7 protein-coding genes (1 of these 7 running past the window's edge) are annotated in these 48919 nt (G+C 74.0%); 1 reads left to right on the forward strand and 6 read right to left on the reverse strand.

The window, feature by feature from the left end; all coding sequences use genetic code 11:
* The 5 genes in view from IG90_RS0123180 to IG90_RS0123200 are tightly spaced (at most 24 nt apart) and all read right to left on the reverse strand, a layout consistent with a single transcriptional unit that may run on beyond the window.
* On the reverse strand, positions 1-4236 hold the 5' portion of the coding sequence (locus IG90_RS0123180) for an SDR family NAD(P)-dependent oxidoreductase (protein WP_030587742.1). 2565 nt of this gene lie to the left of the window's left edge; 4236 of the gene's 6801 nt are visible here — the first part of the coding sequence; its start codon is at positions 4234-4236; its stop codon lies off the left edge, out of view.
* A gap of 20 nt (positions 4237-4256) precedes the next feature.
* Complete coding sequence (locus IG90_RS0123185; RefSeq protein WP_030587746.1) at positions 4257-23246, reverse strand: L-histidine N(alpha)-methyltransferase; 18990 nt, start codon at positions 23244-23246, stop codon at positions 4257-4259.
* Positions 23246-27850 (reverse strand): non-ribosomal peptide synthetase, encoded by a 4605-nt coding sequence (locus IG90_RS0123190; protein ID WP_030587749.1) that lies wholly within the window; start codon positions 27848-27850, stop codon positions 23246-23248. The genes IG90_RS0123185 and IG90_RS0123190 overlap by 1 nt, the downstream gene beginning before the upstream one ends.
* Positions 27847-41010, reverse strand: coding sequence for an SDR family NAD(P)-dependent oxidoreductase (locus IG90_RS0123195; RefSeq protein ID WP_030587752.1), 13164 nt, complete (start codon positions 41008-41010; stop codon positions 27847-27849). The genes IG90_RS0123190 and IG90_RS0123195 overlap by 4 nt, the downstream gene beginning before the upstream one ends.
* A gap of 24 nt (positions 41011-41034) precedes the next feature.
* Positions 41035-46932, reverse strand: a complete 5898-nt coding sequence (locus IG90_RS0123200) for a beta-ketoacyl synthase N-terminal-like domain-containing protein (RefSeq protein ID WP_051860218.1) — start codon at positions 46930-46932, stop codon at positions 41035-41037.
* 393 nt (positions 46933-47325) lie between these two features.
* Here IG90_RS0123200 and IG90_RS0123205 point away from each other — a divergent pair, with 393 nt between their 5' ends.
* A complete protein-coding gene (locus tag IG90_RS0123205; protein WP_030587758.1) occupies positions 47326-47994 on the forward strand; it encodes a 4'-phosphopantetheinyl transferase family protein in 669 nt (222 codons plus the stop codon).
* Between the two features lie 133 nt (positions 47995-48127).
* On the opposite strand, the gene IG90_RS40780 is transcribed toward IG90_RS0123205, so the two are convergent.
* Positions 48128-48814 carry a transposase gene (locus IG90_RS40780; RefSeq protein WP_078585383.1) on the reverse strand — a complete coding sequence of 229 codons (687 nt, stop codon included), beginning with the start codon at positions 48812-48814 and terminating at the stop codon, positions 48128-48130.
* Between the last annotated feature and the right edge of the window lie 105 nt (positions 48815-48919).

The raw sequence follows: 48919 nt of genomic DNA on the forward strand, positions 1-48919 counted from the left end.
GTCCCGAGCGAACGGGTAGCCGGGCAGCGACAGCCGGCGCGCTCGCGCCGGCATCGGCGGGGTGATCTCGGCCCCGGTGACCCAGGCGGCGGCGAGCGCGTCGAGGTCGTCACCGGTCACCGCGGCGGCCGGTTTCCGCCGGCGGCCCCGATGGCAGCCGACCCCGGTACGCAGCGCCGTCACCAGTTCGGCGGTGGTCGTGGCCACGACGGCGAGCCGCTCGTCCAGGTGCTCACGCCCGGACCACAACGTGTACGCCAGCGCCGCCGGATCCATCGCGACGGCCGCCGTGGTCAGGGCGGCGGCCAGGCCCTCGGCGGTGGTCTCTCCGTCGATCGCCGGGCGGGTTCCGAACACCGCCTGGATACGGTGGGCGAGGTCGGCCAGTTGCGGGAAGTCCAAGCCCAGCTCGGCGAACGGCAGGTCGGGCCGTGCCGCGGTCGCACCGACCTCGGTCAGCAGCGCGGTCACGACCGCGGCCACGTCCCCGCCGGCGCCCTCCAAGTGGGTCACCAGCCGGGCCACGCTCTCGTCGAGGCGGGCGGTGTCCCGGGCGGACACCACGAACAGCCGCGGCTCGGCCGGTTCCGGCACGGCCGGCGGCGCCGGCCACTCGGCGAGGACGACGTGCGCGTTGGCCCCGCCGGCACCGAAAGAGCTGATCGCCGCGGTCCGCGGCACGTCCGCGCGTCCCGGCCACGGCGCCCGTTCGCGCTGCACCCGGAACCGTGCGGTCTCCCACCGCACCGCGCTGGACAGCGGGTCGGCGTGCAACGACGGTACGAGTTCCCGATGGCGCAGTTGAAGTACAACCTTGGTGAGCGCCGCGACGCCGGCCGCGGACTCCAGATGCCCGATGTTCGACTTGACCGACCCGATCGGCCAGGGACCCGGGCCGGCGCCGATCCGGTCGAAGGCCTCTTCCAGCGCGGCGACCTCGATCGGGTCGCCGAGGCTGGTGCCGGTGCCGTGCGCCTCCAGGTAGCCGAGGTGGGCGGGGTCGACCGCGGCGCGCCGCAGCGACCCGGCGATCAGGGCGGCCTGCGATGCCGGGTTCGGCACGGAGAACCCGGCGGTACGGCCGCCGTGGTTGACCGCGGTACCGCGGATGACGGCGTGCACATGGTCGCCGTCGCGCAGCGCGTCGCGCAGCGGGCGCAGCAGCACCACGCCGACGCCCTCGCCGGGCACGTAGCCGTCCCCGCCCTCGCCGAAGGCGCGGCAACGCCCGTCGGTGGACAGGAAGGAGGACTGGCTCAGCAGCAGGTACTTGTTCGGGTGCACGGCCAGGTTGACGCCACCGGCCAGGGCCGCCTCGCACTCCCCCCGGCGGATGGCCTCGACGGCCAGGTGCAGCGCGGTCAGCGAGGACGAGCACATGCTGTCCAGGGCGATGCTCGGTCCGCGCAGGTCCAGGAAGTACGACACCCGGTTGGCGATCGACGCGCTGAACGACGAGGGCACCGGGCCTGGCTCCGCGCCGACGCCGTACAGCTGGTACTGGTTGTACATCACCCCGGCGAACACGCCGACGGACCGGCCGCGCCAGGCCGACGGCGCATGGCCGGCCTCCTCGAACGCGTGCCACGCCTCCTGCAGGAACAGCCGCTCCTGCGGGTCCAGCACGGCCGCCTCGTTCGGCGAGATGTGGAAGAACCCCGCGTCGAATTCGTCCACCCCCGAAATGAACCCGCCCCATTTGCCGTACGAGCGTCCCGGCGTCCGGCGGTCTTCGGAGTAGATCGCCGCGTGGTCCCAGCGGTCGGCCGGCACCGTGCTGACGCAGTCACGGCCGTCGCGCAGGTTCGCCCAGAACTCGTCGAGGTCGCGGGCCATCGGGTAGCGGCCGCTGATGCCCACTACGGCGATCGCGTCGTCGTCGGTGCCGACCGGCTCGGGGTCCGCCTCCGGCGTGGTGAACTCGGCCGTGATCCGGGCCGCGTCCCCGTTCAGGACCACGACGTGGGAGCGGCCGCTGCCCACAGCGGCCAGCAGCACGTCGACGGCGGCCGGGGTCTCCATCCCCCGCAGGCCCATCCGGCGCAGCGCGGCGTCATCGACCGGCATGCCGCCTTCCGCCCAGGCCGGCCAGCCCACCGACACGATGTCGCGGCGGGTGCCGGCGAACAGGTCCAGGAACGCGTTCGCGCACGCGTAGTCGGCCTGACCCGGATTGCCCCAGGTGCCGGCGGTGGACGAGCAGAGCACCAGGAAGTCCAGGCTCAGGCGCCGGGTGGCCGCCTCGAGGTGATGGGCGCCGTCGACCTTGGGGGCGAGCACCGCCCGTACGTCATCGGCTTTCTTCCCCGCCAGCAACCCGTCACGCAGCACGCCGGCGGCGTGCACCACCCCGTGCAGCACTCCGAAGCGGTCCACCGCGGTGCGCACCGCGCGGTCCACGTCGTCCGCGCGGGTCACGTCCATCACCACCGTGACCACCTCGGCGCCGAGGGCCGTCAGCTCGGCGGTCACGGACGGATCGGCCGGGGTGCGGCCGCCCAGGACGAGCCGGGCGTGTACCGACCGGGCCAGATGCCGGGCCAGGGCCAGCCCGACCCCGCCGAGCCCTCCGGTGATCAGGTAGACGCCGCGCTCTCGCAGCGACGCCCTGTCCGCCGGTGCCGGCATGGGCCGGGCGAGCCGGATCCGGCGGGTGCCGTGCGCGTAGCGCACCTCCACGTCCGGTGCCCCGGCGGCCAGCTCGGCCAGCGCGTCGGCCCGGCGTGGCGAACGGACCACCGCGGCCCGTATGCCCGGGTTCTCCCGCACCGCGGTGCGGAACAGGCCCGCGACAGCGGTGACCGGCGCGTCGTCGTCCTCGACGTGGCAGACCAGCCGCAGGTTGCTCCGCCCCGCGCGGATCGCGGCTGCCAGGAACTCGCTCAGCGCGACCGCCTCACCGGTGAGGTCGGCCGGATCGGCGGGCTGCCACAGCACACCGGCCGCGGCGGTGTCCGCGAGCGCGGACGGCCAGTCCGCCCGGTTGTGCGCGCCGGTCGTGACCCAGTGCGCCGCAGGCGCTCCGGGCGGCGGCAGGGCGGCCGTGTGCCAGGACGCCTCGAACCACACCACCTCGGCGGGCACCTCGGTATCGGCGGTCGTCGTGGTCTCGGCGGTCGTCTCGGTCACCGGTCCCGCGGGCGGGGCCGCCACGACCTCGTACTGCCGTAGGTGGTCGGCCAGCAGGGTGAACGTGTTGTGCTCGAACAGCAGGGTCGGGGAGAAGTCGACGCCGAAGACCCGTTCCAGGTCGGCGGCGATCCCCAGCAGCGCCGTCGAGTCCAGGCCGAGCTCGTAGAACCCGGCCGTCTCGTCGAAGTCGGCGCGGCCGGTCCTCGCCTCGATCAGCTCACGGACGATCCGGTCGGTGTCCTGCGCCGCCGGGGGGCGTGCCTCGAGGCGGGTGATCGCCGCGGCGTCCCGGATCCGTTTGGAGGTCAGGCCGTGCAGCCAGGCGACGACGGTCCCGTCCGGGGCGTGGAACTCCAGGTCACACGTGGTCAGGTCGCCGTCGGGCCCGGCCGGGCGCGGCGGGGTGGCGTGCACCAGGGTCCGCGAGCCCAGCGGTCCCGCGGCCCGGACCGATTCGATCAGCATCGGGATGTACGGGCGTGCCTCGTCGCCCGGCACGGCCTCGGCGAACTGGGTGGGCAGCAGCGTCGAGGAGTCCAGCGCCGCGGGATGAAGGTGGAAGTACTCGGCGTACTCGGCGGCCTGGGCGCTCAGCGAGAGGTCCGCGAGCAGGTCGTCCGGCCCGGCGTGCAGGGTACCGACGGCCCGCATGAACTCGCCGTGCTCGATACCGGTCGCGCGGACCGTCGTGTACAGGTCGGCCATGTCGACGCTCTGCCGTGCGGCGGCGCGCAGGGCCTCCAGGTCCCGCCGGCGCTGCGGAAACGGCAGGCCCAGGTACAGCTGGCAGTCCAGGACCGGTTCGCTCTGCCCGGAGGGGCGGCGGGTGCCGGTGACCGACACCCGGAAGTGCCCGTCGTCGCGGGCGAAGCGCAGCGTCAGCTCGGTGTCGAAGTCCGGCCCGGCGGCGACCGGGTTGCGGAACAGCACACGGCGCAGCTCGACACCGCCGGGATCGGCGCCCCGGGCTCGCACCACCCGCAGGATGATGTCGAGAAACGACACCCCGGGCAGGATCCGGGTGCCGTGCACACGGTGGTCGCGCAGCACGGGGTCGCTGCCCCGGATCACGACGGTACAGGTCAGCCCGTCCAAGGAGTCCATCAGGTTCTCTCCCCCGCGCATCAGAACTGGATCTGGAAGAACGGCGCCGGCGGCGTCGGGCCGTCGTGGCGCCCGTTGCCGTTGGCGGAGGCCGGCACCGGCACGTCGAACCAGAACCGGCGCCGCCGATACCGCGGCGGGTCCAGCGGTTCACGCCGCGGGACGTGGCCGTCCGGGGCCTGGCGCACCACCATGTGGGCGTTCGTGCCGCCGAAGCCGAACGAGCTGACCCCGGCCCGGCGTACGCCGTCCCGCCCGGTCCAGTCCCGCAGCTCGCGGACCGGGAACAGCGGCGACCGGTCGAATGCGAAGCGCCGGTTGAGCGTCGCGCAGTGCAAGGTCGGCGGCAGTTGCCCGTGGTGCACCGACAGCACCACCTTGATCAGGCCGGCGATCCCGGCCGCGCTGAGCGTGTGCCCGATGTTGGTCTTCACGCTGCCCACACCGCAGAACCCGACCTCGTCGGTGGCTTGGCGCAGGACCTCGGTGAGCGCCTTCAGCTCCATCGGGTCGCCGATCATGGTGCCGGTGCCGTGCGCCTCGACGTAACCGAGCTGCGCCGGTGACACCTCGGCCGCGGCGAGTGCGGACTCGATGACCTCGCGCTGCGCCCTCGGGTTCGGCGTGGTGATGCCCATGGTGCGGCCGTCGTTGTTGACGGCGCTGCCCTCGATCACCGCGTACACCCGGTCGCCGTCGCGGATCGCGTCCTCAGCCCGCTTGAGCAGCAGGGCGCCGACGCCCTCGCCGAGGACGATGCCGTCGGCGCGCTCGTCGAAGGTGTGGCACCGGCCGCTGGGTGACAGCGCCCCCGCGCCGCTCATGCCGACGAACGGCACCTCGTCGAGCAGGATCTCGACGCCGCCGACGATCACCAGGTCGGACTCGCCGGTGCGCAGGCTCTGCGCGGCCAGGTGCACCGCGACCAGCGCCGAGGAGCAGGCGCTGTCGACCACCACGGCGGGGCCGCGCACGTCGAGGTAGTGCGAGAGGTGGGCGGCGATGAAGTTCTGCGCCATGCCGCTGATCGAGTGGGTCGTCGCGGCGGCATGGTGCGCGCCGAAGTTCGCCGCCCGGGCGCCGGCGAAGACCCCGACCCGGCGACCGGCCACTTCGGCGGGCGTCAGGCCCGCGTCGGCCAGGCACTCCGCTCCGGCCTCCAGGAACTGCCGCACCAGCGGGTCGACGTGGGCGGCCCCGGCCGGGTCGAGCCGGAAGAAGTCCGGGTCGAAGTCCTCGATGCCGTCCAGGAATCCGCCCCACTTGCTGACGGTTCTGCCGGGCTGCGGGGCCGGGTGCCAGAAGCGATCGGCATCCCAGCGCGACGGCGGCACCTCGGTCACCGAGTCCACGCCGCCGACCAGGTTGCGCCAGAACGTGGCGTGGTCGGGCGCTCCGGGGAAGTGGGCGGCGATGCCCACCACCGCGATGCCCCGCTCCGGCTGCTCCACCCGCGGGAGGTGCGGCTCCGGCGTACGCACCGGGTCCGGCGTACGCACTGGCTCCGGCTCCTCGGGCACCGGCTGGTCCGGCATCTGATCGTCGAGGGCGGCGGACAGCTGGGCGATGGTCGGGTTCTCCAGCAGCGCCGACGGTTCGGCGACCACCCCGAGGTCACGTTCCAGCGCGGCGAGCAGCTGGGCGATCATGATGGAGTCCACACCGAGGTCGGCGAAGTCGGCGTCGGGCCGGATCTGCGTGGCGTCCAGGCGCAGCGTCGCCGCGAAGACCTCGGTGAGCCTTCGCACGCCGTTACCGGTCCGGGTCCCGTGCGCCATGGGCGCGTCCGCGGCGGCGACCGGCGCGGGGGCCTCGGGGGCGGCGACCGGCGCGGGGGGCTCGGGCGTGGCGACCGTCAGGAGGGCGTCGGCGTCGAACCGGGTGGTGTCCACCAGGCACGGCAGCACGACCGGGTCGGGCCCGGCCAGCGCCGCGTCCAGCAGCGCCACGCCGTCCCGCGGGCTGAGCGTCCGCAGCCCCAGCTCTCGGTACGCCGGGGTGTCCACCTCCGGCATGCCGGCCGCCTGCCAACTCGGCCACTGCACCGACCGGAAGACCGTCGTACCGGTGCTGGTGGCGCTCCGGTACTCGGCCACCCGGTCCAGCACCGAGTTGGCCAGCGCGTAGTCGCTCATCCCGGCCGCCAGCGCGGGCACCTGACCGGCGACCGACGAGTACAGCACCACGAAGCGCAGCGGGTCGTCCGCACACGCGTCCAGCAGCGCCTGCAAGCCGGTGGTCTTCGGTTCCAGCACCCGCCGCATGTCGGCGGTGCGTTTGCCGACGAAGGCCGGGTCGGTCATCACACCGAGACCGGCGCAGTGCACGATCCCGGCGATCGGTCCCCACTCCTGCCGGATCCGGTCCAGCGCCTCCCGGGCGCGCTCCAGCGGGACGCTCTCGATCAGCAGGCGCACCCCGGGGCGTTCGAGCGCGGTGAGGTCGCGCAGCCGGGCCGCCAGCGCCGGATCGGTGTCGGGCGCGGTCAGCAGCTCCGCCCAGTCCTCGCGGGCGGGCAGCGGGGACTGCCCGAGCAGGACCAGCCGGTCCGCTCCCCGCTCGACGAGCTCGGCGGCCAGCAGGCGGCCGAGCGCGCCGGTTCCGCCGGTGATCACCACCGGCTGCCCGGCGAGATCGTCCGACCACCGGGCGGGCGCCGGGGCGTTGCCGGTGGGACGCAGCGCCGGCGTGTACCGGGCGCCGTCACGCACGCACACCTCGGTGACCGGGTCGGTCGCCGCCAGCTCCGCGGCGGCCACGTCCCGCAGCGCGTCCGGGTCCATGACGTCGACGTCGACGGTACGGGCGAACACCCCGCGGTACTCGGCGGAGAGCATCCGGACCAGTCCCGCGAACGCCGCTCCTCGCAGCGTCGGGCTGTGCGCGCGGAAGGACACCAGTCCCCGGGTCATGTGCAGATACGCGAAGCCGGCGGTCCGGTTCGCCGCGATCAGCTCGCGGGCCAGCACGATGCGGGCCCAGTCGACGCGTACGTCGGACACCGGCACCGCGGACAGGTCGACGAGGTCGATCACGACCGGCGCCCGGCCGATCGACGCGGCGGCCCGCAGACCGGTCTCCTCGTCCGTGTCGTCCAGGCGGACCACCCGGGCCGCGTCACCGAACGCCGCCGTCGCCAGCGCCTCGGTCTCGGCCCGGACCAGGACCACCGGTGCGTGCGGCGCCGGCCCGGACGACGCTGGCGCCGGTTCCCACGCCTTGGCCAGCAGGCGTCGCGCATCGTCCTGCGGCGGCGGGGCGGATGGGCTCGTCAGCCAGTGCCGTTCCCGTGCGAACGGGTATGTCGGCATGGATGCCAGGGCGGGCCGATCGGTGCGCAGCGCGGCCCAGTCCACGGCCGCGCCGTCCTGCCAGAGCCGGGCGATCCGGTCGAGCCGCCCCTCCCAGGCCAGCCGGCGCAGGTAGCTGACGCCCTCCGGCTCGGTGAGCCAGTCGTGGGCGCCGGTCACGGTGGTCGCCTCGATGTCACCGGCCAGGAAGGCGGCCAGCTGGTCCCGCAGTTCGGCCACGGACGTGACGACCAGGGCCAGGCGCACCGGCATCGGAACCCGGCCCACCTGCGAGGTGTGGGCGAGTGAGGAGAGCGCGGGCTGCTGGTCGCCGAGGAAGGTCCAGTGTGCCCGGGCATACCGATGCAGGGCGGCCTCGTCCCGCGCCGACAGCAGGAAGATCTCCGGCTCGGCCGACTCCACCGGCGCGGACGTTGCGGGCGGCTCCTCCAGGACGACATGGGCGTTGACCCCGCCGAAGCCGAACGAGCTGACCCCGGCGCGCAGCGGCACGGGCGTGCCGTCGGCGTCGTTCGGCGCCCACGGCCGGGTCTCGCGGACCGGCTCGAACGGGGTGCCGTCCAGCTCGATCAGCGGGTTGAGCCGGGACAGGTGCAGGGTCGGCGGCAGCTGCCGGTGCCGCATCGCCAGCACCACCTTGATCACGCCGGCTATGCCCGCGGCGGGCTCCAGGTGCCCGATGTTGCTCTTGACCGTGCCGATGCCGCAGGTGACCGCGGGCCCGGCGGCCAGCGTGCGCTGGGCACGGATCAGGCCGTCGATCTCGACCGGGTCACCCAGGGCGGTGCCGGTGCCGTGCAGCTCCACGTAGGACACCGTCTCGATCGGCACATCCGCGTCCCGATATGCCTCGACCAGCAGGTCCGCCTGGGCGAGCGGGTTCGGTGAGGTGAGCGACGACGCGCGGCCACCGTGGTTGACCGCGCTGCCGCGGATGACCGCGTGCACCCGGTCGCCATCGGCGAGGGCCCGCGACAGCGTCTTGAGCACGACGACGCCGACCCCCTCGCCCTTGACGTATCCGTCGGCCCGCTCGTCGAGCGCCTTGCACCGGCCATCGGGCGCGAGCACGCCGAGCTGGTTGCCGGCGACCACGGTCTGCGGGGACAGCACGAGGCTCACCCCGCCGGCGATGGCCAGTTCGCTCTCCCCCGCGCGCAGCGACCGCACGGCGCGGTGCAGGGCGACCAGCGAGCTGGAGCAGGCGGTGTCGACGCTCTCGCTCGGGCCTCGCAAATCGAGCAGGTACGAGATGCGGTTGGCCAGCATGGTGCGGGCCAGACCGGTGCCGGCGTGAGCGTTGACGTGCTCGCCGCGCAGCACCATCGACTCGTAGTCGGTGAACTGCACCCCGGCGAAGACGCACACCCGGCCGCCCGCGAGCCGGTCCGGGCGGCACCCGGCGTCCTCCAGCGCGGCCCAGGTGTGCTCCAGGAAGAGGCGGTGCTGCGGGTCCATGGCCTGCGCCTCGGCCGGTGAGATACGGAAGAACAGCGGATCGAAGTGGTCCACGCCCGTCAGGAAACCGCCCCAGCGAGCGGTACCGCCGAAGCGGCGGGCGACCTCCCGCCAGTCCCATCGGTCGGCGGGCGTCTCGGTGATCAGGTCCTGACCGTCGGCGAGGTGCCGCCAGAACGATTCGAGGTCGTCGGCGCCGGGCAGCCGCCCGGCCAGGCCGATGATCGCGATCGGCTCGTGACCGACCTGATCCGCGGCCCGCGAGCCGCTCGCGGGCAGGGACACGCCGTCCGGCACGGACACGCCGTGCGGCACGGATACCGGTGCGGGCGTGGGCTCGGCCGGTGCGGGTGCGGGTGCGGGTGCCGACTCGGACCACGCGGGAGCGGGCTCGGCTTGCGGAGCGACCGGGGCCGCCGGGGGCAGCTCGTCCGCCAGGTGCGCGGCGAGCTTGGTGATCGTGTTGGCACCGAACAGCGTCGTCGTCGGCACGGTCACGTCGTAGCGGGTGGCCAGTGCCGCGGCCAGGTTCTGCAGGCCGAAGGAGTCCAGGCCGTACTCGCCGAAGCCAGCGTCCAGGTCGAGAGCGGACGGGGTGATCCCGAGGATCTCGCCGATCAGCTCCCGGAGCTGCGTGGCCAGTTCCGGGGAGACGGCGATGGTCGGCGCAGGAGTCGGCGGCGGCGCCGGGAGGACCGGCACGCCGTCGTCGCGCAGGCGCATCCCGGCGACCAGATCGCGCATCCGGGCCGGGTCACCGGGCAGGACGGCCACCTGCGGGCGGTCCAGGCGCAGCGCCAGGTCGAGCACCTGCTCGCCCTCGGCCGTCTCCAGGTAGCGGAAGCCGGTGCCGGCCAGGTAGCGGCGCTCGTCATCGGTGTCCACGTGCATGCCGCCGGCGCGCCACATCGGCCAGTCCACCGACACGGTACGGCCGTGCCGGCGGCCGGCGAGACGGTCCCGCTCCCGGAAGTCCGCGAACCCGTCGAGGTAGCGAGCGCCGACCGCGTAGTCCACCAGGCCGTAGTCACCGAGCTGCCCGGCCAGCGAGGAGTAGAGCACGAACAGGTCCAGCGGCAGGTCGCGGGTGACCTCGTCGAGAACCCTGGTTCCGGTGATCCGGGCGCGCAGGTGCGCCCGCAGCTCGTCGACGTCCTTGCCGGGCAGTGGGTTGCGCGACGCGGTGCCGGCCAGGTGGAACACCCCGTCGAGGCCGCCCAGGTCGGCGATCACCTCGGCCACGACGCGGGTCATCGCGTCGCGGTCCTCCACGGCCGCCTGGTAGTACTCGAGGGTGCCGTGCGCGCGCAGCTCCGCCAGCTGCTCGGCCCGCTCGGCAGCCGGCGAGCGGCCGGTCAGCGCCACCCGGGCGCCACGTGACAGCAGCATTCGGGCCAGCAGCACACCCAGCCCGCCGAGGCCACCGGTGATCAGGTAGACGCCGCCGTCACGCAGCGGCGAGGGCAGCACCGGACGGGCGGGGATCTCGCTGAGCACCCGCACCGTCCGGCCCGACGGCGACAGCCGCACGGCCGGGCCCGACAGCCGGTGCGCGGCGATCTCGGCGAGCAGCTCGGAGGTGTCGCCCGCACCGTCGACCCGGACGACGCTGAACGTCGTTCCCGGCAGCGCGGCCCGCAACGACGCATCGAACCCGCCCCACGCCTCTGCGAGCGCGTCCTCCGGCACCAGCGCCTGGATCCGGATCGGAGTGCGGGCGCCGCCGACCGTCAGCTCCTTCGCGATCCGGAACATCGCCTCGATCCCCAGATCGTCGCGGCCGGGTGCAAGCAGCGGCCACTGGTGGACGATCCGGGCCGGCGTCTCGGCGAGCAGCCGCGCGTAGTCGTCCTGCTCGCCGGACCGGATGGTGATCACCGAGCCCTCGTCGCGGTACTCCGTGCCGGCGCGGACGTGCACCGCGCCGGGCACCGGCAGATCGCCCAGGACCAGTACACGGCCCGGGTGCTCGCCGGCCGCCGGGACCGGCTCGTCCTGCCAGGTCGCCGTGAAGCAGCTGACCGGCCGGGCAGGCGTGCCGTCGGTGAACCAGTGCCGTTCCTGCGCGAACGGGTAGGTCGGCAGCGACCGCCGGCGCGGCGGGGCAGCCCACCGGCGATGCCAGTCCACCTGTGCGCCCCGGACCCAGGCGGCTGCGGTCTCGTCGTCGCCGTGGCCGTCGTACGGGGTGCGGTCCGCGTCCCGCTCGACCCGCCCGGTGTGCATGCCCGCGGTGTCACCGGCGAGGAAACGCCGCAGTGTGGCGACGGCGTGCTCGGCGGAGTCGGTGACGAACGCCAGCCGCTCGGGGTACGCCCCACGCCCGACCTGCAACGTGTACGCGGTGCCCGCCAGGTCGTGCGCCCAGCGGTCCGGCCGGTCGGCGAAGGACCGCGCGTACGCCCGCAGCCGTTCGGGGTCTCGGGCGGACAGGACGAACACGACCGGTCCCGGCGCCGGAACCGGCTCCTCGGCCGGGTACTCCTCGAGTACGACGTGCGCGTTGGCTCCGCCGTACCCGAAGGCGCTCACCCCGGCCCGGCGTGGCACCCCGGGCGCGGGCGGCGCCCACTCCCGCGGCCCGGTCGCGAGTTCGAACGGGGTGCCCTCCAGGCCCAGATGCAGGTTCGGCCGCGGCCCGTGCGGGTCGCCGCTGATCCGGCCGTGCCGCATCGACAGCAGAACGCGCAGCACCGCTGCGATGCCGGCGGCCGGCTCGAGATGGCCGATGGTGTTCTTCAGCGCGCCGAGCGCGCAGTGCGGCCGGGCCGGCGCGTCGTGACCCCAGTCCTGGTAGAGGTCGGCGAACGCCTCGCGCAGCCCGTTGGTCTCGGCGGGGTCGCCGATGACCGTGCCGGTGCCGTGCGTCTCCAGGTAGCCGATCGTCGCCGGGTCGACCGCCGCCTCCCGGTGCGCCTGCCGGATCACGTCGGCCTGTGCCCGCGGGTTCGGCGCGGTCAGCGAGTTGGCGCGGCCGCCGTGGTTGACCGCGGTGCCACGCAGTACGGCCAGGATCGGGTTGCCGTCGGCGCGCGCCCGGCTGAGCCGCTTGAGGACGACGGCGCCGACCCCCTCGCCGCGTACGTAGCCGGCCGCGTCGGCGTCGAAGGCCCGGCCCACGCCGTCCGGGCTGAGCATCCCCGCGCGTTCCAGTGAGGCGAAGGTGACCGGGGACAGCATCAGGCTGACGCCGCCGACGATGACCGTGCCGCACCGTCCGAGGCGCAGCGCCTCCGCCGCCCGGTGCAGCGCGACGAGCGAGCTGGAGCAGGCGGTGTCCACGGGTTCGCTGGGACCGTGCAGGTCGAGCTGGTACGAGATGCGGTTGGCCAGCATCGACGGGGCCAGGCCGGTCGACGAGTAGGCGTCGGTGGCGGCGCCGGAGCGCTGGATCAGTTCGGCGTACTCGGAGGAGCCGACGCCGACGAAGAGCCCGGTGTCGCTGCCTGCCAGATCACCCGGGTCCATGCCCGCGTCCTCCAGCGCGGCCCACACCGTACGCATCAGCAGCCGCTGCCGCGGGTCCATCCAGCGGGCTTCGCGCGGGGAGATGCCGAAGAACAGCGGGTCGAACCGGTCGATGCCGCCGATGAAGCCGGCCCGGGTCACCCGGGTGCGTTCCGGGTGCGCGGCCGGGTCGCCGTGATGCTCCCGTGCGTCCCACCGGTCGGCCGGTACCTCGGTGAACAGGTCGCCGCCGCGTTCCAGGGCGGCCCAGAACTCGTCCAGGTCGGTGGAGCCGGGCAGCGTCCCGGCCATGCCGACGATCACCACCGGGTCGTCCGGTTCCGGCGTCGCGGGTCGCGCGGGGACGTCCCGCGGGTGTTCGCGGGCGAGCCAGTCGGCCAGGGACGCGGCCGTCGGGGTGGCCAGCAACTGGTCCGGGCCGACCGGTACCTCGAACGCCGCGGAGACGTCACCGGCCAGCCTCAGCAACGCCAGCGAGTCCAGGCCGTGGTCGTGGAACGAGGCGGCCGGGTCCAGGTCTGCCACCGGGTAGCCACTGACCCCGCTGACCAGCCGCAGCACGGTGGTCAGCGCGGGGCCGGAGGAGCCGGCTGGCCGGGTGGGCGGCGGCGTGGCGGCCGGTGGGGCCGCGGCACGGATCCAGCAGCGGACCGGCTCGAACGGGTACCCGGGCAGTGACAGCGGTTCCGGCGCGCTGCCGGGCGTGCCCGCCCAGTCGATCACCTCGCCGTGCACCCAGCGGCGGGCGGTGTCGTGCGGATCCGCACTCGGTGCGACCGGGGCGCCCGGTTCCGTGGTCACCACACCGGTCCAGCCCGCGGGCCGCCCGGCGAGGAAGGCGTCGAGCTGGTCGATCAGCTCGTCCGTGCGGTGGGCGACCACGGCGAGCCGGTGTGCCATCGCCTCACGCCCGATCTGCAGCGTGTAGGACAGGCGGCCGAGGTCGATGTCCGCGTCCGGCAGGGCCGCGGCGAGCTGTCGCAGGGTCGATCCGCTGTGCACGGCACCGGAGTGCAGGGCGGTGTCCCGCCCGGCCAGCCGCATGATCGTGGCGGGGTCCAGGCCGAGCTCGTCGAGCGGCTCGTCGACGGCGCCGACCGGCACCCCGGCGGCCGCGGCGATCTCCGCCAGGCCGGTCGCGCCCGGCTCGCCGCGCAGACGGCTCAGCATCCGCTCGACGACCCGGCGCAGCGCCTGCGCGTCGCGCCCCGAGAACGGGAACACGGCCGGCACCGGCACGACACCGGGCCGCGGCTCGGCCCGGTACTGCTCGACGACCAGGTGGGCGTTGGAGCCACCGGCGCCGAAGGCGCTGACACCGGCGCGCAAGGGTTGCGGGCCGGTCCACGGCGCCGTCTCCCGCTGGACACGGAACGGGACGTTCGCCCAGTCGACGGCCGGGTTCAGCTGCTCGGCGTGCAGTGACGGCGTCAGCTCCCCGGCGCGCATCTGCAGCAGCACCTTGGTCAGGGCGGCGATGCCGGCCGCCGACTCCAGGTGCCCGATGGACGACTTCACCGAGCCGATGGCGATCGAGCCGGCCGGACGGTCGCCGAACGCCCGGGCCAGTCCGGCGACCTCGGCCGGGTCACCCAGCGCCGTGCCGGTGCCGTGCGCCTCCACGTACGACACGCCGGCCGGTTCGACGCCGGCGGCCCGCAGCGCGCTCGTGATGACCTCGCTCTGGGCGCCGGGGCTGGGCACCGCGTACCCGCCGGTCTTGCCGCCGTGGTTGACCGCGCTGCCGAGGATCACGCCGAGGATGCGGTCACCGTCGCGCTCGGCCGCGGCCAACGGCTTGAGCAGGACCGCGCCGACGCCCTCGCCGGGGACCATGCCGTCGCCGCCGGCCGCGAAGCTGCGGCACCGGCCGGTCTCGCCGGTGAACCCGCCGGCCGCGAGCTGCCGGTACTTGCGGGGGTGCGGAGTGAGGTTGACGCCACCGGCAAGCGCGTAGTCCGCGCTTCCGGCGGCCAGCGCCTCGCAGGCCAGATGGATGGCGGTCAGCGACGACGAGCACATGGTGTCGACCGCCAGGCTCGGGCCGTGCAGGTCGAGCGCGTACGAGACCCGGTTGGCGATCGACGCGTAGCCCATCCCGCCGGCCAGGCCGCGCTCGTCCTCGAAGAGCTGGTAGTGGCCGTACATGACGCCGACGTAGACCCCGACGCGGCTGCCCCGGAGCCGGATCCGCGGGTAGCCGGCGTCCTCGAGGGTGTGCCAGGCCGTCTGCAGGAACAGCCGCTCCTGCGGGTCGGTCAACTCCGCCTCGTGCATCGACATCTGGAAGAACCGTGGGTCGAACTCGTCGATGCGGTCGAGGAAGCCACCCCACCGGCTGACCGGTGTGCCGTTCACCTCGGGCGCCGTCCGCGGATCCCAGCGCCCGGCCGGCACCTCGCGGATGCAGTCCCGCCCGGTTCGCAGATTGGTCCAGAACGCGTCGACGTCGTCGGCGAGCGGGTACCGGCCGGCCACGCCGATGACGGCGATCCGGGTGTCCGCGGCGGGCGCCGTCTCCGCCGGCCGTCCGGCACGCTCGGTGACCTGGGCCGGCGCGGGCCGGGGCTCGTCGGGCACCAGGGCCCGCACGCTGTCCGGATACCGCTCGACCAGGTAGTCGGCGACCTCGCGGATGGTCGGGCGTTCGAACAGCAGAGTGGCCGGCAGATCGCCCATGCGTTCGGCGAGCAGGTCGGCGATCCGGGGCACGGTGAGCGAATCGACCCCGAAGTTCTCGTACGTCTCGTCCAGCCACAGCCGGTCCCGGGGCACCTGGAGCACCTGGACGAACGCGTCCTTGACATACTCACGGGCGGCCTCGACGAGCCGGCCCTCGCCGCCGGCATGCGGCGCGGGCGCCGGTTCGGCCGCGGGCGCCGGCGCCGGCTCCGCCGTGGGTGCGGCGACGGACGCCGGCCCGGCCGGGCCGGTCTCCGCGACGACGACGTGCTGGGTGAGCCCCTCGTCGGCGGGGAAAGCCCGGCTGCGGGCGAATCCGGCCAGGTCGAGCGCGGTGCGCCAGCCGGGTCCGGACAGCAGCGGCGAACCGGGCAGGCGCAGGCCGGTGTCGCGGTGCAGCCACCAGCCGTCGAGCAGACCGAAGGTGAGCGTGGCGGTGACGACGTTGCTGGTGGCCTCGTTGAGCACCAGGTGCCCGCCGGGTTTGATCAGCATCGCGACCGCGCGCAGAGTGTGCGGCAGGTCCGGGGTGGCGTGCAGGACGTTCGCTGCGACCACGATGTCCGCGCCGCCGGGCGGGAAGCCCTGCGTGAGGGGGTCGCCGGAGATGTCGAGCTGCTGGAAGCGCACCATCGGGTAGCGCTCGGCGAACCTCTGCCGGCCGTGCTGCAGGAAGGCGGGCGAGATGTCGGTGTAGACGTACGTCAGTTCCGCGCCGGTGGCGGCCAGGGCGGGCAGCAGGCTCGCGGTGGTGCCGCCGGTTCCGGCGCCGACCTCGACGACCGTGACCGGTCCGCCGAGCCGGCCCACCCGGTCCAGCAAGGCGGCGACCACGAGTTCGTTGGCGCGGTCGACCACCGGGCTGCCCCGGTACGCGCCCTCCACCAGCTCCGTGGATCCGCCGGGGAACATCACCTCGGTCGCGCGGACGGTGCCGCGGAGCACCCCGAACAGGTGGTGCATGCAGGGCCTGAGCAGCCGGTCGATACGGTTCAGCGCGGGTTGCCCTTCGCAGAGCGCGACCAGCTCGTTCTCCGGGTCGGTGAGGGCCGGGCGGTCCGTGGCGGTCAGCGCGCTGCCGTCGTCGTACAGGAAACCGGCGACGGTGAGCACGCGCAGCAGTTCGGCGAAGAGCCGGGACTGCCCGTCGGCGATCCGCAGACGCCGCCGCAGTTCGTCGGCGCTCCACCGTTCGCCGACCGTCCGGAACACCCCTTCGCCCCGGAACAGTTCCCACAGCCAGCCGAGCACGACCTCGTCCAGACGCGCCTGGTCGGTCTCGGTCAACAGCCGGGCGACCGGCGGCAGCGCTGCCGCCGAGGGGGCCAGCTCATCGTCGGACTGTTCAGCGGCGGGCCGTTCGACTCCGGCGGCAGCGAGCACCTCGGCGGTCGCCTTGATCACCACGACCTGCCGATCGGTACGGCCCAGCACGTCGTGCACGGCTGCCATGCCCTCGGCCGGGGTGATCGAGTGGATCCCGGTCCGGGCCAGGCGCTCGCGGTGCCGGTCGTCGGCGACGATGCCGACGGTGCCCCAGTAACCCCAGTTGATGACGGCCGAGCGGGCGGCCAGCACGTCGTCGAGATGGTGCGCGAACGCGTCCTCGAACGTCGATCCGGCGGCGTAGTTGGCCTGCCCGGCGCTGCCCGACAGGGCCACCGCCGAGGAGAAGAACAGGACGAAGTCGAGCCCGTCGGCGGCGCCCAGGGCGCGGTGCAGTGCCACCGACGTACGGGTCTTGGCGTCGAGCACGGCCCGGAAGGTGTCCTCGGTCATCGTGGCGACGGTCTGGTCGCGCAGCACGATGGTGGCGTGCACGACCCCGTGCAGCGCGCCGTGCTCGGCCCGGACCCCCGTGACCACCTCGCCCAGCGCCGCCGGGTCGGTGGCGTCGGCCCGCCGGTACGAGACGAGCTCACCGGCCGGGTCGAGGCGGCGCAGCCGGTCGCGGCGGTCGGCGTCGAGCTCACTGCGCCCCACCAGCACGACCTTGGCCCGGTAGCCGCGCACCAACCACTCGGTGAGCTCCAGGCCGAGTCCGCCGGCACCGCCGAGGATCAGGTAGACCCCGCCGTGGCGGATCGCCTCGCGCGTCGCCGTGGCGGCGGCGGGGACCAGGCTCCGCCGGTACAGGACACCGGCGCGCAGGGCGTACGGGCCGCCGGCCGGCACGTCGAGGACATCCGCGGAGACCGGGTCGGCCGAGGAGCGGTCGACCACGGCCACCCGCCAGCGCGGATGCTCCTGGGCTAGGGACAGGGCCAGCCCGTGCAGAGCGGCCGCGTACGGGTTGCGGACCGGCTCGGTGCCGGTGCTCAGCGCGGCCTCGGTGACCACGGTCAGCCGTACCGGTGCGCCGGACCGTTGCAGCGCCTTGGCGACGCGGAACAGGGCCAGGACGCCGCGCTCCTGCGCGAGGTCGAGGGCGGCCGGGTCGTCGGTGCGCCCTTGCGCCGGGCCGGAGAGCACGATCACGTGGCCGGGGCGCCCGGCCGGGGCGGTGAAGTGCTCGGGCTCGATCTCGGTGACGGAGCCGCCGAGCCGGGCCGCGAGGGCGGCAGCGAGCGGCGCGGCGGAGGACGGCCGGATCAGCCAGGTGTCCGAGCCGGGCGCGGTCAACGGCTCGGCCGGCGCCGGGGACCAGCGGGGCAGGTACATCAGGTCGTCCACCGGTCGCTCGGTCACGGCGGGGCCGGCGGTCACTACGGGCCCCGTGGTCACAGCAGGCCCGGTGGTCACGCTGGGCCCGGCGCCGGACGTCCGCGGTGCGGGAGCCGGGCGCAAGGACAGGTCGCGCAGCCGGACGCGAACGGTGCCGGCCGGGTCGGTCAGGGTCAGGTCGTACCGGTCCGGGCCGACGGCGCGCACATGGGCGTACGCCTGCTCGGGGAGCGGCCCGAACACCTCGGCGGCGGCGAGCGCGAACGGCACCATCGCCGGTCCGCCGGCGCGGTCGCGCAGCACCGCGAACGTGTGCAGGGCACCGTCGATCAGCGCGGGTGGCAGTGCGCAGCCGGCGAACCGGGCGGCCTCGGCAGGCACGCGCAGACTCGCCAGCGCCTCGCCGTCGCCGGCGGCGATCCACTCGACGGCGCGCAGCGCCGGACCGTAGACCAGGCCGGCTCCGGCCAGGTCGGCGTAGACGTCCGCGCCGTCGTGCCGGTGCGGCAGGGTTGCCCGGAGCAGCTCGACCGGTACGGGCTCCGGCACGTCGTCGGCCAACGCCTCGACAACGCCCTCGGCCAGCCGGTCGCCGGTGTCGCCGGTGTCGCCGAGCAGGGTGAAGGCCAGGCCGGCGCCGTCGCGGCGCAGCCGGGTCCGGGCAGAGGCTGCGGCCTCGGTGACCACGAGCGGACGCAGCCACCGGACGTCGCGCAGCCGGACCGGCGCCGGGTACCCGGCGTGCGCGGCGGCGGCCCGGGCCATCTCCAGGACCGCCGCGGCGGGAAGCAGGCGCAGGTCGCCGACGCGGTGCCCGTCGATCAGCGGGTGCGCGGGGGAAAAGGCGGTGCGGTAGGTCAGGCCGTCCACGCTGCCGGCCGGCTCGATCTCGTCCAGCAGCGGATGCGTGGCCGGGCCGGCCGCCGGCGGCGGCGCCCAGATCTGCTCGGTGAGCCAGCAGCGCAGCTCCTCGAACGGGTAGCCGGGCAGGGGCAGCCGCCGCCCCGTGCCGGGCCAGGCGACGGTCGCGCCGGCGGTCCAGGCGGCAGCCAGGCCGGCCGGGTCCGTGGTGGCTGGCGCGGCGGCGCGGGAGGCACCACGGCCGCGGACGCTGCCCGTCCACACGCCGGTTCCGGTGCCCGCGCGCAGCCGATCGGCCAGCTGGTCCGCCGTGGCAGCGAGCACCACCATGCGGTCGGCCCAGGCCTCGCGGCCGTGCTGCAGCGTGTATGCCACGTCGGCGAGCCGGTCGGCGAGGCCGTTCTCCACGGCGTCGGCCAGCCGCTCGGCCAGCGCGCGCAGGCTCTCCGGGGTGCGGGCAGAGAGCGGGAAGAGCCAGGGGCCCGGTGCGGCGGCCGGCGCCGGCCCGGGAACGTACTCCTCGACGACCAGGTGGGCGTTGGCTCCGCCCGCGCCGAACGAGCTGATCCCGGCGCGGCGCGGCAGGCCGTCCCGGCGCGGCCACGGGGCCACCTCGGTCTGCACCCGCAGCGGCGTGGAGTCGAAGTCGATGTTCGGGTTGACCGGGTCGGCGTGCAGCGACGGCACCAGTTCCCCGTGCCGCATCTGCAGGAGCACCTTGCAGAGCCCGGCCATGCCGGAGGCCGACTCGAGGTGGCCGATGTTGGACTTCACCGAGCCGATCGGCAGGCTGCCCCGGGGCAGGCCGGAGGCGCCCAGCGCGCGGGCCAGGGCCCGGATCTCCACCGGGTCGCCGAGTGCGGTGCCGGTGCCGTGAGCCTCGAGGTATCCGAGTGTGGCGGCGGACCCGGCCTCGGCCAGTGCCCGCTCGACGAGGTCGCTCTGGGCGACCGGGTTGGGCACGGTGAAGCCATTGGTTCTGCCGCCGTGGTTGACGGAGCTGCCCAGGATGACGCCGTGGATGTGGTCGCCGTCGCGGACGGCGGCCGACAGGGGCTTGAGCAGCACCGCGCCGACGCCCTCGCCGGGCACGTAGCCGTCGCCGTCCGCGCCGAAGCTGCGGCAACGGCCGTCGCTGGAGGTGAAGCTGCCCTGGCCGAGGAACCGGTACTTGTACGGGTGGACGTGCAGATTGACGCCCCCGGCGAGGGCCATTTCGGCCTCACCGCAGCGCAGGTCACGCACGGCGAGGTGGATGGCCGTCAACGACGAGGAGCACATGGTGTCCACGCCCAGGCTGGGGCCGGTCACGCCCAGGGTGTACGAGACCCGGTTGGCGATGGACGCGTGCGACGAGGCGCCGATACGGCCGTCGGCGGCCTCGTGGAGCTGGTAGAGGCCGTACATGGCGCCGGCGTACACACCGACGCGGCGGGCGCGCAGGTCGACTCGGGTGAGCCCGGCGTCCTCCATGGCGTGCCAGGCGGTCTGCAGGAACAGCCGCTCCTGCGGGTCGATGATCTCCGCCTCGCGCGGGGAGATGCCGAAGAAGAGCGGGTCGAACCGGTCGATGCCGCGCAGAAAACTGCCCCACCGGCTGTACGCGGCGGCGCGGTCCGCCGGGGTGGCCTCGTCGTAGTCGCGCCAGTCCCAGCGGTCCGCCGGAATCTCGGTGATCAGGTCACGGCCGGCTCGCAGGTTCGCCCAGAACTCGTCGAGGGTGTCGGACTCGGCGAACCGGGCCGCGACGCCGATGATCGCGATGGGCTCCGGGGCGTCCGCGGAGGGCGGCGTGGGACGGTCGCCGCTCGGGGCGGCATCCGGTGCGGCCGCCACGACCGGCGCCAACGCCGGTGCCGGTGCCGGTGCCGGTGTGAGTTCGGCGAGGCGGCCGCCGTGGTGCTCGGCGAACCAGCCGGCGAGCCCGCGCAGTTCCTGGTATTCGAAGAAGAGGGTCTTCGGCAGTGATCCGAAGTGGTCCTCGAGCCGCCGGGTCAGCTCCATGATCAACAGCGAGTCGATGCCGTACTGCTCGAACGCGGTGTCCGCCTCGATGTCCTCCGGCGGGTACTCGAGGACCTCGGCCAGCACGCCGCGCAGGAAGTCCTCGGCGGCCGCGGTGGCCGGCCCGGTGGCGGCCGTCGGCGCCGGGACCGGAACCGGCGACGGCGCGTCGAGCAAGCCGCGGATGCGATCCAGCTCGCCGTGCGCCACGAGCACGTGATCGCCGTCGTGGCCCAGCGCCCGGTCCCACGCGCGCAGGGCGTCCGCGGTCGGCAGCGGCCGGAGTCCGGCGCGGCGGGCGATGCGGGCCTGAGTGGTGTCGTCGGCGTCCATCCGGATGCCGCCGTCGGCCCACAGCGACCACAGCACGCTGAGGCTGCGGCCGGGGCGGTCGCTGCCGCGACGCCAGGCCGCGAACGCGTCGAGGAAACGGTTCGCGTACGCGTAGTCGGCCTGGCCCGGGCTGCCCGCGCCGGACATCGAGGAGAAGCAGACGAAGAAGTCGAGCGGGTCCGCGGCCGTGGCCCGGTCCAGTGCGAGCGTGCCGTCGACCTTCGGCCCCAGCACCGCCGCGATGTCCTCGTCGGTCTTGCGCAGCAGGAACGAGTCACGGGTGACCCCGGCCAGGTGCAGCACCCCGCGCAACGGGCCGAACTTCTGGTGGATGCGCTCGACCAGCCGCTCGGCCGCACCGGGCGCGCCCAGGTCGCAGGGCAGGTAGTGGACATCGAGCCCGGCGGCGCGCAGGGCGGTCAGGTCGGCGTCGGCGGAGCGGCCGGTGAGCACGTACCGGGCCGACGGGCCCAGGTGGCTGACGAGGTGCCGGCCGAGCGCGCCGGCGCCGCCGGTGACCAGCACCGTCCCGGCAGGCGTCAGCGGCGCCGGGACGGGGGCGGGGACGATCGGCTCCCATCGGGCCACCTGCCGGCCGGCAGCGGTGTACCGGACCCGGAACTCGTGGTCCGCCGCGGCCTCGGCGTCCGCGACCGCCCGCAGGTCGGCGCCGTCGGTCGTGATCACCGCGGCGCGGAAGTCCGGGTGCTCGTTGGCGATGCTGCGCGCCATGCCGTCCACAGCCAGCAGGCGGGCGTCGGCGGCCGCACCGGACGGGCGGAACACGTGCAGCACCCGGATGGGCTGCCGGTTCGGCTGCGCGGCCCAGGTCCGGAAGAGCCCGACCAGGCCGGGCAGCGGGTCGTCGTCGCCCAGGCGGACCACCACGAGCGGGCCGGAGTCCGGTAAGGGCCCGTCCTCACCGGTCCCCAGGATCACCATGCGGTCGGCGGCGAGGGCGCCGCGGCGAGCGGGGGCGTCCTGCCAGCGCTGCGCCAGCAGGTGGGTGTCCACCGCGTCGGCCGGATCCTTGACGGCGCGGGTGACCACGCCGTGCAGACGGACGGCGATGCGGCCCTCGGCGTCGGCGAGTGCGATGTCGTGGCCGGTCGCGGTGGCGACGGCATGGGCGTACCCGTGTTCCGGCAGCGGCCCGAGGATCTCCACCCGGTCGATGGAGAAGGGCAGTTCGCGGGGCCGGGGCGCGGACGGGTCGGCGGCGGTCCAGAGCGCCGCCTGCAGCATGGCGTCCAGCAGGGACGGGTGCAGGGTGAAGTCGTCGAACGGCAGGTCCGCGGCGTCGGGCACGGCGACCTCGGCCAGCGCCTCGCCCTGGACGGAACGCATGGACCGCAGCCCGCGCAGGCTCGGTCCGTACCCGCCGCCGAGCGCGGCGAAGACCGCGTAGCAGTCGTCGGCCGAGGTGGTCCGTGGCAGGCGGGCGCGTATCGCGGCCAGGTCGAGGGGCGGGGCCGGTGCGGTGGCGCCGAAACGCAGGGTTCCGGTGGAGCACAGCTCGCCGTCCGGGGTGCCGTCGACGCGCCGCAGCTCGTAGGCGACACCGTCGGCGACGGGCGCGAAGCGCAGTTGTACCCGGACCGGTTCGCCGGTGAACAGCACCGGCCGGGCCCAGAGGACGTTCTCGACGCCGGTGGCGCGCCCGTGCCCGGCGCGGGCGGCGGCGTCGACGGCGAACTCCAGGGCCGCGACGGCCGGCAGGATGCGCACCTGCCCCAGCGCGTGGTCACGCAGGAAGAACTCGTCGCCGGTGAGCAGCCGTTCGGCCGGCTCGGCGGTGAGGGCGGCGGGCGGTTTGATCCAGTACCGGCGGGTCGCCGGCGGCGGCTGCGGCAACGACAGCCGGGCCGGACGCCGACCGGGCTGCTCCGGCCAGCGGACCGGGGTACCCGCGACCCAGAGCCGGGCGGCCTCATGGAGATCCGAGGCCTGGACGGGGTTGCCGGTGGCAGGCCCGGCGGTGCCGGTGACCACCCCGGTGCCGTCGCGCAGCCGCTCGGTCAGCTCCGCGATGCTGGTCACGACCACGGCGAGACGTTCGGCCAGTTCCTCGCGGCCGGTGCGCAGGGTGCTCTCGATCCGGTCGAGCGGCGCCTCCGGGTGCGCCTGCAGCCAGGTGACCAGCTCGGCCCGGTACCGGTCGAGCTGGTCGCGGCCGCCGGCCGACAGGACGACCAGCCGGGCGGCACGGTCCTCGGTGCTGTTACCCATCAGTGCTTCTCCGCTTCCGCCACGACGACGTGTACGTTGCTGCCACCCATGCCGAAGGAGCTGACGCCGGCGCGTGCCGGCACGCCGTCCGGCGGCTCCCAGGGCTGTGCCTCGGCCTGGAGCCGGAACGGGCTGCCGACCAGGTCGATCATCGGGTTGGGGGTGCCCAGGCCGGCCAGGCCGGGCATCAGGCGGTGCCGCATGCTCAGCAGCACCTTCACCACTCCGGCGACGCCGGCGGCGGCCTCCAGATGGCCGATGTTGGACTTGACCGAGCCGAGCCCGGTGCGTCCCGCCACGACCGGCAGCCCCCAGTCGCGGTAGAGCTGCCCGAACGCCTCCCGCAGCGCGTCCACCTCGATCGGGTCGCCGAGTGGCGTCCCGGTGCCGTGCGCCTCGATGTAGCCGATGGTGTCGGGCGGCACCGCCGCCGCCCGGTGCGCCGCGAGCAGGACGTCGCGCTGGGCCTGCGGGTTGGGCACGGTCAGCGAGTGGGTGTGGCCGCCGTGGTTCTCGGCCGAGCCGATCAGGACGCCGTGCACCGGGTCGCCGTCGGCGATCGCGCGCTCCAGCAGTTTGAGCGCCAGCAGGACCACGCCCTCGCCCCGCCCGTAGCCGTCGGCGCGCTCGTCGAAGGTCTTGCACCGCCCGTCGGGGCTGAGCATTCCGGCGCGGCGCAGGCCGGTGAAGCCGTGCGGGGACAGCAGCAGGTTCGCGCCGCCGGCCAGGGCGAGTTCGCAGTCGCCGAGGTGCAGGGCGCGGGCCGCGCGGTGGATGGCCACCAGGGAGCTGGAGCAGGCGGTGTCGAAGACCGCGCTGGGGCCGTGCAGGTCGTACACGTAGGAGATGCGGTTGGCCGCGATCGAGGCGACGTTGCCGATCAGGAAGTGATCGCCCATCTCCGGCGAGCCCGGGCCCAGCAGGCTCAGGTAGTCGGCGCCGCTGAGACCGACGAACACCCCGGTACGGCTGCCGGCCAGTGCCGCGGGCACGAGCCCGGCGTCGAGCAGGGCCTCGTCCGCGGCGTGCAGCAGGAGCCGGTGTTGCGGATCCATCTGGGCCGCCTCGCGCGGCGAGATCCGGAACCGCCCCGCGTCGAAGGCGTCGACGTCGCGCACGAACGAGCCGCGGAAGCGTTCCGGGAACACCCGGGCGGAGAAGCCGCGCTCCAGCGGGTACGGCGCGGTGAGGTCGCGCCCCTCGGCGAGGTGGGTCCAGAACTCGTGCAGCGACCCGGAGGCCGGCAGCCGGCCGCCGACGCCGATGATCGCCACGGGCGGGTAGCCGAGGGCCTCAGGAGGTACCGCGGGCCCGCAGGCCCGGACGGTGGCCGCCGCCCGGGCCCGCTCGGGCTCGGCTGCGGTCTCGGCTTCGGTCTCGGTGAAGGTGTCCGGGCTGCTGGCGCCGAGGTGCGCCGCGAGTGAGCTGAGCACGGGGTGCGCGTAGAAGAGCGTGGGGCTAATCGTTACGCCGAAGCGGGTGCGGACCGCCATCGCGAGCCGGGTGAAACCGACCGAGTCGAAGCCCGCCTCGCCGAGCGGCCGGTCCACCGGGATGTCTTGCGGCGCCACCCCGGCGACACCCGCGGTCAGCTCCCGCAGGGTGGCCAGCAACCGGCCGCCGTCGCTCGGCCGGGGCTCCCGCGGCCTCTCGGCGTGGCCGAACTCACGGATCAGTTCGTCCAGGGAGGCGGTGGCGAGCCGGACCGCGTCGATCTTGGCGTTCGGGGTCATCGGCAGGCCGGTCATCGGCACCGTCCGGGACGGGATCATGTACGCCGGAAGCCACTCCTCGATCCGCCCGGCGATCGCCGCGGCTTCTGCGGACTCGGCGACGACGAAGGCGACCAGGCGCGGATGCCCGGGCCGCTCTTCGCGCAGGACCACCCGCGCCTCGCCGGTCACACCGGTACGCCGGATCGCCGCCTCGATCTCGCCGAGCTCGATCCGGTGCCCGCGCAGCTTGATCTGCCGGTCGGCGCGACCGAGCAGCAGCAGCTCGCCGGTCTCGGTCCACCGGGCCAGATCTCCGGTGCGGTAGCGCCGCTGCCCGTCCTGCTCGACGAAGCGCTCGGCGTTCAGTTCGGGGCGGCCGCGGTAGCCGCGGGCGACGCCGTCACCGCCGATCAGCAGTTCCCCGGTGGCGCCGAACGGGACCGGGCCACCGTCCGGCCCGGCGAGGTGGAACGTCGTGTTCGCGATCGGCGTGCCGACCGTGACCGGCCGGTCGCGGCGTACCCGCAGCGCCGAGGACCAGATCGTGGTCTCGGTCGGGCCGTACATGTTCCACAGCTCGCCGGAGCGGTCGAGCAGGTCGGCCGCCAGCTCGGCGCTCAGCGCCTCCCCGCCGCAGAGCAGCCGGGGTACCCGTCCGCTCCAGCCGGCGGCGAGCAGCATCTGCCAGGTGGCCGGTGTGGCCTGCACGATGGTCGCGCCGCTGCTGTCGAGCAGGCCGGCCAGCGCGAAGCCGTCCCGGGTGACCTCGGCCGGCGCGATGTGGACGGTCGCGCCCTGGGTGAGCGGCAGCAGCAGTTCTAGGCCGGCGATGTCGAACCCGGCCGTGGTGACGGCCAGCAGCACGTCGTCGGCGGCGCACCCGGGCCGTTCCGCCATCGCGGTGAGGAAGTTGACCAGGTTGCCGTGGGTGACCTCGACACCCTTGGGCCGGCCGGTCGATCCGGAGGTGTAGAGCACGTACGCGAGATCGTCGTCGTGGCAGGCGACCGGCGTGCCCGGGGCGGCGTCGCCCGGGTCACCGAGCGGGATGCGGGCGCCGGGTGTCCCGGCCGGCAGGCGGTCGGCGTACGCCGGGTCGACCAGGACCGCGGCGAGACCGGCGTCGGTGCAGATGTGCGCGAGGCGGGCGGCCGGGAAGTCCGGGTCGAGCGGCACGTAGGCCGCGCCGGCGGTGTGCGCGGCCAGCATCGCCACGACCATGGCGGCTCGCCGGCCGGACAGCACACCGACCAGGTCGCCGCGGCCCACGCCGGATTCGCGGAGGGTTCGCGCCAGTGCGTGCACCCGCCGGGCCAGTTCGCCGTAGCTGGTGGCACCGTCGGCGTCCACCACCGCAACGCGCTCCGGGGCCGACGCCGCGCGGGCCAGCACCAAGTCGGCCGCGGTCACGTCGCGCGGCCGGGCGGCACGGGTGTCGTTGGCCCGGTCGACGAGGGCGCGTTCCGCCGCGGTGATGAGGGGCAGATCGCCGATCGGCCGGCGCGGATCGGCGGCCACGGTTTCCAGCAGCAGCCGGTAGTGCTCGGCCAGGCGCTCGGCCGTGGCCGGGTCGAACAGCTCACGGTCGTACTTGAGGTAGACCAACGCCTCCGACCCGCGCACCACCACCTCGACGACCAGCGGGTTCTCACCCTCCTGGGTCAGTTCGAGGGCGTCCTGGAAGACGGTCTGCCCGGCGGCCATGTCCTGGTCGCCGCCGACGCCCTGTTGCAGGTAGAAGCCGATGTCGAAGGAGACCGCAGTGCCGCCGGCGCGGCGCAGGTCACCGACCACGGCGGCGAACGGGTAGGAGCTGTGCTCCTCGGCCTGCGCCATGTGGTCGTGCACGGCGGTCATCAGCTCGGCGAGGCTGCGCTGCGGGTCGCAGTCGACCCGTACCACCACCGGATTGATCAGGTAGCCCACGGTGCGGTCGAATCGCTCGGAGATCCGGCCGTCGGTCGGCACCATGACGCTGATGTCGCGGTGACCGGAGTGCCGGTGCAGCAGTGCGGCGAAGGCACCCAGCAGCACGCTGAACGGGGTCAGCCCGGCCGCGCCGGCGACCTGGCGGAGGGCCACCCACGTCTCCTCCGGCAGCCGGAACTGCACCATCGCGCCGGTGTCGGCGGTGGGCGGCTCGCCCCGGTGCCGATCGGTGATCGCGTCGAGGACCGGACCGCTGGAGGCACCGGCCAGCCGGTCGAGCCACCAGCGGCGGTGTGTCTCGGCCTCCGGCCCGTCGAGCAGTTCCCGCTGGCGACGGACGAACTCACGGTACGGGGTGACCGGCTCGACCGGCGGCAGAACGCCTCGAAGGGCCAGTGCGTCGTGGCAGGCCACGATGTCGCGCAGCAGCAGGTGGCTGGAGATCCCGTCGGTGATCATGTGGTGGAACACCAGGAGCAGCAGTGTCCGGCCACCGGGCGCCGCGATCAGCCACATCCGGTGCAGGGGGTCGTGCTCCAGGTCGAACGGGGTGTGCACCAGGCGCCGGATACGCGCGGCGAACTCCCCGTCGGTGACATGCCCGAGGTCGAGCCGGACCACCTCGGCGGGGCGCTCGGTGATCTCCTGCACCGGAGTGGTCCCGTCCAGTCGGACGGCGATCCGCAGACCCGGCTGCCGCTCCACGACGGCGATCAGGGCCCGGGTGAGCACGTCCGGGTCGATCCCGTCGCCCAGCCACAGCCCCAGCGGCAGGTTGTAGGAGGTGGTGCCGGGCCGGCTCGCGTGGATCGCCCAGAGCGCCGCCTGGCCGCGGCTGAGCGGGTACGGCCCCGGCTCCGGCACCGGATCGGTCAGGCCGCGCAGCAGCGACTCGGCGATCTCGTCCGGCAGCTCACCGGCGGCGACCGCGGCGAGGACGTCGCGCAGCGCCGGGCTCATCGGACACTCCCCTGCCGCAGCTCGGCCAGCGCGTCTTCGACCGTGACCGATCCGTCGCGCAGCCCGGCCAGCAGGGCGCCGACTCCGTTGGCGGCGGCCCGGGTGGGCGCCGGCTCGGGCACGGCGGCCGACGTGGGCGCCGGCTCGGGCACGGCGGCCGACGTGGGCGCCGGCTCAGGCACGGCGGCCGACGTGGGCGTCGGCTCAGGCACGGCGGCCGCGGGCAGAGGGCCGTACGTGTCGTGCACGGCCCGGGCCAGAGCGCGCACGGTCTGCCCGACGCCGAACATGCGGGCGGGGATGTCGACGCCGTAGGCGGCGCCGAGGCGGCGGCTGAGGCGACGCAGGCCCAGCGAGTCCACACCGACGTCGGACAGCACCCGGTCGGGTGGCAGACGGTCCGGTGCCATGCCCAGGTGCGCGGCGAGCAGAGTGCGGACGTGGTCGCGCACAGCTGCCTCCGGGTCGCCTTCGGCATCCGTTCCCGCCGGTGTCGGCACCGGCTCGGACGGGGGTGCCGGCTGGGACGGGGATGCCGGCCCGGACGGAGGTGCCGGTACGGCCGCCGCGGGCTCGGGCCACGTCTCGGTGACCTGATCCGGAGCGATTCCGGCGAGCCCGGCCGCGGCGGCCTGAGCCTGGTCGAATCGTGGCCCGGGGGTGATCCAGTAGCTCTGCCGGGCGAAGGCGGAGGTCGGCGCCGGAACCCGGCGGATCGGTTCCCCCGGCCACAGCTCGGCCCAGTCGATCGCGACGCCGTCCACCCACAGCCGGGCGATCTTGTCGAGCTTGCCGGCCGCCACCACGGTGCGCAGGTACTGGCGTCCCTCGGGGCCGTCCAACAGCAGCGCCGTGCCGGTCCCTTGCCCGTCGCCCGCGCTGACGCCGTCGGCGGTCACACCGGCCAGCCACTCCTCCAGGCGTTTCACCAGCCCGGCGAGGTCGTCCGCGACCACGGCGAGCCGCTCGGTGAAGACCTCCCGGCCGGTCTGCAGCGTGTAGGCCAGGGCGGCCGGGTCCACCTCGTCGGTGTCCCGCGCCCAGCGGACCAGGTTCTCGGCGTTGCCACGCAGCCGTTCGGCGTCGCGGGCGGACAGCACGAACAGGTACGGCCCGGTACGACCGGCGCTCGGCCGGGTGCGGAACTCCTCCAGCACAAGGTGCGCGTTGACACCGCCGAGACCGAACGAGCTCAGCCCGGCGCGCAGGGGCGCCTCGGTGCCGTCCGGGCCGGTGACGCGCCGCCACGGCTCACGGTCGCGCAGCACGTGCAGCGGGCTGCCGTCGAGACGCAGGTACGGGTTGAGCGTCTCCAGGTGGGGATTGCCGGGCAGCTCGTGGTGCCGCATGGCGAGCAGCACCTTGATCAGCCCGGTCACGCCGGCGGCCGCCTCCAGGTGGCCGGTGTTGCTCTTCACCGCGCCGAGCGCGACCCGGTGCCCGGTGCCGTCGGTGCCGTGATCGGCGTACAGCCGCCGGAAGGCGGTCTTGAGGCCTTCGATCTCGACCGGATCGCCCAACTCGGTGCCGGTCCCGTGGGTCTCCACGTAGGTCACCGTGCGCGGGTCGGTCCCGGCGCGGTGGTGCGCCGCCACGATGCAGGCGGCCTGGGCGGCCGGGTTCGGCGCGGTGAGCGAGTTGCTGCGCCCACCGTGGTTGATCGCGCTGCCGCGCAGCACGCCGTGGATGACGTCTCCGTCCGCGAGGGCCGCGCTGAGCCGCTTGAGCACCACGACACCCACTCCCTCGGCGCGGGCGATGCCGTTGGCGCGGGCGTCGAAGGCGCGGCAGCGGCCGTCCGGGCTGAGCATGTCGGCCTGGCTCATGTCGACGAACAGCGTCGGCGACGCGATCACGTTGACGCCGCCGGCCAGCGCGACCGTGCACTCCCCCCGCTGGATCGCCTCCGCCGCGTGGTGCACGGCGACCAGCGACGACGAGCAGGCGGTGTCGATCGTCTCGGACGGGCCGTGGAGGTCCAGCAGGTACGACACCCGGTTGGACAGGATGGCGTGCGCCCGGCCGACGGTGTTGTACCCGTCGAGCGGCACCCCCAGCGCGTGCTGGAGCTCGAAGTAGTCGTAGGTGCTGCTGCCGACGAAGACGCCGGTGTCGGTGCCGGCCAGGTCGGAGGGCCGGATACCGGCGTCCTCGATGGCCGTCCAGGTCGCTTCGAGCACCAGCCGGTGTTGCGGGTCCATCGCGACCGCCTCGGTGGGCGAGATGCCGAAGAAGTCCGCGTCGAACAGGTCCACTCGGCGCAAGAACCCGCCCCAGCGGGCGGTGGTGCGGAATTCCCCCGGCTCGGGGTCGCCGTGGATGCGCCGCCAGTCCCAGCGGTCCGCGGGGATCTCGGTGACCAGGTCGTCGCCGGCGGCCAGGTGGGCCCAGAACTCGTCCAGGTCGTCCGAGCCGGGCAGCAGACCGGCCATGCCGACGATGGCGACGCCGTCCGCACCGGCGGGCTCCGCCACCCCGGCGGCTCCGGTGCCCGCGACCGGCCCGGAAGACGGGACGGGCCGGGAGGCAGGGAGAAGCCCGGAAGACGGGACGGGCGCGGAAGACGGGAGGAGCCCGGAAGAAGAAGAGACGGCCCCGGGTGGCACAGCCGAAGCCGGAGCGGCGGCCGGAGTGGTGGGTGCCGCAGGAAGGTAGTGGCGGGCCAGCTCTTCCCCGTACTCCTCGATGATCTTCGCCACCAGCTCGCCTGCGGTGGCCACCCCGAAGAACGCCGCCGGGGTCGCGTCCAGGTCCCAGCGCACGTTCACCTGGTGGCTGAGCTTGGTGTACATGATGGAGTCGAAGCCGAACCGGCTGAGCTGGTCGTTCTCGGTCAGCTCGGCAGCGCTCAGCCCGGCCACGCCGCACACCAGAGCCAGCAGGTCGGCGGCCACCGCCGTACGCCACGGTTCGGCGCCCGGCGAAACGGGCTGCGGAACGGCCGACGTAACTGCCGGCGGAGCCGGCTCCGGGTCGGGCGTCCGCACGCCGATTCCGGCCAGCGCCTTCTCGGTACCCGACACGACCACCACCTGAACCTCCTGTCGGCCGAGCACGCCGGCCAGTGCCTCGATGCCCGTGCGGGGCGGGAGCGGATGAAGACCGGCTGCGGCCAGGCGGTCCCGGTGGCGCTCGGTGAGCGCCGAGCCCGACCACGGCCCCCAGTTCAGGACGCGGACGGGGAACGGCAGCCGGGCGGCGAGTGTCTGCCCGATCGCGTCCTGGGCCGTGCAGGCGGCGGCGTACGCGGCCTGGCCCGGATTGCCCAGGAACGACTGCAGCGAGGAAAAGATCGCGTAGAAGTCCAGGTCGCGGCCGTCGATCGCCTCGGCGACCGCCAGCGTGGTGCGGGTCTTGGCGTTCAGCCCCTCGGCGAACCAGTCCTCGTCCAGCGCCGCCAGTGACCGGTCCCGCGCCACCGTTGCCGCGTTCACCACGCCGTGGATCACGCCGACCCGGTCGAACACCGCCCGCATCCGTTCCGCGTCGCGAGCGTCCGCCTGGTGGAACTCCACGGACGTGCCGGTCGGGTCGAACGCGGCGATCCGGGCGGCCCGGGCGCCCTCCGGGCGGGTCCGGCCGATCAGCATCACCCTCGCGCGGTGTTCCCGGACCAGGTGCTCGGCCAGGTCCAGGCCGACGTCCCCGGCGCCGCCGACCAGCGCGTAAGTCCCGCCGTCGCGGAACACCGGCCGGGCGCCGGTGTCGTCGAGCGGCCGGAGCACCCGCTGGTACCAGCGACCCGAGCGCAGCGCGTAGTCGCCCGGCGTGGCGGCGGCGACGGTTGTGGCGTCGCCGGGGCCGACGTCGATCGCGCTGATCCGCCACCTCTCGCACTCCCGGCGGGCCGACTTCACCAGTCCGTGCGCGGCCGCCGCGACCGGGTCGGTGATCGGCCCGTCCACCGCCGCGGCGGCGCGGGTGACCACGGTCAGCGTGAGCTCGCCCGCGCCGGCCGGCCGGGTCTGCAGATGCCGGATCACCCGGAACAGCTCCCGGACCGCGGGCTCGCCGCCGGTGACGACCGCGTGCACGACGGCGGGCGTGGGCAGCGACTCCAGCGATGTGGAGGTGACCCGGTGCACGTCGCTCGCCGGGTAGTCGTCGCCGCCGAGCAGCCAGACCGGTCCGTCGGCCGGCGGGCGGGTGCCCACGTCCGCGATGCGCTGCCAGCGCGGCGCGTAGGCGCCCACGGGCTCGCCGGGTGCGCCAGGCTCCTCCGGCCGCGCGCCGATCCAGCACCGGCGTCGCTCGAACGGGTAGGTGGGCAGCGGGATCAGCGTGCCGCCGGTGTCCGGCCAGACGGCCTCGGCTCCGGCCACCCACCGGTCGGCCGGTGTGACGCCATCGGGGCGGGCCAGCGCGGGGTGGCCGGTGCCGTCGATCGCCGCACCGAGGGCGGCGACGAGCGTCAGCCGGTCGGCGGCGGTCACCGCCAGCCGCTCGGTCATCGCGTCCCGGCCATGCTGCAACGTGTGGGCTACGTCCACCAGTTCGACGTCCGAGTCCAGGGCGGCGCGCAGCGCGGTCGCGTAGCGGCGCAAAGCCTCGGGGGTCCGGGCCGAGAGCGGGAACACCAGCGGACCGGCCGGCGCCGCCGGGACCGCCGGATCGGCCAGCTCCTCCACCACGACGTGGGCGTTCACCCCGCCGTAGCCGAAGGAGCTGACCCCGGCGCGGCGCCTGCCACCACCCGGCGGGCGGTGCCAGGGTGTCGCCTGCCGGATCAGATGGAACGGGCTGCCCTCGAGCCGCAGGTGCGGGTTCGGCTCCCCGAGCCCGGCCACCGGCGGCAGGATGCCGTGGCGCATCGCCAGCAGGACCTTGAGCAGCCCGGCGATGCCCGCGGCGGACTCCAGGTGCCCGATGTTCGCCTTGACCGCGCCCAGCCCGCAGAACGGCTCGCCGGGCAGCCCGCCGTGACGGCGCGCCAGCTCGTCGAAGGCCAGCCGCAACCCGTTGATCTCGACCGGGTCGCCCAGCTCGGTGCCCGTGCCGTGGGTCTCCAGGTATCCCACGGTGGCCGGGTCGACGCCGGCCGCCGTGTAGGCGCGCACGATCATCGCGGCCTGCCCGGCGGGGTTGGGCGCGGTCAGCGACCGGGCCCGGCCGCCGTGGTTGACCGCGGAGCCGCGCAGCAGCCCCCGAACCCGGTGCCGACCCGCCGCGCCGGCCCGGGTCAGTACGACCAGGCCCAGTCCTTCTCCCCGGACGAATCCGTCCGCGCGGGCGTCGAACGCCTGGCACCGCCCGGACGGGCTGAGCATGCCGGTGCGGCTGAGCAGCAGGTGGTTGTGCGGCGACAGGATCAGGTTGATGCCTCCGGCGACCGCGACGTCGCACTCCCCGGAGCGGATCGCGGCGGCGGCGCGGTGGATCGCGACCAGGGAGCTGGAGCAGCCGGTGTTGACCGGCTCGCTCGGCCCGCGCAGATCCAGCAGGTAGGACACCCGGTTGACCAGGATGGAGTGCGCGGTCGCGGTGGCCGCGTGCGCATCGACGGGCACGTCCGAGCGGCGCCGGATCTCGTCGTAGTCGCTGGACCCCGCGCCGACGAACAGCCCGACCGGCCGGCCGGCGAGCGTGCCGGGCGGCAGGCCGGCGTCCTCCAGCGCGGTCCACACGCCCTCCAGCAGCAGCCGCTGCTGGGGGTCCATGCCGGCGGCTTCCTGCGGCGAGATCCCGAAGAACAGCGGATCGAACATGTCGGCGTCGCTGATGAAGCCGCCGCGCCGGGCGGGTACGTCGGGGGGCAGGGATCGCCAGTCCCACCGGTCCGCGGGCACGTCGGTGACCAGGTCGTCCCCGGCGACCAGATGGTTCCAGAAGTCGTCCAGGTCGCGGCTGCCGGGCAGCCGCGCGGCCATCCCGATCACCGCGATCAGGTCGTCGTTTCCGGTCCGCGGCGCGGGGCGCAGCGGCGCCTCGGCTTCCGTCGTCTCCGGTACGACCTGCGCATACCGTTCCCGCAGGGTGGCGCTGTAGTCCCGGTCGAGCCGGGCGACCAGTGCGCGCAGGGTGGCGGTCTCGTAGAACAGGGTGGGCGTCACGTCGAAACCGAAGGTGTCGTTGAGCCGCCCGGCGAGCAGGCTGTAGCTGACCGAGTCGAACCCGTAGTCGCCGATCTCGGTGTCCAGGTCGAGATCCTCGACGGGGATGCCGGAGGCCTCCGAGGTCAGTGCCAGCAGCTCGGCGGTGAACGAGGCGCCGTCGTGTGCCAGGGCCTGCTGCGCCGTGACCCGCCCGGGTGCCGGCGCCGGTGCCGGTTCGGTGGCTCGTGCCGCGGCGGCGGCCACGACGACGTGCTGGAAGTTGCGGCTGGTCTCGCCGTCCGTGGGCAGGGCCCGGAACCCGTCGTAGCCGGCGCCGGTCAGCACCGCGTTCCAGCCGGCCACGTCCAGCAGCGGTGATCCGGGCAGCCGCAGGTGTGTGTCGGTGTGTGCCCACCAGCCGTCGAACAGTCCGTACGTGACGGTGGCAGCCAGGGTGACCGTGGTCAGCTCGTTGAGCAGCAGTTGCCCGCCGGTGCGCAGCACGGTGCGCAGGTGCCGCACGGCGCGGCTCACGTCCGAGGTGGCGTGCAGGACGTTCGCGCCGACAGCGAGGTCGAAGGCGTCCGCGGGGAAGCCCTGGGTGACCGGGTCGGTGTCGAGGTCCAGGCGCTTGAACCGCACGAAGGGGTACCGCGCGCCGAACTCTCGGCGGCCGTGGGCCAGGAACGCCGCCGACAGGTCGGTGTACCAGTACTCCAGGTGCTCGCCGTGGGGAGCCAGGGCGCGCAGCAGACCGGCGGTGGTGCCGCCGGTGCCCGAGCCGACCTCGACGATCCGGATCCGCTCGCCGGGGCGCAGCTGCTCCCGGCGGCGGCCGACGTGCTCCAGCAGCCTCGCGGTGAGCACGTCGTTGTACAGGTCGCTGATCGGGTTGTCCCGGTAGATCCGCTCCATCGCGGAGGTGCCCGAGGCGGGGAACAGCAGGTCGGTGGCGAGCAACTCGCCGCGGAGCAGCATCGGGTAGCGGTCGAGGCAGCGGCGCAGCAGCTCGACGAAGACCGCGGACGCCGGATTGGCCGCGGCCAGTTCGCCGAGGCGCTCGGCGTGCCCACCGGCGAGGGCCTCGGTCAGCGCGCCCCGATCCGGCCGGAACCGGTTCTGGTGGACGGTGAGCACGCCGTCGTCGGCGAGCATGGTCAGCAGGGTGTGCAGCAGGCGGTCGTAGCGGGGGGTGACACCCACCCGGCGGGCGACCTCAGCCGCGTCCGGGTCGGGTCCGTCCCAGGCGCCCATCTCGTGCAGCACGGCCAGCAGTGCACCGCGGGCGAGGGCGGTCATTTTCTCGTCGACGGCGTGGAAGTCGTCGACGACCCGCAGGTCGGCGCTGGTCAACAGCCCGTCGGCAGGTGTCACGGCCGGTGTCGTCCCTTCGCTGGGGGTCATCCGCTCCCGCAGTGCGGCGGTGCCGGGCACCACCAGGAGCTGCGGAGCCGGCCGGCGCAGCGCCTCGGCCAGCGCGGTGAAGCCGGTGTCGGGGGTGATGGAGTGGAATCCGGCGGCGGTCAGTTCGGCGCGGTGCTTCTCGGTGGCGACTGAGCCGACCGTGCCCCAGAAGCCCCAGTCGACGGTCCGGACCGGGTACGGCAGGCGTTCGTCGAGGGTGTGCGCGTAGGCGTCCAGGAAGGTTGATCCGGCCGCGTAGTTGCCCAGGCCGGGCTCGCCGAGGAAGGACTGGGCGGAGGAGAAGAAGAGCAGGAAGTCGAGTTCCGATGCGCCGATCGTGTCCACCAGAGCGGCGGCGACACCGGACTTGGCCGCCAGGCTCTCGGCGAGGTCGTCGTCGGAGAGGTCGCGGACCAGACGGGAGCGCTGCGCCATCGCCGCGTGCATGATCCCGTGCACCTGGCCAGCCTGCTGCAGTACCGCGGCGAGCTGCCCGGCGTCGGAGGCGTCGGCGCGGAGGTAGCGGATCCGGTGCTCGGCCGCGAGGTCAGGACGCTCCCGGCGGCCGACCAGCACCACCTCCGCGTCCCACTCCACGACCAGCTTGCGGGCCAGGGCCAGGCCGATACCGCCGCCGCCACCGACGATCAGGTAGCGGCCGCCTTGGCGCAGCAGCTCGGGGCCGTGCGGGGCGGGGGCCTCGCCCAGCACCTGCCGGTGCGCGGTCGTCCCGGTGTAGGCGATCCGGGTTCCGCGCCGCGCCGGGGCCGGCAGGTCCGCGGTCAGGTGGGCCGGGTCGAGGTCGACGACGGCGACGGACCACCTGCGGTGTTCGTTCTCCAGGACCCGGGCGAAGCCGTGGACCCCGGCCGCGTACGGGTCGGTGAGCCGCCGTCCGGGCGGGGCGGCCGCCCCTGCGGTGACCACGATCCAGTCGATCTCGGGCAGCCGGGCCCAGCGGCGGGCGTACGCGGCCAGCGCCCGGACCCCGGCCGCTTCCCCGCCGGCGACCCGCGCGGCTTCGGATCCGGCCGTGAGCGCCGGGCCGGTGAGCAGGTAGACCACCCGCGGGTCCGCGGTCACCGGGCCGCCGATCTCGACGAGCTGCGCGCCGGGATGCCGGGCGGCCAGTTCGGCGGCCAGTCTCGTCCGTTCCGGTGCGTAGAGCACCACGACCGGGCCGTCCGGCGTCACCGGCTCGGGGGCGGGACAGGGCTCCCACCGCGGAACGTCGGCGCCCAGCGACACCGGCTCCGGGTGCGGCGCCGCCGCGCCGGGCGCATCAGCGGTGCCCTGGCCGGTGGCGCCGGTTCCGTCAGTGCCCGTCCCGGCCCAGCAGCGCACCCGCTCGAACGGGTAGCCGGGCAGGGAGATCTTGCGGGCCCGCCGCTCGCGGTGCAGCACGCCCCAGTCCGGGGCGGCGCCCTCCACCCAGGCCGCGGCCAGCGTGTCCGGGTCGGCCGACGCGGGCGTGTCGACCGGCTCCGTGGCGCGTCCCCGGTGGACGCGCGACTCGTCACCGTTCAGGAAGCCCCGCAGCGCCGCGCGGAGTCCCTCGACGTCGGCGGCCACCACGGCCAGCCGCTCGGTCATCGCGTCGCGCCCGACCTGCGTGGTGTGGGCGATGTCCGCCAGCGAGACGCCGCCGCCCAGTGCCGCGGCCAGGGCGGACAGGCTCGACTGGGCGTCCACCCGGGGCGGCTGTCCTTCGCTTCGGGCGGCCACGGCCTGCATCAGCCGGCGCAGATCGTCCGCGTCCAGGCCCAGCTCCTCGAAGGAGGCGTCCCGGTCGGCGCCGGCGAGCCCGGCCGCGTCGGCCAGGTCCGCCAGCTGGTCCCCGGCGGGCAGCTCGGCGTAGCGCTCGGCGAGCAGGCGCAGGGCCCGCGGGGTGCGCGCGGACAGCAGCACCACCTGCGGGCCGTCTCCGGTGCCCGGTGCCGGTGTCGGGTACTCCTCGACGACGAGGTGGGCGTTGCTGCCCCCGGCGCCGAACGCGCTGATGCCGGCGCGCCGGGGCACGTCGCCGGTGGTGTGCCACGGGCCGACGTCCTGCTGGACGCTGAGCGGGGAGTGCTCCCAGTCGATCGCCTCGTTCGCCGGTCGCGCGTGCAGCGAGGGCACCAGGGTGCGGTGCCTCAGTTGCAGCAGCACCTTGGTCAGCCCGGCGATGCCGGCCGCGGACTCCAGGTGCCCGATGCCAGACTTCACCGAGCCGAGCTGAGTGCCGCCGGTTCCGAAGACCTGGCTGAGCGCGGAGATCTCCACCGGATCACCGAGGGCGGTGCCGGTGCCGTGCGCCTCCAGGTAGCTCACCGTGGCCGGGTCCACGCCGGCGCGGTGCAGCGCCTGCCGGATCACGTCCGCCTGCGCCGTCGGGTTCGGGACGTAGAAGCCGCTGGCGCGCCCGCCGTGGTTGACCGCGCTGCCTTTGATCACCGCGAGCACGCGGTCGCCGTCCGCCACGGCGGCTGCCAGGGGTTTGAGGACGACGACACCGACGCCCTCACCGGGAACGTACCCGTCGCCGCCGGCGCCGAAGGCCCGGCACCGCCCGTCCGTCGAGACGAACCCGACCTGGCTCAGGTGCAGATATTTGTACGGGTGGACGATCAGGTTCACGCCGCCGGCCAGCGCCAGTTCGCTCTCTCCGGAGCGCAGGCTCTCGCAGGCCAGGTGCAGCGCTGTCAGCGACGACGAGCACATGGTGTCCAGCGCGAGGCTGGGACCGCGCGCGTCGAGGAAGTAGGAGACCCGGTTCGCGACCGCCGAGGTGAACGACGTCGGCAGCACCGGCAGCCGGTCCTCGGCGCCGAGGCCGAGCATCTGGTACTGGGTGAACATGACGCCGGCGAACACGCCCACGGGCCGGCCGGCGACCGCGGCGCGGGGGATGCTGGCATCCTCCAACGCGTGCCACGCGGTCTGGAGGAATAACCGTTCCTGCGGGTCCATGCCCTCGGCCTCGCGCGGGGTGATCCGGAAGAACGCGGGGTCGAACTCGTCGATCCCTTCCAGGAAGGCGCCCCATTTGCTGTACGAGCGCCCGGCGGCCCGCTCCGATTCGAAGAAGCCGGCCAGCCGCCAGCGCTGTTCCGGGATCTCGGTGACGCAGTCGCGTCCGTCGAGCAGGTTCGCCCAGAACCGGTCCAGGTCGGGAGCCATCGGATAGCGGCCCGCCACGCCGATCACGGCGATGTCCCGGCCGGACGGCTGCGGATCGCCCGCGGTTGCCGCGAGGCGTTCCCGAACGGTCGTCGCGGAGGCGTCGCGAATTGCGGCCACGGATGGTTCCGGGATCGTGGCCACGGAACTGGTCTCCGGCTCGCGCAGCTCCAGAGCCCGGCGGGCGTGGTCGGGTCGTCCGTGCAGTATGATGACCTCGCTGCCCCGGTGGTCCCGGATCGCGTCGAGGATCGCAAGGCCCTCGTCGGTGGGCAGCGGTACCTGGCCCTGCCGCCGGAACACCGCCTCGGTCGCCGCGTCGGTGCGCATGCCCCCGTCCGCCCACAGCGGCCAGGCGACCGAGGTGAATCCGTACTCACGTGCGCAGGCGTCGACGAAGGCGTTCGCCGCGGCGTAGTCCGCCTGCCCGACGTTGCCCGCGACACCGGTCACCGACGAGAAGGCGACGAAGAAGTCCAGGCCGAGATGGCGGGTCGCGTCGTGCAGCAGCAAGGTGCCGCGCACCTTGGGCGCCAGCACCGCCGACAGGTCGTCCGGTGACTTCCCGGCCAGCAGGCCGTCCCTGAGGACCCCGGCGGCGTGCACCACCCCGTCGAGGCGGCCGTGCCGGGCGACGATCCCGTCGACCAGGGCCCGCACGTCGGCGGCCACGGTGACGTCGGCGCGTACGAACTCGGCGTTCGGCACCTCCCTCGGCGGGGTGCGCCCGGCGAGTACCACCGTGGCGCCCTGTGCGGTGAAGGACGCGGCGAGCGCCCGGCCCAGGCCGCCCGCGCCACCGGTGATCAGGTAGACACCACCGGGCCGGAGCGGCCGCGTGCCGCCGGGCGCCGCGTCGCGGTAGCGACGCACGAGCCGGCCGCCGTCGTGCCGGACCCAGGTCTCGCCGTGGCCGGACAGTTCGGCGAGAACGGCCCGGGGATCGGGGTCGCCGGCGCATTCCACCGCGGTCACGGCCAGGCGCGGCTGCTCCAGACGGATGGTGCGGGCCATTCCGGCCACCGCCGCGGCGACCAGCGGCTGGGCGACGTGCACCACCGGCACCGGGGCGTCCAGCAGCACCTGGGCGAGCGCCAGCATCTCCCGGCAGGCGGTCTCCACCCCCTCCGGCAGGTCGTCGCCGGCCCGCGGGCCGAGGTGCACGACCGAGTCCGGGGCGCCGGGCAGGTCGGCCAGCAGGGCTCGCAGGTCGTCCGGCGCGCCGGGGCGCAGCTCGTACTCTCGCTCCCCCAGCCGCCGGAAAGCCGGGCCGCGCCGGGCGGTGATCTGATCCGGCCGCAGCCGGGCGTCGCCGATGACCAGCAGGGACCCGGTCGACGGCGGGTCCGGCCAGGCCGCCGACTGCCATGTGCCGGTCAGGCAGGCGGTGGTCGCCGGGGTGTTGTCGGGCGGCCGCGCCTCGGTGCGCGGCCGGTCCGGGATCAGGCCGGCCAGGTGGTCCGTGACCGCGTCGACGGTGGGGTACTCGAACAGCAGCGTCGGGTAGAGCGTGATGTTCCACCGCTCCTCGAAGGAGCGCACCAGGGCGAGCAGGTCCGTCGACTCCAGACCGAGGTCGTAGAAGCCGCGGTCACCCTCCACCTCCAGCAGGTCCGGGTCGGCCGCGACCTGCCGGACCAGCTCGACGATCTCGGCGCGCAGCGAGGCGCCCGCCGCGGGCGTGGGAGCGGCCGCGGGCGCGGGTGCCGCGGTCGCCGAGGCGGTGAGCCGGGTGATCGCCTCGGTGGAGCGGACCCGCTTGAGGACCAGGCCGGTGAATCGGGCGGCCGGGGCGCCCGAGGCGTCGTACAGGTCGATGTCGGCCTTGACGATGTCGGCGGCCGGGCCCGCCGAAGTGAGCCGCATCTCCACCGTGCAGGTGTCGCCGAGCGGCCGCACCGCGCGGAACTCTCCGATGTGCAGGGGAATCAGCGGCCGCTCGTCGGCTCCGGCCCCGGCGAACGCCAGCGCGTACGCCTGCATGGTCGACCCGTCGAGCAGGGCCGGGTGCAGCATGAAGTCGTCCGCCGTGGCCCGCGCCTCGGCGCCGAGCGCGAGCTGCGCCCGTACCGCGCCGGTCTCGACCCGCATCGTGCCGTGACAGCGCATGAAGTCACGGTGTTCGATCCCGACCGACCTGCCGATCGTGTAGACCTCGCCGATGTCGCGCGGCGGTGCGGCTCCCGCCGGACTCGGCGCTCCGGTCAGGGCCGGCAGGCCGACGCGGAGGATGGCCCGTAAGTGCGTGGTCTGCCCGTCGTCGGCCGGAGCGCCGTCGTGAACGCGCCGGCTGGTCGCCGTGACACGTGTTACGTCGCCGTCCGGTTCGAGCAGGACCGTGACCTCCCGGTCGAAGTCCTCGGTGGTGGTGAGCGGCTCGACGAAGAGAACGTCGCTGAGCCCGGCGCCGCCCGGCTCGATACCGCGCTCGCCGAGCAGGCGGTACACGATGTCGAGGAAGGTCACCCCGGGCAGCGTGCGCACCCCGTGCACGCGGTGATCGTCGACGATCGGGTTGTCCCCGGTCAGCCGAAGAAGGCAGCGAACAGCCAGACGGTCCACGTGTTCTCTCCCCGTGGTCGCAGCTCAGCGGTGGGAACGGTCGAGCGCGGGGGCCGCGACCGGCGTGACGGTGAGATCGAGGCGCGCCGACCGGACCGGTCTCGCGGCGGGGCGGACGGGACTCGTACGGATCTCGGCACGGCGAGGCCAGTACCGGCGACGCCGGTACCCCGGTGGCGGGAGCGGGGCCCGGCCGGTCCCCTCGGGCGCGCCGGGGCCGAGTACGACGTGGGCGTTGGTGCCGCCGAATCCGAAGGCGCTGACCGCGACGCGGCTGCCGGCGGGCAGTTCGGTCGTGGTGCGCGCGGGGAAGAACGGTGACTCGGCGAACGCGAACCGCGGATTGGGCCGCTCGCAGTGCAGGGTCGGGACGATCAGCCCGTGCCGGAGCGTCTGCACGGCCTTGATGAATCCGGCGATCCCGGCCGCGCTGAGTAGGTGGCCCATCGAGCTCTTGACGCTGCCGATCCCGCAGTACTCCCGGTCGCCGGTGTGCTGCCGGTAGACGGCGGTCAGCGCCTGCAACTCGATCGGGTCGCCGATCATCGTGCCGGTGCCGTGCGCCTCGACATATCCGATGGTGCGCGCGTCGATGCCGCCGCGGGCGAGCACATCGGTGATCAGCGCCCGCTGGGCGTGCCCGTTCGGGGTGGTGTGGCCCATCGTGCGGCCGTCGTTGTTGACACCGGACGCTTCGATGACCGCGAGGATGCGGTCGCCGTCGCGTTCGGCGTCGTCGAGACGCTTCAGCATCACCAGCCCGGCGCCCTCTCCCGGGACGAAGCCGTCGGCGGACTCGTCGAAGGTGCGGCAGCGTCCGGTGGGTGACAGCGCCTTGCCGGCGCTGAGCATCAGATACGGCTCCTCGTCCAGGAGCAAGTCCACGCCGCCGGCCAGCGCCATCTCGGACTCGCCCAGCATCAGGCTCTGCGCCGCCAGGTGCACGCTGACCAGCGCCGACGAGCACGCGCTGTCGACCACGAGGTTCGGCCCGGCGAGGTCGAGGAAGTGCGACACGTGCGCCGCGATGTAGTTCTGGTTGATCCCGACGATGGACTCGCGGGTCAGCGGCCGCAGGTATTCGCGGTGGTTGCCGGTCCGGCCGCCGACGAAGACGCCGACCCGGCGGCCGCGCAACTCCTCGTCGGTGTACCCGGCGTCGTGGACGCATTCGACGGCGACCTCCAGCGTCTTGCGCACCAGGGGGTCGAGCTGCCGTGCCGTCTCGTCGTCGAAGCCGAAGTAGCCCGGGTCGAACAGGGCGGCGTCGTCGAGGAAGCCGCCCCACCGGCTCTGGCTGAACCCGGGGCCGCCGTCCGGCCGGTAGAGCGCCGTGGTGTCCCACCGGTCCGCCGGCACGTCGCCGACCATGTCCCGCCCGGCGAGCAGTGCCTGCCACAGCTGTCCCGGGTCGGCGGCGCCGGGTAGCCGGCAGCCCATCCCGATGACCGCGATCCGCATCGGCACGCCGTCCGCGGCGGGCGTCCGCGCCGGCGCCGCGGACGCCACCGGGCCGGTGGCCGGGGCGCGCACTCCTCCGTCGGTGAGCGCGGCGGCGAGCCGGGCCAGTGTCGGATGCTCCTGGAGCAGGCTGGGATCCACAACGTCGCCGAGCGCCGCCTCGAGATCGCGGACCAGCTCTGCCATCAGCAACGAGTCCACGCCGAGGTCGACGAGGTTGGTGTCGGGCCGCAGCAGGGACCGATCGGTGCGAGTGGTCCGAGCCACCACGTCGGCCAGCCAGTCGATGGTGTCCGGCTCCGGCCCGTCCGCCGGAGCGGTGACCGGCGCCGGGGCCGCCTCGGGGGCACGCCGGGGCGCCCGGAACAGGTCGTCGGCCGGCGCCGTCGTCCGGCGAGTCAGGCAGGGAAGCAGAACCGGCTCGCCCGGCACCCGCAGCGCCAGGTCGAGCAGTCGCAGCGCGTCGGTCTCCGCCAGGTCGGGGATGCCCAGCTCGGTCCCGGCGCTGGTACGCCGCTCGCCCATCCCGACGTCCCGCCAGAGCGGCCACCGCAGCGACCGGACCACGCACCCGGGCTCTTCCGCGTGCGCCTCGGCGAAGTCGTCGAGGACGTTGTTGGCCGCGGCGTAGTCCAGATAGCCCCCGGCCAGCCGCGGCGACCCGGCCGCGATCGAGGAGAACAACACCATGAGCCGCGGCAAACGGCTGCCGAACGCCGCCCACAGTGTCTCGACGGCGAGTTTGGGCCGCAGCACGTCACCGATCTCGCTGGCCGTCTTGGCCAGGAATGACCGGGGCTGGTGCATGACCCCCGCGCAGTGGAAGACCGCCGCGATCCCGCCGGCGCGGCTTCGATGTCGGTTGATCAGTCGGCGCAGCGTGCCCACGTCGTTCAGCGCATGTGTGTGGACGGAAAGCTTCACGTCCCGGTCGGCGAGGGCCAGCAGAGCGGTGAGGCGCGCGCGCAGCAGCGGGTCGGTCGACGGCTCGGCGACCAGGGACGCCCAACGGTTGCGGGCGGGCAGCGCGGAGCGGCCGATCAGGACGAGGTGCCGCGCACCCCGGTCGACCAGGTGCTCGGCGAGGCGCAGGCCGATTCCGCCGACGCCCCCGGTGATCAGAACGGCGCCCCGGTCCAGACCGGTCAGCGGGTCGAAGTCGCCGGGCTGGGCGGACCCGACCACGCGGCGCCGCCGCCGGGAGCCGGCGTACCCGATCTCGGTCTCCTGGTCGTCGGCCGTGCTCTCGGCCGCGACCGCGGCGGCCAGGTCCGCAAAGTCACCGTCGACCCGGACGGTGCGGGAGACCACCGTGGGCAGTTCTCCGGAGACGGCGCGGTAGAAGCCAGCCAGCGCCGAGCGGCGGGCGCCGCTGACGTGCAGGCAGCGCAGGCCGGTACGCGGATGCCGGCCGAGCACTTCGCGCAGCACCTCGATCCGCTCGGTGACCAGCGCGCCCGGTTCGCTCCAGTCGACCAGATCGGCGACGCCGACCAGGCCCGGCACGGCGGGCAGCGGATCGCCGGGGCGATGCGCGAGGGCGTCGTCGCCGAACAGCGTCGGCGCCAGGTTCGGGTCCGTCGTGAGGACCAGGAAGCGGCCGCGCTGAGCCGGCGCGGGTGGCGGCGCGTCCTGCCAGGCCGCGGTGAGGAACTGAGGGGCGGCAGTGGGCGCCGCCCAGTGCTGGTCCCGGCGGAACGGGTAGGTCGGCAGCGACACAATGGGGGCGGCCGGCACCGGGCCCTCGATCCCGGCGTCGCCGGTGAGCGGCTCGGCGTCGACGGCGGCGGCCAGCGCGTCCGCGAGCTCGCCGAGGTCGGCCGCCGTGACGGTGACGCGGCAGGCCAGCGTGGCCCGGCCGGTGCTCATCGTCCGAGCGATCGAGGCGAGCGGGGGCGCTTGCGGTGACCGCACCACGTTCAGCAGCGCGACGAGCGCGTCCCGCAGGGCCTGCGGGGTGCGGGCCGACACCGGCACCGCCACCCGGCCGGCCGGCAGCGCCTCGGCGGCGGGCGGTGCCTCCTCCAGGACCGCGTGCGCGTTCGTGCCGCCCATGCCGAACGAGCTGACCCCGGCCCGGCGGGGGCCGCCGCCGGGCGGCGGCTCCCATGCGGCCTGTTCCAGCTGGAGCCGCAACGGCGACCCGGACAGGTTGATCATGCGGTTCGTCCGGCGCACGTTGCGGGTGGCCGGCAGGGTCCGGTGGCGCATCGCGAGAATGACTTTCATCATTCCGGCGATACCGGCGGCGGCCTCCAGATGACCGATGTTGGTCTTGATGGATCCGATGCCGCAGTGCGGCGCGTCCGGCATCGGGTGCTGACTGCGGGCGTACAGCCGGCGGAACGCCGCCACCATGGCCGACACCTCGATCGGGTCGCCCAGCCGGGTACCGGTGCCGTGCGCCTCGATGTAGCCGATGGTGGTGGGGTCGACGCCCGCCGTGGTGTATGCGCTGACCAACAGGTCGGCCTGGGCCTCCGGGTTGGGCGCGGTGAACGACTGCGCCTGCCCGCCGTGGTTGACCGCCACCTCGCGGATCACCGCGTGCACCCGATCGCCGTCGGCGAGCGCCCGGTCGAGGGGTTTGAGCAGCAACGCGCACGCCCCCTCGCCGCGGACGTAGCCGTCGGCGCCGTCGTCGAACGTGTGGCAGCGTCCGCGTGGGCTCAGCACACCTGCCCGCTGGTACGCCGCGTGCTGTCCCGGGTCGCACAGCACGTTCACGCCGCCCGCGATGGCCTGGTCGCATTCGCCGGCCCGCAGCGCCGCGATGGCCTGGGCGACCGCGACCAGCGACGACGAGCAGAGGGTGTCCACGGTGACGCTCGGGCCGCGCAGGCCCAGGGCGTACGAGACCCGGTTGGCCACCAGCGACGGGGAGACCGCGACGCTCAAGTGCGGTTCGTCGCGACCGGCGTGCTCGGCCAGAACGGTGGCGTAGTCGGAGTGGCACACCCCGGTGTAGACGCCGGTCCGGCTGCCCGCCAGCGTGGTGGGATCCTGTCCGGCGTCCTCGGCCGTCGCCCACGCCACCTCGAGCATGAGTCGCTGCTGGGGATCCATCAGCGCAGCCTCGCGGGGACTGATGGCGAAGAATTCGTGGTCGAAGCGGCGGATGTCGTCGAGCAGCGCCGCCCGTCCCACCAGATCCGGGTGCGCGGCGGTGTCCCAGCGGTCGATCGGGATGTCGCCGACGGCGTCCTCGTCGCGACCGAGCAGGTCCCACAGCTCACCCACGTTGTCCGCCCCGGGGAAACGTCCGGCCATGCCGATCACCGCGATCGGCGCCGAGGCGTCCGGCTTCGGTGCGGCCGTGGCGGCGACCGGTTGGGGCTCGCGGTCTTCGCCGCGTATCACCCGTGCCATGGCGGCGGCGGTGAAGGCCTGGAACATGGCGCTGGGATCGATCTGCAGACCGTGCTCGTCGTGGGCCAGCGCCACGACCTCGGCCAGCGCGACGCTGTCCAGGCCGTACCGCCGCAGGTCGTCGTCGGCGGTCAGGGAGCCGGCGGGCCGACCCAGCGCCTGTTCCAGCAGCGGCAGCAGCACCGCGTCCAGGTCGTCGGGCGTGGGCGCCGGGTCCGGCCGGGCCGTCGCGGCGCGGGTGGTGACGGTGTTACCCCAGAGGTCGCCGAACACGCTGGGCCCGCGCAGTGCTTTGACCGTCTCGATCCGGGCCAGCGGCCTGTTGTCGTCCTCGCGCAGCAGCGTCGAGGTCAGCACCGCCCGGTGGCCGTCCTCCAGGCGCAGGTCGTCGAGCCGGTATCGCACGGTGTCCTCGGCGCCGCAGTTCGCCAGATACACGATGTCGCGGCTGACGGTGGCGGCCGCGGTGGCCCACTCGCCGCCTGGCGCCAGCGAGTGCAGGTACCGACGCTCGCCGTGGTCGTTGATGTGCGGGTAAGAGGCGAAGTAGAGCAGGCCGAGGGCGTTGACGTCGACGACCGGGTTGAGTTCGTAACGCTCGGTGTGCAGCCCGGGACCGTCCAGGTGGCGCCCGCTCTGCGCCTGGAAGTCGTGCAGGAAGGCAAGCTGGTCGGCGTCCGGTTCACGGGCCGGCAGGCAGCCGGGGAGCTGTGGGACTCCGGGGACCAGCCAGTTGCGGTCCGAGCGGCGGACGAAGACGGTGAGCAGCCGGACGTCGACGTGTGCCGTACCGGTGGCGAACCGGATGTCGGACAGGAACCGCCGGTCGTCCAGTCTGGTCAGTTCACCGCTCATCTCGCCTTCGTCAAGCTCGGCGAAAGAGGCGAGCGAGGCGCTCGCAGTGTGCCGGACCCGGACGAAGGCCGGAAGTAACCGGGTGCCGTCGGCATCGGCGAGTTTGTTGACCGAGGTGCCGAAGTACTCACCGATCAACGACCAGTGCAGGTCGCCGGACTCGCGTAACAGCCAGTTCTCGGAGAGGCCACCGGTGGCGAGCGTCGGCAGGCCCAGAACGACATGCCGGGCGGTCACGAGGCAGAACCGGAGGGGTGGTGACCGGGGAGCTGTGCGTAGCCGTGCTGCCACCTGCCTGGCCCCCATATTCGGTGATATAACGGGCCAGAACCCACACTCATCTGCATCAGAAAACTCCCCTGTGTCATCCGCTGCATGCAGAACGTAGTCCAGTGGATCACTCCCGTCTACAGCGCCTTGCGGTTACTTTTCGCCTTACCGAGCGTGACCAACCGCCGATCAAGGAACGGGCAAGACGGTCATTCGTGCAGCACACACCGAAGAATGCCGGGGCCCCCACCACCCGCCTCGTGAGTCGAATTTGGAGGATGCAGTGGACAAGATTTGCGATATTCGTCACACTGAGCAAGCGGGTGGTCACCCGTGACCACCGGAGCCGACGACACCGGATTGCTGAACGCCCTCCTTCCATCCGGTGTCGCCGTTTCCGAGCTGTTCACCGACCCACTGCACATCGACCTGCACCCGCAGGAGGCTGCCGTCGTGGCCCGCGCAGTCGACAAGCGCCGCCGCGAGTTCGCCGCCGTCCGTCTCTGCGCACGCACCGCGCTGAGACGGATTGGAGTGCCTCCCGGACCGATCCTGCCGGGCCCCAAGGGTGCACCGCAGTGGCCGAACGGAGTGATCGGCAGCATGACGCACTGTGACGGCTACCGAGCGGCGGCGGTAGCTCATCGCGCCACATTCGCCTCGATCGGGATTGACGCCGAGCCGCACGCCGCTCTGCCCGACGGCGTGGAAAAGCTGACCGCGCTCCCCGAGGAGCGAATAGCCCTGACCCGGCTGGCCGTCACCCACCCTCGCATACACTGGGACCGGCTGCTGTTCAGCGCGAAAGAGAGCGTTTACAAAGCGTGGTTCCCATTGACCGGCCGCTGGCTGGACTTCACGGAATGCATCATCACGCCCGATCCGGAACGTCACACCTTCACGGCCGACCTGACCGTGCCCGGACCAATTGTCGCCGGAGACCGGATCAGCCGGTTCACCGGACGCTGGCACGCCGGGGGTGACGCTCGACACGTCGTCACCGCCGTCACCGTGCCGTGGCCCGCATGACGAACCCCACCAGCCACGCCGGAAAACCCCCGGCGTGATCACTCGCGGCCCTCAGTCGTGTCAGCCAGGGCGGGCATGTGCTCGGCCGGTTGATCCGCTCCAGCGGGTTCGTCGACTGGATCAGCCAAGGCGGTCAGGTCGTCCTTGGCTTCCAGCAGCATCTGTTTGCCCGTGGGAACTGGCTGCCGAGCATGTCGGTGACGGTATCGACCTGGGCCCTCACCACGCTCTGGCTGGGCTGGGCGAAGATCGTGCGGATCGTCGCGGCGACCATCTCGCCGGCGTCCTTCAGGACCACGCCGAGGACCTCCCGGCCGCCGTCCTCGGTGATGCCGGTCGCGATGGCCACGGCCCGGGAGGCGATCTGGTGGTGGCCCCAAGCCTTGCAGTAGGTGACGTCGAGGTAGATGTAGGGGAAGCGGGCGCGGTCCAGCAGCCTGGTGCGGAACGCGGTCAACGGCTCGTCCAGGGCAGCGCAGATCCGGGAGACCTCGCACTTGGACGTCCCCGTGTCCACCCCCAGGGCTTTGACCAGGTCGTTGACCGACCGAGTGGAGACACCCTCGATGTAAGCCTCCATGATGACGGTGCAGAGGGGCCTTGTCGATGCGGCGTCGCCGTTCCAGCAGACAAGGGAAGAAGCTGCCGGTCCGAGGCTTCGGGCCGCCAACTCCAGGTCGTCGACCTGTGTGGTGAGCGTCTTGTCCCGGTGTTCGTTGCGGCAGTTGGTGCGGCTGTGGGTGTGCTCATTCCACTCGGCGACGCTGCGGACGAGTGCGAGTCCCTTGGCCGAGCGTAGTGACTGAAGCAGGCAAAGCAGTTCAGACTAGTACTCCAGTCGTAGATCGTGATCTTCATGCCTGGGCGACCTGTCGCCGATAGTGGCTGGCTTGGGCTCGGGACTGGTGGCGGCGTCGCCAAGTGG

Origin of the sequence: Streptomyces anulatus (genome assembly GCF_000721175.1) — a bacterium.
Classification (GTDB): domain Bacteria; phylum Actinomycetota; class Actinomycetes; order Streptomycetales; family Streptomycetaceae; genus Streptomyces; species Streptomyces anulatus_C.

What these genes read in the sequence shown, in the direction of transcription:
- IG90_RS0123185 (WP_030587746.1), bottom strand. Translation starts at nt 23,246, where the DNA reads ATGGGTAACAGCACCGAGGACCGTGCCGCCCGGCTGGTCGTCCTGTCG.
- IG90_RS0123190 (WP_030587749.1), bottom strand. Translation starts at nt 27,850, where the DNA reads ATGAGCCCGGCGCTGCGCGACGTCCTCGCCGCGGTCGCCGCCGGTGAG.